Origin of the sequence: Klebsiella sp. 54 (assembly GCF_018223875.1) — a bacterium.
Classification (GTDB): Bacteria; Pseudomonadota; Gammaproteobacteria; order Enterobacterales; family Enterobacteriaceae; genus Klebsiella; species Klebsiella quasipneumoniae.
Genome location: NZ_JAGRRA010000012.1, coordinates 1 through 57,231 on the forward strand (window position 1 = coordinate 1; position 57,231 = coordinate 57,231).

The 57,231-nt window shown below is 58.2% G+C and carries 52 protein-coding genes and 1 riboswitch (1 of these 53 only partly in view); of the genes, 31 read left to right on the top strand and 21 right to left on the bottom strand.

The window, feature by feature from the left end:
* Positions 1-275 precede the first annotated feature (275 nt).
* Together murI and btuB are read right to left on the bottom strand one after the other, a co-directional pair.
* Positions 276-1,127 carry a glutamate racemase gene (gene murI / locus KHQ24_RS21045; RefSeq protein WP_023291541.1) on the bottom strand — a complete coding sequence of 284 codons (852 nt, stop codon included), beginning with the start codon at positions 1,125-1,127 and terminating at the stop codon, positions 276-278.
* Positions 1,072-2,910: a TonB-dependent vitamin B12 receptor BtuB gene (gene btuB / locus KHQ24_RS21050; RefSeq protein ID WP_049092593.1), complete on the bottom strand. Its 1,839-nt coding sequence runs from the start codon at positions 2,908-2,910 to the stop codon at positions 1,072-1,074. The genes murI and btuB overlap by 56 nt, the downstream gene beginning before the upstream one ends.
* A 64-nt stretch (positions 2,911-2,974) precedes the next feature.
* A riboswitch (cobalamin riboswitch) is annotated at positions 2,975-3,162 on the bottom strand.
* A 114-nt stretch (positions 3,163-3,276) separates the two neighbouring features.
* Between btuB and trmA the strand changes: the two genes are divergently transcribed.
* A complete protein-coding gene (trmA, locus tag KHQ24_RS21055; RefSeq protein WP_004203692.1) occupies positions 3,277-4,377 on the top strand; it encodes a tRNA (uridine(54)-C5)-methyltransferase TrmA in 1,101 nt (366 codons plus the stop codon).
* A 50-nt stretch (positions 4,378-4,427) separates the two neighbouring features.
* On the opposite strand, the gene KHQ24_RS21060 is transcribed toward trmA, so the two are convergent.
* Both KHQ24_RS21060 and fabR read right to left on the bottom strand, forming a co-directional pair.
* Positions 4,428-4,787: a YijD family membrane protein gene (locus KHQ24_RS21060; RefSeq protein WP_004203691.1), complete on the bottom strand. Its 360-nt coding sequence runs from the start codon at positions 4,785-4,787 to the stop codon at positions 4,428-4,430.
* Between the two features lie 15 nt (positions 4,788-4,802).
* Complete coding sequence (fabR, locus tag KHQ24_RS21065; RefSeq protein WP_004151856.1) at positions 4,803-5,438, bottom strand: HTH-type transcriptional repressor FabR; 636 nt, start codon at positions 5,436-5,438, stop codon at positions 4,803-4,805.
* Between the two features lie 196 nt (positions 5,439-5,634).
* On the opposite strand from fabR, the gene sthA reads away from it, so the two are divergent.
* Positions 5,635-7,035, top strand: coding sequence for a Si-specific NAD(P)(+) transhydrogenase (gene sthA, locus KHQ24_RS21070; RefSeq protein ID WP_002883016.1), 1,401 nt, complete (start codon positions 5,635-5,637; stop codon positions 7,033-7,035).
* Here sthA and oxyR read toward each other — a convergent pair.
* The 4 genes from oxyR to argC all read right to left on the bottom strand — a co-directional run bounded on the left by oxyR (position 7,018) and on the right by argC (position 11,456).
* Positions 7,018-7,935 (bottom strand): DNA-binding transcriptional regulator OxyR, encoded by a 918-nt coding sequence (gene oxyR, locus KHQ24_RS21075; protein WP_002883015.1) that lies wholly within the window; start codon positions 7,933-7,935, stop codon positions 7,018-7,020. The genes sthA and oxyR overlap by 18 nt on opposite strands.
* A gap of 259 nt (positions 7,936-8,194) precedes the next feature.
* Positions 8,195-9,568, bottom strand: coding sequence for an argininosuccinate lyase (gene argH, locus KHQ24_RS21080; protein WP_049092592.1), 1,374 nt, complete (start codon positions 9,566-9,568; stop codon positions 8,195-8,197).
* 100 nt (positions 9,569-9,668) lie between these two features.
* Positions 9,669-10,445, bottom strand: coding sequence for an acetylglutamate kinase (gene argB, locus KHQ24_RS21085; RefSeq protein ID WP_085955164.1), 777 nt, complete (start codon positions 10,443-10,445; stop codon positions 9,669-9,671).
* Positions 10,446-10,451: 6 nt separating this feature from the next.
* The gene (argC, locus tag KHQ24_RS21090; RefSeq protein ID WP_048293960.1) at positions 10,452-11,456 is read right to left on the bottom strand and encodes an N-acetyl-gamma-glutamyl-phosphate reductase; all 1,005 of its coding nucleotides are present in this window, start codon (positions 11,454-11,456) and stop codon (positions 10,452-10,454) included.
* A 113-nt stretch (positions 11,457-11,569) separates the two neighbouring features.
* On the opposite strand from argC, the gene argE reads away from it, so the two are divergent.
* Together argE and ppc are read left to right on the top strand one after the other, a co-directional pair.
* Positions 11,570-12,721 carry an acetylornithine deacetylase gene (gene argE, locus KHQ24_RS21095; protein ID WP_004203688.1) on the top strand — a complete coding sequence of 384 codons (1,152 nt, stop codon included), beginning with the start codon at positions 11,570-11,572 and terminating at the stop codon, positions 12,719-12,721.
* A 258-nt stretch (positions 12,722-12,979) separates the two neighbouring features.
* Positions 12,980-15,631, top strand: a complete 2,652-nt coding sequence (gene ppc, locus KHQ24_RS21100) for a phosphoenolpyruvate carboxylase (protein WP_017899812.1) — start codon at positions 12,980-12,982, stop codon at positions 15,629-15,631.
* A gap of 46 nt (positions 15,632-15,677) precedes the next feature.
* On the opposite strand, the gene zinT is transcribed toward ppc, so the two are convergent.
* Positions 15,678-16,328 (bottom strand): metal-binding protein ZinT, encoded by a 651-nt coding sequence (gene zinT, locus KHQ24_RS21105; RefSeq protein WP_004203686.1) that lies wholly within the window; start codon positions 16,326-16,328, stop codon positions 15,678-15,680.
* A 69-nt stretch (positions 16,329-16,397) separates the two neighbouring features.
* Between zinT and KHQ24_RS21110 the strand changes: the two genes are divergently transcribed.
* The 3 genes from KHQ24_RS21110 to gldA all read left to right on the top strand — a co-directional run bounded on the left by KHQ24_RS21110 (position 16,398) and on the right by gldA (position 19,365).
* Entirely contained in the window at positions 16,398-17,339 is a 942-nt protein-coding gene (locus KHQ24_RS21110) for an AraC family transcriptional regulator (RefSeq protein WP_310904134.1), read from the top strand.
* Positions 17,340-17,544: 205 nt separating this feature from the next.
* Positions 17,545-18,207, top strand: coding sequence for a fructose-6-phosphate aldolase (gene fsa, locus KHQ24_RS21115; RefSeq protein ID WP_004203684.1), 663 nt, complete (start codon positions 17,545-17,547; stop codon positions 18,205-18,207).
* A 54-nt stretch (positions 18,208-18,261) separates the two neighbouring features.
* Positions 18,262-19,365, top strand: a complete 1,104-nt coding sequence (gene gldA, locus KHQ24_RS21120) for a bifunctional L-1,2-propanediol dehydrogenase/glycerol dehydrogenase (RefSeq protein WP_004203683.1) — start codon at positions 18,262-18,264, stop codon at positions 19,363-19,365.
* Positions 19,366-19,458: 93 nt separating this feature from the next.
* On the opposite strand, the gene metF is transcribed toward gldA, so the two are convergent.
* Positions 19,459-20,346, bottom strand: coding sequence for a methylenetetrahydrofolate reductase (gene metF, locus KHQ24_RS21125; RefSeq protein WP_004203682.1), 888 nt, complete (start codon positions 20,344-20,346; stop codon positions 19,459-19,461).
* A 74-nt stretch (positions 20,347-20,420) separates the two neighbouring features.
* On the opposite strand from metF, the gene KHQ24_RS21130 reads away from it, so the two are divergent.
* The 3 genes from KHQ24_RS21130 to KHQ24_RS21140 all read left to right on the top strand — a co-directional run bounded on the left by KHQ24_RS21130 (position 20,421) and on the right by KHQ24_RS21140 (position 23,310).
* Positions 20,421-20,594 carry a hypothetical protein gene (locus KHQ24_RS21130; RefSeq protein WP_017899816.1) on the top strand — a complete coding sequence of 58 codons (174 nt, stop codon included), beginning with the start codon at positions 20,421-20,423 and terminating at the stop codon, positions 20,592-20,594.
* A 108-nt stretch (positions 20,595-20,702) separates the two neighbouring features.
* Positions 20,703-22,202, top strand: coding sequence for a PTS transporter subunit EIIC (locus KHQ24_RS21135; RefSeq protein ID WP_032455467.1), 1,500 nt, complete (start codon positions 20,703-20,705; stop codon positions 22,200-22,202).
* Between the two features lie 91 nt (positions 22,203-22,293).
* Positions 22,294-23,310, top strand: coding sequence for a substrate-binding domain-containing protein (locus KHQ24_RS21140; RefSeq protein WP_023319431.1), 1,017 nt, complete (start codon positions 22,294-22,296; stop codon positions 23,308-23,310).
* A 2-nt stretch (positions 23,311-23,312) separates the two neighbouring features.
* Here the strand turns inward: KHQ24_RS21140 and KHQ24_RS21145 are convergent, their stop codons facing one another.
* Positions 23,313-24,221, bottom strand: a complete 909-nt coding sequence (locus tag KHQ24_RS21145; protein ID WP_130948195.1) for a LysR family transcriptional regulator — start codon at positions 24,219-24,221, stop codon at positions 23,313-23,315.
* Between the two features lie 91 nt (positions 24,222-24,312).
* Here KHQ24_RS21145 and KHQ24_RS21150 point away from each other — a divergent pair, with 91 nt between their 5' ends.
* Positions 24,313-24,684 carry a carboxymuconolactone decarboxylase family protein gene (locus KHQ24_RS21150; RefSeq protein WP_017899820.1) on the top strand — a complete coding sequence of 124 codons (372 nt, stop codon included), beginning with the start codon at positions 24,313-24,315 and terminating at the stop codon, positions 24,682-24,684.
* A 38-nt stretch (positions 24,685-24,722) separates the two neighbouring features.
* On the opposite strand, the gene KHQ24_RS21155 is transcribed toward KHQ24_RS21150, so the two are convergent.
* Positions 24,723-27,155: a bifunctional aspartate kinase/homoserine dehydrogenase II gene (locus KHQ24_RS21155; RefSeq protein ID WP_017899821.1), complete on the bottom strand. Its 2,433-nt coding sequence runs from the start codon at positions 27,153-27,155 to the stop codon at positions 24,723-24,725.
* A gap of 2 nt (positions 27,156-27,157) precedes the next feature.
* The gene (gene metB, locus KHQ24_RS21160) at positions 27,158-28,318 is read right to left on the bottom strand and encodes a cystathionine gamma-synthase (RefSeq protein ID WP_032455465.1); all 1,161 of its coding nucleotides are present in this window, start codon (positions 28,316-28,318) and stop codon (positions 27,158-27,160) included.
* Between the two features lie 267 nt (positions 28,319-28,585).
* Here metB and metJ point away from each other — a divergent pair, with 267 nt between their 5' ends.
* Positions 28,586-28,903, top strand: coding sequence for a met regulon transcriptional regulator MetJ (gene metJ / locus KHQ24_RS21165; protein ID WP_002882924.1), 318 nt, complete (start codon positions 28,586-28,588; stop codon positions 28,901-28,903).
* Between the two features lie 101 nt (positions 28,904-29,004).
* On the opposite strand, the gene rpmE is transcribed toward metJ, so the two are convergent.
* On the bottom strand, positions 29,005-29,217 hold the full coding sequence (gene rpmE, locus KHQ24_RS21170; protein ID WP_002882922.1) for a 50S ribosomal protein L31: 213 nt from the start codon (positions 29,215-29,217) through the stop codon (positions 29,005-29,007).
* Between the two features lie 252 nt (positions 29,218-29,469).
* Between rpmE and priA the strand changes: the two genes are divergently transcribed.
* The 7 genes from priA (at position 29,470) to rraA (ending at position 37,437) form a co-directional block, all read left to right on the top strand.
* Positions 29,470-31,665, top strand: a complete 2,196-nt coding sequence (gene priA / locus KHQ24_RS21175) for a primosomal protein N' (protein ID WP_004203677.1) — start codon at positions 29,470-29,472, stop codon at positions 31,663-31,665.
* A gap of 150 nt (positions 31,666-31,815) precedes the next feature.
* Complete coding sequence (gene cytR, locus KHQ24_RS21180) at positions 31,816-32,844, top strand: DNA-binding transcriptional regulator CytR (protein WP_004203676.1); 1,029 nt, start codon at positions 31,816-31,818, stop codon at positions 32,842-32,844.
* A 93-nt stretch (positions 32,845-32,937) separates the two neighbouring features.
* The gene (ftsN, locus tag KHQ24_RS21185) at positions 32,938-33,903 is read left to right on the top strand and encodes a cell division protein FtsN (RefSeq protein ID WP_122542745.1); all 966 of its coding nucleotides are present in this window, start codon (positions 32,938-32,940) and stop codon (positions 33,901-33,903) included.
* A 91-nt stretch (positions 33,904-33,994) separates the two neighbouring features.
* A complete protein-coding gene (gene hslV / locus KHQ24_RS21190; RefSeq protein ID WP_002882918.1) occupies positions 33,995-34,525 on the top strand; it encodes an ATP-dependent protease subunit HslV in 531 nt (176 codons plus the stop codon).
* 9 nt (positions 34,526-34,534) lie between these two features.
* Positions 34,535-35,869 (top strand): HslU--HslV peptidase ATPase subunit, encoded by a 1,335-nt coding sequence (hslU, locus tag KHQ24_RS21195; RefSeq protein WP_004203674.1) that lies wholly within the window; start codon positions 34,535-34,537, stop codon positions 35,867-35,869.
* Positions 35,870-35,938: 69 nt separating this feature from the next.
* Positions 35,939-36,859 (top strand): 1,4-dihydroxy-2-naphthoate polyprenyltransferase, encoded by a 921-nt coding sequence (gene menA / locus KHQ24_RS21200; protein ID WP_004203673.1) that lies wholly within the window; start codon positions 35,939-35,941, stop codon positions 36,857-36,859.
* Positions 36,860-36,951: 92 nt separating this feature from the next.
* A complete protein-coding gene (gene rraA / locus KHQ24_RS21205; RefSeq protein WP_002882913.1) occupies positions 36,952-37,437 on the top strand; it encodes a ribonuclease E activity regulator RraA in 486 nt (161 codons plus the stop codon).
* 61 nt (positions 37,438-37,498) lie between these two features.
* Here the strand turns inward: rraA and pfkA are convergent, their stop codons facing one another.
* The 3 genes from pfkA to cpxP all read right to left on the bottom strand — a co-directional run bounded on the left by pfkA (position 37,499) and on the right by cpxP (position 40,223).
* The gene (gene pfkA, locus KHQ24_RS21210) at positions 37,499-38,461 is read right to left on the bottom strand and encodes a 6-phosphofructokinase (RefSeq protein ID WP_002882911.1); all 963 of its coding nucleotides are present in this window, start codon (positions 38,459-38,461) and stop codon (positions 37,499-37,501) included.
* A gap of 196 nt (positions 38,462-38,657) precedes the next feature.
* The gene (fieF, locus tag KHQ24_RS21215) at positions 38,658-39,560 is read right to left on the bottom strand and encodes a CDF family cation-efflux transporter FieF (protein WP_002882907.1); all 903 of its coding nucleotides are present in this window, start codon (positions 39,558-39,560) and stop codon (positions 38,658-38,660) included.
* 159 nt (positions 39,561-39,719) lie between these two features.
* Entirely contained in the window at positions 39,720-40,223 is a 504-nt protein-coding gene (gene cpxP, locus KHQ24_RS21220; RefSeq protein WP_004203672.1) for a cell-envelope stress modulator CpxP, read from the bottom strand.
* 149 nt (positions 40,224-40,372) lie between these two features.
* Here cpxP and cpxR point away from each other — a divergent pair, with 149 nt between their 5' ends.
* Entirely contained in the window at positions 40,373-41,071 is a 699-nt protein-coding gene (gene cpxR / locus KHQ24_RS21225; protein ID WP_004203671.1) for an envelope stress response regulator transcription factor CpxR, read from the top strand.
* Positions 41,068-42,441: an envelope stress sensor histidine kinase CpxA gene (gene cpxA, locus KHQ24_RS21230; RefSeq protein WP_004203670.1), complete on the top strand. Its 1,374-nt coding sequence runs from the start codon at positions 41,068-41,070 to the stop codon at positions 42,439-42,441. Before cpxR ends, cpxA begins: the two co-directional genes overlap by 4 nt.
* 63 nt (positions 42,442-42,504) lie before the next feature.
* Here cpxA and yiiM read toward each other — a convergent pair whose 3' ends face one another.
* Positions 42,505-43,179, bottom strand: a complete 675-nt coding sequence (gene yiiM / locus KHQ24_RS21235; protein ID WP_017899824.1) for a 6-hydroxyaminopurine reductase — start codon at positions 43,177-43,179, stop codon at positions 42,505-42,507.
* 72 nt (positions 43,180-43,251) lie between these two features.
* On the bottom strand, positions 43,252-43,872 hold the full coding sequence (sodA, locus tag KHQ24_RS21240; protein ID WP_004203668.1) for a superoxide dismutase [Mn]: 621 nt from the start codon (positions 43,870-43,872) through the stop codon (positions 43,252-43,254).
* Positions 43,873-44,161: 289 nt separating this feature from the next.
* Between sodA and rhaT the strand changes: the two genes are divergently transcribed.
* A complete protein-coding gene (rhaT, locus tag KHQ24_RS21245) occupies positions 44,162-45,196 on the top strand; it encodes an L-rhamnose/proton symporter RhaT (protein WP_004203667.1) in 1,035 nt (344 codons plus the stop codon).
* A gap of 32 nt (positions 45,197-45,228) precedes the next feature.
* Here rhaT and rhaR read toward each other — a convergent pair whose 3' ends face one another.
* Both rhaR and rhaS (KHQ24_RS21255) read right to left on the bottom strand, forming a co-directional pair.
* Positions 45,229-46,074 (bottom strand): HTH-type transcriptional activator RhaR, encoded by an 846-nt coding sequence (gene rhaR / locus KHQ24_RS21250; protein ID WP_211777450.1) that lies wholly within the window; start codon positions 46,072-46,074, stop codon positions 45,229-45,231.
* A 73-nt stretch (positions 46,075-46,147) separates the two neighbouring features.
* Entirely contained in the window at positions 46,148-46,984 is an 837-nt protein-coding gene (gene rhaS / locus KHQ24_RS21255) for an HTH-type transcriptional activator RhaS (protein WP_004203665.1), read from the bottom strand.
* 310 nt (positions 46,985-47,294) lie between these two features.
* Here rhaS (KHQ24_RS21255) and rhaB point away from each other — a divergent pair, with 310 nt between their 5' ends.
* From rhaB to rhaM, 9 genes are all read left to right on the top strand, one after another.
* The gene (gene rhaB, locus KHQ24_RS21260; RefSeq protein ID WP_211777451.1) at positions 47,295-48,761 is read left to right on the top strand and encodes a rhamnulokinase; all 1,467 of its coding nucleotides are present in this window, start codon (positions 47,295-47,297) and stop codon (positions 48,759-48,761) included.
* Positions 48,758-50,017, top strand: a complete 1,260-nt coding sequence (locus KHQ24_RS21265; RefSeq protein ID WP_004203663.1) for an L-rhamnose isomerase — start codon at positions 48,758-48,760, stop codon at positions 50,015-50,017. Before rhaB ends, KHQ24_RS21265 begins: the two co-directional genes overlap by 4 nt.
* A 151-nt stretch (positions 50,018-50,168) precedes the next feature.
* On the top strand, positions 50,169-50,999 hold the full coding sequence (gene rhaD, locus KHQ24_RS21270) for a rhamnulose-1-phosphate aldolase (protein ID WP_004203662.1): 831 nt from the start codon (positions 50,169-50,171) through the stop codon (positions 50,997-50,999).
* 81 nt (positions 51,000-51,080) lie between these two features.
* Entirely contained in the window at positions 51,081-52,067 is a 987-nt protein-coding gene (gene rhaS, locus KHQ24_RS21275; protein WP_004203661.1) for a rhamnose ABC transporter substrate-binding protein, read from the top strand.
* 214 nt (positions 52,068-52,281) lie between these two features.
* Positions 52,282-53,793, top strand: coding sequence for a sugar ABC transporter ATP-binding protein (locus KHQ24_RS21280; RefSeq protein ID WP_211777452.1), 1,512 nt, complete (start codon positions 52,282-52,284; stop codon positions 53,791-53,793).
* On the top strand, positions 53,790-54,797 hold the full coding sequence (locus KHQ24_RS21285) for an ABC transporter permease (protein WP_200983557.1): 1,008 nt from the start codon (positions 53,790-53,792) through the stop codon (positions 54,795-54,797). Before KHQ24_RS21280 ends, KHQ24_RS21285 begins: the two co-directional genes overlap by 4 nt.
* Entirely contained in the window at positions 54,794-55,798 is a 1,005-nt protein-coding gene (locus KHQ24_RS21290) for an ABC transporter permease (RefSeq protein ID WP_211777453.1), read from the top strand. Before KHQ24_RS21285 ends, KHQ24_RS21290 begins: the two co-directional genes overlap by 4 nt.
* Positions 55,799-55,886: 88 nt before the next feature.
* Positions 55,887-57,035, top strand: coding sequence for a lactaldehyde reductase (gene fucO, locus KHQ24_RS21295; RefSeq protein ID WP_211777454.1), 1,149 nt, complete (start codon positions 55,887-55,889; stop codon positions 57,033-57,035).
* On the top strand, positions 57,032-57,231 hold the 5' portion of the coding sequence (gene rhaM, locus KHQ24_RS21300) for an L-rhamnose mutarotase (RefSeq protein WP_017899830.1). Its footprint extends 115 nt past the window's final position; only the first 200 of its 315 coding nucleotides appear in the window; its start codon is at positions 57,032-57,034; its stop codon lies beyond the right edge, outside the window. Before fucO ends, rhaM begins: the two co-directional genes overlap by 4 nt.

The following is a 57,231-nucleotide window of genomic DNA, read 5'->3' on the forward strand; positions in this document are numbered from 1 at the left end:
GTCTGATAAATTGTTAAAGAGCAGTTGCAACGCGGCTTTCAGCTCACCGTTGCGAGGTCCCGTATAATACGTTTTCCTCATTCAGAGTCAAGCCCTTATTTTGCTTTTCTCTGTCGGTTTTCAGCGCTGAACTTCATCGCCGAAACCCTGCTGACCCGGCGGCTCGCTTGCCGTTGTTCCGTGTCAGTGGAGGCGCATTATAGGGAGTTCTGAGACGTTGACAAGCCCTGTTTTCAAAAAATTATTCAACCGTCTCTTTTTTGTGCAAAACGCCGTTAAAGCGGTAATTTTTCCAGCGTCGAGAAGCCATAGCGATGCAAAACGGGTAAAAGTTGTTCCGTTTCTGCCGTCAACGCCATGCAGAATGCTTTATTCTCGTCGCTGGACTTCGCATCCGGCGCTTCATGCTCTAACAGCCAGGCGGTGCGACGGGCAATCGCCGCGCCGGAATCAATCAGCCGCGTGCCTTCCGGCAGAACGCGCTGCAGCTCCTCCTGTAAAAGAGGAAAATGGGTGCAGCCCAGCACCACCGTATCCGGCGGCTCCTGCATCCGCAGCCACGGGCGCAGGATACGGCGCAGCTCTTCTAACGGCACAGGCTCGCCGTGCAGCTTCGCTTCCGCCAGCTCCACCAGCTCCGCCGACCCCAGCATCTCAATCCGACATTCATTGGCAAAGCGGTCGATCAGCTCACGGGTATAAGGACGCTTTACGGTACCGCGCGTCGCCAGCAGACCAACAATGCCGTTCGCCGTTAAGCGGGCGGCGGGCTTGATCGCCGGCACCACGCCAACAACGGGGAAGGCGAACTTTTCACGCAGGGCAGGCAGGGAGACGGTACTGGCGGTATTGCAGGCGATCACCGCCAGCGCCAGGGGATAACGCTGCTGGACAGCGGTGACGATTTCCACAACGCGCTCAACGATAAACTCCTCGCTCTTCTCGCCATAGGGGAAGGCAACGTTATCGAAAGCATAGATGTAATGCAGATTCGGCAGCAGCTGCCGAATCTCATTATAAACCGACAACCCACCGACGCCGGAATCAAACACCAACACGGTGGGACGTGGATCAGAAGGTGTAGCTGCCAGACAAGGTGTATTCCCGTCCTGCAGATTGGTAGCCATAAACTGTCTCGTAATCTTTATCGAACAGGTTGGCTATTTTACCACGAACTGTCAGGTGTGAGGTGACGGGATACGATAAACCGACATCCCAGAGGCTCAACCCACCCATATTGACGGTACGCGAATTGTCGTAATCATAATCGTAGCGCTTGCCGATGTAGTGATACGTCACATCCCACCCCAGATCGTAGACCTGGCCGTTCAGCTCGTATTTCACCTGCTGCTTCGCCCGGCGATAGAGGATCTTGTTAGTTTCATCATCGCGAGGGTCAACATACTGCAGCGTCAGATGGTGCTCCACCGGCCCTGTGGTGACATTTCCCGTCCACTCCAGCCCCTTGATCGTCGCCGACTTGACGTTGTAATAGGCGTTGTTGTCGTAATCGATGAGGTTTTGAATCTCATAGCGATACGCGGAGAGACGCCAGTCGACCGGCCCCGTTAACCCTTCAAGGCCCGCTTCCCACTGCTTCGACTCCTCTGGCTTCAGGTTCGGGTTAGAGGCGATGCCAAAGCGTTCTGCGCCGTACTGCTGCCCGAGGGAGGGGGCGAGGAATCCTGTGCCGTACGAGAGCGTTGTCCGATAACCGTCGATAAATTCCCAGCCAGCCGCCGTCTGCCAGGTACCGTGCCAGCCAAACTGCTCGTCATGATCCTCACGGCCGGAAGCTTCCAGCGTCACGCTGTCAATCTGCTGCTGGCCCGTCAGATAAAGACCGGTGGTATCGCGCTTATACACGTCGGTACTGGTCGTTCCGCTGGATTTCAGCTTCTCCTGTTTCCAGTCTACGCCGCCGCTCACCGCGCCATGGCCCACCACAACATTATTTCCCCACTGGATATAGCGCTGTTCCATATCATCCAGGGTGGTGCCCGCGGCATAGCGGCCAGCGTCGCTGCTGTAGTTGTAATCTTTAATACGCTGATAGTTCGCAATCAGCTGGGAGGAGTAAATTCCGGAGTGGTAGTGCAGACCGGTATCCCAGGATTGGGTATAGGACTGATCTTCATCGTTTCCACCTGCGTAGCCCCAGTTACCCTGGTCATAGTCAGCATTGGCGGAATAACCATAGCCGCGGAAGAATCCCGAGAAGTTATCATCGAACTGATGCTGTACCCCGCCCCACAGCATTTTATTGCGGTAGCCGTCGCGATCGCTGTCGCCGCTATAAGAGGAGTTCGGCTGGACGTTAAACCCTTTGGTGGTCTGATAGGCGCCGGCAGCGGTAACCAGCGTATCGCCAAACCGCTTGTTGAAGGCGCCATCATAGGACTGATAGCCGTTCGTTCCCGCGCCGGCGTTGATCTGCGAACGCTCAGCGTCGGTCATGGTGATAATGTTCACCACCCCGCCGATCGCTCCGGAGCCGTACACCGCGGAGCGCGGGCCGCGGATATATTCCACCCGCTGGACTAAAGAGATAGGGATCTGACTGATATCCACGCCGTTGGAGATCCCCGGACGCGCCATCGGCACACCATCGATCAGCACCAGCACGTGGCGAGCCTCCGTCCCCCGAACATACAGCGAAGCGCTCTGCCCCATGCCGCCATTGCGGGCAATATCGACCCCGGGAAGACGACGCATGACATCGTTTAAATCTTTGGACTGCCAGCGATCGATGTCATCACGCGTCACTATATCGGTCGGCGCCAGCACGGTATTGACCGGCTGTTGAAAACGGTTTGCTGTCACCACCAACGTATCTGAATTGCTATCCTGCGCCCAGCCGGAAAATGCCGTGACGGATAAGGCCGTCATCAGCGAAGCTTTTTTAATCATTGTAAAAGCATCCGAAACAGAAAAAGGATGCCGCAGGTTTTATCAGTTGCTCGCGACGATAAAACCCAGTGCGACGTATTCCGGCAGGTCTTCGGGCTTGGAGGCTGTTTCAAGAAATAATGACTTCCCACGGCTAACCGCAGTGTCTGCACCGAGTGCGCTCATTTCTCACCTTCCTTACCGCTGCGCGTCAGCCCCAGATTTCCACTGGGTTCCCTTTTAACTCACAGGACCGGTAGGCGAATGCTACAATCAGAATCATATAGATGTCCAGACTGCTAATTATATTTCCCGCGGCATTCGAGGCTGGACATCCCCGGCGCTTTCCCTACAATCCCCGCGTACTTATTTTATTCAGGATACATCATGACCCCCGAACACCTTCCTACCGAACAATACGAAGCGCAGCTGGCAGAAAAAGTCGTCCGTTTGCAAACCATGATGGCGCCTTTTGCCGCGCCGGTTCCGGAAGTGTTTCGTTCGCCGGTCAGCCACTACCGTATGCGCGCCGAGTTCCGTCTGTGGCACGATGGCGACGACCTGTACCATATTATTTTCGATCAGCAGACCCGGTCGCGGATTCGCGTTGACAGCTTTCCGGCCGCCAGCGCGCTGATCAATCAGCTGATGACCGCCATGCTGGAGGGCGTGCGCAACAATCCCGTCCTGCGCCATAAGCTGTTCCAGATTGACTATCTGACCACCCTCAGCAATCAGGCGGTCGTCTCGCTGCTGTATCATAAAAAGCTGGACGATGCCTGGCGTGAGCAAGCGGAGGCGCTGCGTGACGCCCTGCGAGCCCAGGGGCTCAATGTGCATCTGATTGGTCGGGCGACCAAAACTAAAATCGAGCTCGATCAGGATTATATAGATGAACGTCTGCCGGTTGGCGGTCGGGAGATGATCTACCGTCAGGTGGAAAACAGCTTTACCCAACCGAACGCGGCAATGAACATTCAAATGCTGGAGTGGGCGCTGGATGTCACCAAAGGAGCGACCGGCGACCTGCTGGAATTGTACTGCGGCAACGGTAACTTCTCGCTGGCGCTGGCGCGTAATTTCGATCGCGTCCTGGCCACCGAAATCGCCAAACCGTCGGTGGCGGCGGCGCAGTACAACATCGCCGCCAACCATATCGACAACGTGCAGATTATCCGCATGGCGGCTGAAGAGTTTACTCAGGCGATGAACGGCGTGCGTGAGTTTAACCGGCTGCAGGGTATCGATCTGCAAAGCTATCAGTGCGAGACCATTTTCGTCGATCCGCCGCGTAGCGGGCTGGACAGTGAAACGGAAAAAATGGTGCAGGCCTATCCGCGCATTCTGTACATTTCGTGCAACCCGGAAACGCTGTGCCGCAATCTGGAAACGCTAAGCCAGACGCATAATGTTACCCGGCTGGCGCTGTTCGACCAGTTCCCGTATACCCATCACATGGAATGCGGCGTGCTGTTGACCCGGAAATAGGCCAAAAAAAACCGGCAACGTCATATTGCCGGTTTTTTATCACTGGCGGCTTATTCGGCTGCCGTATTTTTGCGGTTACGCATCTTGTAGCCGATCCAGAAGACCATCGCGACGGACAGAACGGCCGGGAAGAAGTTAGAGCCGATATCCGGGTACTCCGCACGCACGACGGTGCTGTACAACAGCACCCCGAGAATAAAAAAAGCGGCGGCCAGGCCCGGTAGCCCAACGGGCATACTGCGATTCTGATAGCGCTGATGCAGACAGTAGACCGTCAGCAGCAGGGATAAGATGGGGAAGACGGAAAACGGAACTATCGAACTGAACAGCGCCGCAAAGGCGCCATTAATAGATAACCCGGCAATCAGCGCCAGCAGCAGCGTACCTTTATCTTGAACTGAGTGTTTCATTGCTCGTCCTTCACGTTATTCGGAATGATGTGACATTTTTTCTTGTTCACGGCGATACCAGTAATACGCGCCTTTCGAGATCATTCTGAGCTGCAGTACCAACCGTTCTTCCAGCTGTCGGCGCTGTTCAGGGCCGACATCCAGCGCTTCCGCGCCAGCGCTAAAAACGATGGTGACCATAGCTTCAGCCTGCGCTTCGGTAAAGGCGCGCGGCATATGGTTTTCGAGTTCTAAATAGTCGGCGAGTTCCGCAATAAAGTGCTGGATCTCGCGTGCGACGGCGGCGCGAAACGCCGCAGAAGTTCCCGAGCGCTCGCGCAGCAGCAGGCGGAAGGCGTTCGGGTTGTTACCGATAAACTCCATAAAGGTCGAGACCGAGGTGCGGATCACGCTGCCGCCTTTGGCAATCCGCTGGCGCGCCTGGCGCATCAGCTGGCGCAGCATCAGTCCGCTCTCATCGACCATCGTCAGGCCTAACTCATCGACATCGCGAAAATGACGATAAAAGGACGTCGGCGCGATCCCTGCTTCCCGCGCCACTTCACGCAAACTCAGGCTGGCGAAACTCCGCTCAGCGCTAAGTTGGCTGAATGCCGCTTCCACCAGCGAACGGCGGGTTTTTTCTTTTTGTTGTGCTCTTACGCCCATCACGATGTATGAATCCTTCCAATAGCCCTGCTGGCACTATACCAGAGATTAAAACTAATCGGTTTGCCCTGGATTGTGAATGATTGTTTACGAGCCGTTTCTGCTTTTATGCCGCAAAAAAGCACAACGATAATTGGGTTAAAGCGCAGCGAATGTTATCATCGTGTTTATTTTATGTATAAAACAGGTGAGTAATGCCATGTCACACTCTTGGGATTATGATGCAATAGTGATTGGTTCCGGTCCTGGCGGCGAAGGCGCCGCCATGGGACTGGTGAAACAGGGAGCACGCGTTGCCGTCATCGAGCGCTACCATAATGTCGGCGGCGGTTGCACCCACTGGGGCACCATCCCGTCGAAAGCCCTCCGCCATGCCGTCAGCCGTATTATCGAGTTTAACCAAAACCCCCTCTACAGCGACCACTCCCGCCTTCTTCGCTCTTCTTTCGCCGACATCCTTAACCATGCCGACAGCGTCATCAACCAGCAGACTCATATGCGCCAGGGATTCTATGAGCGCAACCACTGTGAAATTCTGCAGGGCAATGCCCACTTCGTTGATGAGCATACTCTGGCGCTGGAGTGTCATGACGGCACGGTTGAGACGGTGACCGCGGAGAAATTCGTTATCGCCTGCGGATCTCGCCCCTACCATCCGGCGGATGTCGATTTCCACCACCCGCGCATCTATGACAGCGATTCGATTCTCAGCCTGCAGCATGAGCCGCGCCATGTGATCATTTACGGTGCCGGGGTAATCGGTTGTGAATATGCGTCGATCTTCCGCGGCATGGAGGTGAAGGTCGATCTGATCAACACCCGCGATCGTCTGCTGGCCTTCCTCGATCAGGAGATGTCAGATTCGCTCTCTTATCACTTCTGGAACAGCGGCGTGGTCATTCGCCACAACGAGGAGTATGAGAAAATTGAGGGGGTGGATGACGGGGTGATCATGCACCTGAAGTCCGGCAAAAAACTGAAAGCCGATTGCCTGCTGTACGCCAACGGCCGCACCGGCAATACCGACACTCTGGCGCTGGAAAATATCGGTCTGCAGACCGACAGCCGCGGTCAGCTGAAGGTCAACAGCATGTATCAGACCGCCCTTCCGCACATCTATGCGGTTGGGGATGTCATCGGCTATCCGAGCCTCGCCTCCGCGGCGTACGATCAGGGACGCATTGCCGCCCAGGCGCTGGTGAAAGGCGAAGCCTCAGCGCATCTGATTGAAGATATCCCGACCGGGATCTACACCATTCCGGAAATCAGCTCCGTCGGGAAAACCGAGCAGCAGCTGACGGCGATGAAAGTGCCGTATGAGGTGGGTCGCGCTCAGTTTAAACACCTGGCGCGGGCGCAAATCGTTGGCATGAGCGTGGGAACCCTGAAGATCCTGTTCCATCGGGAGACCAAGGAGATCCTCGGCATTCACTGCTTTGGCGAACGCGCAGCCGAAATCATTCACATCGGCCAGGCGATCATGGAGCAGAAAGGTGGTGGTAACACCATTGAGTACTTCGTCAACACCACCTTTAACTACCCGACCATGGCGGAAGCGTACCGGGTTGCCGCGCTGAACGGCTTAAACCGCCTGTTTTAACGCCTTGTCGAAATGGCCATCCATCGTGCCGCGGATGGCCTCCGCCAGATGTTCGTAGCGGCTGCGCAGCGGTGAGCCCGGACGGTAAACCAGACCGATGGTGCGTCTTGGCTCTGGCTTAATGCACGGCAGGTAGACCACGCCATCGCGTTTTCTTTCCTGCGGCACCGCCAGCGCAGGCAGCAGGGTAATACCGCTGCCTGCCGCTACCATATTGCGCAGCGTTTCCAGGCTGGTCGCGCGGAAGTGGGTATCCTCATCCGCCCCCGCTTCAAAGCAGAAGCCCATCGCCTGATCGCGCAGGCAGTGCCCATCCTCCAGCATCAGCAGCTTTTCACCGGCCAGATCCGACATCGGCACCCGATCGCGGTTTGCCCACGGATGATCCTCATAGATAGCCAGCATCATCGGCTCATCGAACAGCGGCACCTCGATAAAGGCCTCGCTCTCTTTGACCAGCGCCAGGATGGCGCAGTCGAGCTTACCGCTGTCGAGCTGAGCCAGCAGCTGATGGGTCTGCGCTTCGTGCAGATACATTTCCAGCTTCGGGAAGGTCTGATGCAGCATCGGAATGATGTGCGGCAGCAGGTACGGGCCAATTGTCGGGATCAGGCCGATATGCAGCGGCCCGGACATGGTTTCCCCTTGTTGGCTTGCCATCTCCTTGAGCACTTTTACTTCGCGTAACACGGTACGCGCCTGATCCACCAGCAACAGCCCCGCCTGGGTAAACAGAACCTTACGGCTGGTGCGCTCCAGCAGCATGACGCCAAGCTCATCCTCCAGCTTGCGGATCTGTCCGCTGAGCGTCGGTTGGCTCACATGGCATGAGTCAGCCGCCCGCCGGAAGTGGCGGTGTTCGGCGAGCGCTACCAGGTATTCAAGATCGCGAATATTCATTATTCATCCTCCATCGCCACGATAGTCCATGGCGATAGATAGCATAGCAACGAACGATTATCCCTATCAAGTTTTCTGTTCAATAATACACCCATAAAGACGGTGAACCTCTGAAAACCACTGGCCCGTCACACTGTTTCTCTACCCGAACAACTAAAGCCAACGTGAACTTTTGCGGACCTTGCGTCCGCTTTTTTTTTTGCATAAAAAACCCGGCGTCGCTGGGCTCGGCCGGGTCAGGGGGGCAGATATCTAAGGATTAGCTCAGACGGGCCTTCGCCTCGCCGATAGCCTGCGCCACCTGCTGCGGCGAGACGCCGCCTTTTGCCGCGCGTTTATCCAGGCAGGACTGCAGCGACAGGATCGGATAAACATCGTCCACAATCACCGGGCTGAATTTCTGCAGATCGGCCAGGGCCAGCGCTTCCAGCGGTTTCCCTTGCGCAATGGCTTCCACCACCGCTTCACCGACAATATGGTGCGCCTCGCGGAACGGTACGCCTTTCGCCACCAGATAATCCGCCAGCTCCGTGGCGTTGGCATAGCCCTGCTGCGCCGCTTCCGCACAGCGCGGACGTTTTACCTGGATGCCATCCAGCACCAGGGTCGCCATATGCAGGCAGTCGAGCCAGGTATCCAGGGCGTCGAAAAGCCCCTCTTTATCTTCCTGCATATCTTTGTTGTAGGCCAGCGGCAGCCCTTTCAGGGTCATCATCATGCCGGTCAGCGCGCCCTGCACGCGACCGCATTTGCCACGGATAAGCTCCAGGGCGTCCGGGTTTTTCTTCTGCGGCATCAGCGAGGAGCCTGAGGTTACGCGGTCGGAAAGCTCGACGAAATTCGCCTCGCCGGAGTTAAAGAAAATCAGATCTTCCGCAAAGCGCGACAGATGCACCATGCCGATAGAGGCATCGGAAAGCAGCTCCAGAACATGGTCACGGTCGGACACGCTGTCGAGGCTGTTGCGGGTGGCGGAGGCAAAGCCCAGCCACCCGGCCAGCTGCTCGCGGTCGATCTCATACGCCGTTCCCGCCAGCGCGCCGCAGCCCAGCGGGCTAACGTCGAGGCGCTTCAGCGCGTCCTGCAGGCGGCTTTCGTCGCGCGCCAGCATTTCGACATAAGCCAGACACCAGTGCGCGAACGTCACCGGTTGGGCGCGCTGCAGGTGGGTGTACCCCGGCATCACCGCGTCCTGGTTCTGCTGGGCCGTCTCCACCAGCGCGCTCTGCAGCTGGCGGTTCGCCGACAGCAATTCGACAACGGTATCTTTGCACCACAGTTTAAGATCGGTAGCGACCTGGTCGTTACGGCTGCGGCCGGTATGCAGTTTCTTGCCCAACTGGCCCACTTTGTCGATCAGTTTGCCTTCCACCCAGCTGTGAATATCTTCGGCATCGCTGGTGAGGATTTGCTGCGGATTGGCGCGCACCTCTTCCAGTAGCACGTTCAGCGCTTCTTCCAGCTGCTGCTGTTCAGCGGCACTCAGAACGCCGACCGTTACCAGCGCTTTCGACCAGGCGACAGAGCCAACGATATCCTGCTCCGCCAGACGATAGTCGAAGCGCAACGAGTCGTTGAACTGTTTAAACCGTTGATCTGCTGCCTGTGTAAAACGCCCGCCCCAAAGTGCCATAACATGCTTCCTTTATTCATTAGTTCCGCCGGTGGCGTTGTGCCTCCCCGGCCTACGGTCTTGTAAGCCCGGCAGACAACGCGCCGCCGGGCATGAAATCTTAAGCCAGAATACGTGTGCCGATTGGCGTGCCGTTAAACAACGCCGGCAGCTGCTCGGCGTGACGCCAGGAGGCGATGTCCACCGGACGGCCCAGAGCGCGTGCGGCGTCAAGGGCCGCATTCACTTTAACAATCATGCCGTCGGTGATAATCCCCTGCTCGATCAGCTGTTCCGCTTTCTCGGCGGTCATCTCGGCAATGCGCTGCCCTTTACCGTCGAGGATACCGCTAACGTCAGACAGCAGGATCAGATCCGCCCCCAGGGTGGCCGCCAGCGCCGTCGCCGCCTGGTCAGCATTGACGTTCATCAGCTGGCCCTCGTCAGTCACGCCGATAGAGCTCACCACCGGCAGGTAACCACCCGCCAACAGGGTGTTGATCAACGTCGGAGAGCCCGGCTGCGCCAGCCCGACATGGCCCAGCTCAGCATCCAGCTGCGTCACCTTCACGCTATCGCCATCGCCGAGGAACAGGCCGACAGAGGCCAGACCGTGCTTTTTCGCCCACGCCAGCAGCGTCTTGTTAGCGGTTCCCGCCAGCGCGCCGGTGATGATGTCGATTTGCTCAGCCGGCGTCACCCGCAGACCATTTTTCTTCTGCACCGGCAGATTGAGCTGCTTCATCAGCTCATCCACCACGCAGCCGCCGCCGTGGACGATAATCAGCGGACGCTGGTGCGCTTCACGGTAATTGACCAGCGCGGTAAACAGACGCTCCAGCGCTTCTTCGCTATCGAGTAATACGCCGCCAAGTTTGATAATTAATGGGTTCATCATCACACCTTAAATAAGAGACTGCGTCTCAGCGAAGCCGAAACGAATATTCGCGCACTGCACCGCCTGCGCTGCGGCGCCTTTCAGCAGGTTATCCTCTGCCGCGACGACGATGAGATGATCGTCCTGCACGGCAAAACCGATATCACAGAATGGCAGGCCTTCGACGCTTTTCAAAGCGGGCACGCCTTTATCATATAAACGTACCAGTGGTTTATCGGCGTAAGCCTGCTGGTAAACCGCCGCGATCTGCGCATGGCCGACGCCCGGCTTCAGACGGCAGGTAATGGTTTCCAGGATGCCGCGCTTAAAATTACCCAGGTGCGGGGTAAAAATTACCTTTGCCCCGAGGTGGCTGGCAATCTCCGGCTGATGGCGATGGTTAAATATGCCGTACGGCTGCAGGCTAACTTCACAGAAGCTGTTGCCGATCGCGGCCTTACGACCCGCGCCGCTCACCCCGCTGGTGGCGTTGATCACTGGCCACTGGTTGAGATCCAGCAGACCGGCATCGATCAGCGGCTTCAGCGACAGCTGCGCCGCCGTTGGGTAGCAGCCAGGCACCGCGATTAACTGCGCTTCTTTAAGCGCATCCGCGCTCCACTCCGCCAGACCATACACCGCCTGTTTGAGCAGGTCGGGATGCTGATGAGTGAAACCATAATATTTTTCGTAGAACGCCCCATCGTTAACGCGGAAGGCACCGGAGAGATCGAACACCACGCAGCCGGCGGCAAGGAACTGCGGCGCCAGATCGTGACTCACTTCGTGCGCGGTGGCGAGAAACACCACGTCCACGCCAGCGCTGAATTCGCTGATATCGGACATCGGCTGCAGCGGCATATCGACAATGCCTTTGAGCTGCGGATGCAGGTCGGAAATTAATTTTCCCGCATCATTGCTTTGCGCGGAGACCGTCAAAGCGGTTATGTTCATATGCGGATGACGATTGATATAGGTCACCAGCTCTGCGCCGGCATAACCACTGGCACCCACAATCAGCGTATTTAACATTGGAAGCGCATCTCCTTACATTCGATGGGTTTTCTTACGCTCAACGATATTGTATTTTTATTCACAATAAATGCATGAATATTGATACTATCACGACCCAAGGTGTGTCAACAATGAAAAACAATTTACCGCCCTTTATCGAGATCTACCGCGCGTTGATCGCCACACCGTCCATCAGCGCGACCGAAGAGGCTCTCGATCAAAGCAATGAGTCTTTAATCAATTTGCTGGCCGGCTGGTTCCGCGATCTCGGCTTCAACGTCGAGGTACAGCCAGTGCCGGATACGCGCCATAAATTCAATCTGCTGGCCAGCACCGGACACGGCGCCGGCGGCCTGCTGCTCGCAGGGCATACCGATACCGTGCCGTTCGATGATGGCCGCTGGACGCGCGACCCGTTCACCCTCACCGAACACGATAACAAGCTCTACGGCCTCGGCACGGCCGATATGAAAGGCTTTTTCGCCTTTATTCTCGACGCCCTGCGCGATGTCGACGTCACCACGCTGAAAAAACCGCTGTATATTCTGGCCACCGCCGACGAAGAGACCAGCATGGCTGGCGCGCGCTATTTTGCCGAAACCACCCAGCTGCGCCCGGACTGCGCCATCATCGGCGAGCCCACCTCCCTGCAGCCAATCCGCGCCCATAAAGGACATATGTCCAACGCGATCCGTATTCAGGGCCAGTCCGGCCACTCCAGCGATCCGGCGCGCGGGGTCAACGCGATCGAGCTGATGCACGACGCCATCGGCCGGATTATGCAGCTGCGCGATCTGCTAAAAGAGCGCTACCACTTCGAGGCGTTCACGGTCCCTTACCCGACCCTCAACCTCGGCGCCATCCATGGCGGCGATGCCTCAAACCGTATCTGCGCCTGCTGTGAACTGCATATGGACATCCGCCCGCTGCCGGGGATGACCCTCAACGACCTTAATGGTCTGCTGGGCGAGGCGCTGGCCCCGGTCAGCGAACGCTGGCCAGGCCGCCTGACGGTCTCGGAGCTGCATCCGCCGATCCCCGGCTATGAGTGCCCACCGGACCATAAGCTGGTGCAGGTGGTTGAGAAACTGCTTGGCGCCCAGACCGACGTGGTGAACTACTGTACCGAAGCGCCGTTTATCCAGACGCTGTGCCCAACGCTGGTTCTCGGCCCGGGCTCGATCAACCAGGCCCATCAGCCTGACGAGTTTCTGGAGACGCGCTTTATCAAGCCGACGCGGGAGCTGATTAGCCAGGTGGTCCACCACTTCTGCTGGCACTAAAATCGCCCTCTTTTTCCGCCCCGTTCTCCCGGGGCGGAACGGTGACGATCGTCACATTTCCATAAGCGATGCTTATCCAGCGCCCCCTGAGTTAAATTTCGCAAATTACGGGTATTTACTCGTTTGCTGAAGCGATTTCGCAGTAATTGACGTGGGGGTATTTACGTGGCTTTATAAAAGACGGGTTGCTTATCCGTTGCTCACGTTCCAGCGCAGCGGATATAACAAAATAAAATGAGATGGGGTGTCTGGGGTAACATGAACGAACAATATTCCGCATTGCGTAGTAATGTCAGTATGCTCGGCAAGGTGCTGGGCGATACCATCAAGGATGCATTGGGAGAAAATATTCTTGATCGTGTCGAAACTATCCGTAAGTTGTCCAAATCTTCACGCGCCGGCAACGAAGCTAACCGCCAGGAGCTGCTGACCACGCTGCAGAATTTGTCTAACGACGAACTGCTGCCGGTAGCCCGTGCCTTCAGCCAGTTCCTGAATCTGGCTAACACAGCTGAGCAGTACCACAGCATTTCGCCGAATGGCGAAGCAGCCAGCAATCCGGAAGTCATTGCGCGTACCCTGAGAAAGCTCAAAGACCAACCCAATCTCAACGAAGAGACCATCAAAAAAGCGGTGGAATCTCTGTCCCTGGAGCTGGTGTTAACCGCCCACCCGACCGAGATCACCCGCCGGACGCTGATCCATAAAATGGTGGAGGTGAACAACTGCCTCAAGCAGCTGGATAACAAAGATATCGCGGACTACGAGCACCACCAGCTGATGCGCCGTCTGCGCCAGCTGATCGCCCAGTCCTGGCATACCGATGAAATTCGTAAGCACCGCCCTTCCCCGGTCGATGAAGCCAAATGGGGCTTCGCGGTGGTGGAAAACAGCCTGTGGGAAGGGGTGCCTAACTACCTGCGTGAGCTGAACGAACAGCTGGAAGCCAACCTCGGCTATCAGCTGCCGGTGGACTTTGTCCCGGTGCGTTTCACTTCGTGGATGGGCGGCGACCGCGACGGCAACCCGAACGTGACCGCCGATATCACCCGCCACGTGCTGCTGCTCAGCCGCTGGAAAGCGACCGATCTATTCCTTAAAGATGTGCAGGTGCTGATCTCCGAGCTGTCGATGGTGGAGTGTACCGACGAATTGCGTGCCCTGGCCGGCGCCGAGGGCGCTCAGGAACCGTACCGTTACCTGATGAAAAAACTGCGCACTCAGCTGATGGAGACCCAGGCCTGGCTGGAAGCGCGCCTGAAAGGTCAGAAGCTGCCGAAACCGGCGGGACTGATCACGCAGAACGAGCAGCTGTGGGAGCCGCTGTACGCCTGCTATAAATCGCTGCAGGCCTGCGGCATGGGCATTATCGCCAACGGCGAGCTGCTCGACACCCTGCGCCGCGTGAAGTCTTTCGGCGTACCGCTGGTGCGTATTGATATCCGTCAGGAAAGCACTCGCCATACCGAAGCGCTGGGCGAAATGACCCGTTACCTCGGGATCGGCGATTACGAAAGCTGGTCAGAAGCCGACAAACAGGCTTTCCTGATCCGCGAACTGAATTCCAAACGTCCGCTGCTGCCGCGCCAGTGGGAGCCCAGCGAAGAGACCCGCGAAGTTCTCGACACCTGCAGAGTGATCGCCGAGGCGCCGCGCGGATCGATCGCCGCCTACGTGATCTCGATGGCCAAAACGCCGTCCGACGTGCTGGCGGTTCACCTGCTGCTGAAAGAGGCCGGGATTGGATTCGCCCTGCCGGTGGCTCCGCTGTTCGAAACGCTGGACGACCTGAACAACGCCAACGACGTCATGACCCAGTTGCTGAATATCGACTGGTACCGCGGCTTTATCCAGGGCAAACAGATGGTCATGATCGGCTACTCTGATTCCGCGAAAGACGCAGGGGTGATGGCCGCCTCCTGGGCGCAGTACCAGGCGCAGGATGCGTTGATCAAAACCTGTGAGAAAGCCGGGATCGAACTGACGCTGTTCCACGGTCGCGGTGGCTCCATTGGCCGCGGCGGCGCGCCGGCCCACGCCGCGCTCCTCTCACAGCCGCCGGGAAGCCTGAAAGGCGGCCTGCGCGTTACCGAGCAGGGTGAGATGATCCGCTTTAAGTACGGCCTGCCGGAAGTCACCATCAGCAGCCTGTCGCTCTATACCAGCGCGATCCTCGAAGCCAACCTGCTGCCGCCGCCGGAACCCAAACCGCAGTGGCGCGACATCATGGCCGAGCTGTCCGACGTGTCGTGCAAGATGTATCGCGGCTATGTGCGTGAAAACAAAGATTTCGTACCTTACTTCCGCTCCGCCACTCCGGAGCAGGAGCTGGGCAAACTGCCGCTGGGTTCGCGCCCGGCAAAACGTCGCCCGACCGGCGGCGTCGAGTCGCTGCGCGCCATTCCGTGGATCTTTGCCTGGACCCAGAACCGCCTGATGCTTCCGGCCTGGCTGGGCGCTGGCGCTGCGCTGCAGAAGGTAGTCGAAGGCGGAAAACAGAGTGAACTGGAAGCGATGTGTCGCGACTGGCCGTTCTTCTCCACCCGCCTCGGCATGCTGGAGATGGTCTACTCGAAGGCCGACCTGTGGCTGGCGGAGTATTACGATCAGCGCCTGGTGAAACCGGAGCTGTGGGCGCTGGGTACCGAGCTGCGCAAGCTGCTGGCTGCCGATATCAACGTCGTGCTGGCCATCGCCAACGACTCCCATCTGATGGCTGACCTGCCGTGGATCGCCGAGTCTATCCAGCTGCGTAATATCTATACCGACCCGCTGAACGTCCTGCAGGCGGAACTGCTGCACCGTTCACGCCAGGCTGAAGAAGAGGGCAAAGACCCGGATCCGCGCGTTGAACAAGCGCTGATGGTCACCATCGCCGGCGTCGCCGCCGGTATGCGTAACACCGGCTAATCGATGTCTTCCCCCGGCCGCCCGGCCGGGGGATTTTTCACCCGTTTTAGTGGTGCAACATCTCATCAACGATCTGTTCTTTATGCAGCGCATAGGGATAATAGGTCGGCCAGTTATCCATCTCTTTCAACAACGCTTCCTGTGATTCATTGCCCATGAAAATATGGAAATGCTGCGATTTACGCGGACCAATGATATGGTCGCTGAACTGGACATATTTTGGCGCGTTGGCATCGCCCTGCTGGCACTCGAACAGATAACGTACGCCCTTCTTACCGGAGGCGTAATGCAGAATTTTGTAGCCTGAATAGCGGTATTTGCAGCTGTTGACGGTCTCGCCGACGTGGAACTCAATCACGTCATCTTCAATGCCAATCTGTTCCACATCGGTGGCGTAGCCCTTCTTATAATAGGCGCGATACTCCTCCACGCTCTTGCCGCCGGGCTTTTTCGCCTTCTGCTCCAGCACCGGATCGAGATCGCCGTTGAGCAGATATGGGTTCACCGACTGCCAGACGCCCTCCCAGTCGCTCAGCGCGCGGTCCTGCACATCTTTATCCGCAAAAATGCCTTCGCTGGCCTGACGCTCCACTTCGGTTAGCGCCGGCCCATGGCTATGGTTGCCGTGGGCGAACGCCTGGGCGCTGGCGAGCGCCATGCCGAGTCCCAAGGCCAGCAGGGGGATCTTTCTGGTCATTACTCTCTCCTGAATTTGCTATCAATGGCGACAAATTGTTACGATATAACATAACTCAAATAAGAAGCAATAGCGACAGGCTGGCGCTTTTACCGCTGGAATAATGTCCGGTATGATGAAAAGGGTGATGCACGGGGCGGAACAATGATGGACAACGATATCAATCAACTTATTGATGCATTGCTAAAAAAACAGACCAGCCTCGGCCGGGTTTATTTCGCCGGCGAGACGCGCTCGCCTGCTGAACCGGTGGTGCAGGTTGATTTTCCCCGTCTGAATATCCTCCTCGATGGGCAATTGCGCGACCAGGCGCTCGGCGATACCGCCCCGCCCCTGGAGACCCATGACGTGCTCTATATTCCTGGCGATAGCTGGAACTGCCCACAGTGGCAGGCGCCCTGCCTGCTGTTAAGCATCCTGTTCGCTAAGCAGCAGCTGGAGTGCTCGCTGCAGCACTGGAATGGCAAGACGATCGCCGTTGTTGAAAAACTACAGGCGCTGCGTCGCGGGCCGCGCGTCGGTTCCTTTCTGCTGCAGGCGCTCAACGAGATCCGGATGCAGCCGCAGGAGCAGCAAACCGCCCGCAGCATCGTCATCAGCCTGCTCAGCCACTGCCATGATCTTCTCGGCAGCCAGGCGCAAACCTCCTCGCGCAGCCAGGCGCTGTTCGAGGCAATCCGTCAGTACATCGAGGTCCATTACCCGGAGCCGCTGAGCCGGGAATCGGTCGCCCAGGCGTTCTATCTCTCTCCTAACTATCTTTCTCATCTGTTCCAGAAATGTGGGCCAATGGGCTTCAATGAATATCTGAACCACATTCGTCTCGAACAGGCCCGTATGCTGCTGAAGGGCCACGATATGAAAGTGAAAGACATCGCCCACGCCTGCGGCTTCGCCGACAGTAACTACTTCTGCCGCCTGTTCCGCAAAACCACGGAACGCTCGCCGTCTGAATACCGCCGCCAGTACCATAGCCAGCTGACGGAAAAATCATCCCCGGCAAAAAACTAGATTTTTGTGTGTTAAACCTGACTTTTGTGCGCGCTATAGTTTCCTCTCCTCCCCGTCAGCGTCGATAAATGTGATCTAAATCATCCTTAATCGCGATGCGTACATTTATCCAGTTTTTGGCAAATTTGTCATCTGGCGATCCTTCAAACGAAAGCCGTATGCTTACCTCAACGACAGCACCGAATTAAGCATTGAGGAAAACACTATGGAACTCTATCTGGATACCGCCAACGTCGCCGAAGTGGAACGCCTGGCCCGCATCTACCCGCTGGCCGGGGTGACCACCAACCCGAGCATTATCGCCGCCGGAAAAACACCGGTCTGGGATGTACTGCCGCGCTTGCAAAAAGCCGTTGGCCCGGAAGGGATTCTGTTTGCGCAGACCATGAGCCGCGATGCGCAGGGCATGGTGGCAGAAGCCAAACGCCTGAGCAACGCCGTGCCGGGCATCGTGGTCAAAATCCCGGTCACCGCCGAAGGCCTCGCCGCTATCAAGCTGCTGAAGAAGGAAGGCATCCCAACCCTTGGCACCGCCGTCTACAGCGCCTCACAGGGTCTGCTGGCCGCGCTGGCCGGCGCAAAGTACGTCGCGCCTTACGTTAACCGCGTCGACGCTCAGGGCGGGGACGGCATCCGCATGGTGCAGGAGCTGCAATCCCTGCTGGAAATGCATGCGCCCGAAAGCAAAGTGCTGGCGGCGAGCTTCAAAACGCCCCGTCAGGCACTGGATTGCCTGCTGGCTGGCTGCGAAGCCATCACCCTTCCACTAGATGTAGCGCAACAAATGCTCGGCACCCCTGCGGTAGAGTCAGCCATAGAGAAGTTTGAACAGGACTGGAATAACGCCTTTGGCACGCTGAACCTGTAACCGGACCCGCGCGCCGCCTGCGGGCGGCATCACGGTCATCGAGGAGGAATCGTAATGGATCGCATTATTCAATCACCAGGCAAATACATTCAGGGCGCAGGCGCCATCAAGCGCCTTGGCGACTATCTGAAACCGCTGGCCGAACGCTGGCTGGTCGTTGGCGATAAATTCGTGCTGGGATTCGCGGAAGAGATGCTACGCAAAAGCCTGGCCGATGCCGGCCTGGCGGCGGAAATCGCGCCGTTTGGCGGTGAATGTTCGCATAATGAAATCAATCGCCTGCGCGATATCGCCGGCAGTGCGAAATGCACCGCCGTGCTGGGGATCGGCGGTGGTAAAACCCTGGATACCGCGAAAGCGCTGGCCCATTTTATGAAGGTGCCGGTGGCGATCGCCCCCACCATCGCCTCCACCGATGCGCCGTGCAGCGCGCTGTCGGTGATTTACACCGACGAAGGGGAGTTCGACAGCTATCTGATGCTACCGCACAACCCTAACATGGTCATTGTCGATACGCAGATCGTTGCCGGCGCGCCGGCTCGCCTGCTGGCAGCCGGAATTGGCGATGCGCTGGCCACCTGGTTCGAAGCCCGCGCCTGCTCACGCAGCGGCGCCACCACCATGGCGGGCGGGAAATGCACCCAGGCGGCGCTGGCGCTGGCCGAGCTGTGCTACAACACCTTACTCGAAGAGGGTGAAAAAGCGATGCTGGCCGCCGAACAGCACGTGGTCACTCCGGCGCTGGAGCGGGTGGTGGAAGCCAACACCTATCTGAGCGGCGTCGGTTTTGAAAGCGGTGGCCTGGCGGCAGCCCACGCGATTCATAACGGCATGACGGCCATCCCTGACGCTCACCACTATTATCACGGTGAAAAAGTGGCGTTCGGCACCCTGACGCAGCTGGTGCTGGAAAACGCGCCGGTGGAAGAGATCGAGACCGTCGCCGCGCTATGTCACAGCGTTGGGCTGCCGATCACCCTGGCGCAGCTGGATATCAAAGGCGACATCCCGACCAAAATGCGCCTGGTGGCGGAAGCCGCCTGCGCTGAAGGCGAAACCATTCACAATATGCCGGGCGGGGTTAACTCCGACCAGGTCTACGCCGCGCTGCTGGTCGCCGACCAATATGGCCAGCGCTTCCTGCAGGAATGGGAATAATCCAGAGCAAAACAAAACACCCGGCGTCAGCCGGGTGTTTTTTATGTTTATCTGCCGGACGTGTCGCCCACTGGCGGCGGAAACGACAAGCACTCAGGCCGGACGCACGCCCAGCGTATGGCAGATGGCGTAGCTCATTTCGGCGCGGTTCAGGGTGTAGAAGTGGAAATCTTTTACCCCTTCCCGGCTTAAAATCTTCACCATGTCCATAGCGATGTTAGCCCCCACCAGCTGACGGGTTTCGGCATCGTTATCGAGACCTTCGAACATTTTCGACATCCACACCGGGATACGAACGTTGGTCATATCCGCAAACTTTTTCGCCTGTTTAAAGTTGGATACCGGCAGGATACCCGGAATAATTTCCACGTCGATGCCCGCTGAGACACAACGATCGCGAAAACGCAGGTAGCTTTCCACATCGAAGAAGAACTGGGTGATCGCGCGGTTGGCGCCTGCCTCGACTTTGCGTTTCAGGTTGAGTAAATCCGCCTGCGCGCTTTTCGCTTCCGGATGCACTTCCGGATACGCGGCAACAGAGATATCGAAATCCCCCACCTCTTTCAGCAGGCTGACCAGATCGGCGGCATACATCTCCGGTTTACCGCTGCCCGGCGGCAGGTCGCCGCGCAACGCGACGATATGGCGGATGCCGTTGTTCCAGTAATCCTGGGCGATAGTGCGCAGCTCATCGCGAGTCGCATCGATACAGGTCAGGTGCGGCGCCGCTTCCAGACCGGTTCGCTCTTTAATGCCCTTGATGATGCTGTGGGTGCGATCGCGCTCGCCGGAGTTCGCGCCATAGGTCACCGAGACAAACTTCGGTTTCAGACTGCTCAGGCGATCGATGGATTTCCACAGGGTTTGCTCCATTTCACTGGTGCGCGGCGGAAAGAATTCAAAGGAAACATTAATCTGGCCCTGGACTTCCGCCAGGCTCTGATTCAAGGCTTCCCGCTGATTGGCGTGAAAAAAGCTCATACCTTACCTCATCAATCGCATGTAATGGCTGTTGTATTGCGAACTTCTATACGTTTAGACGTCCAGATGTAAAAATGACGGAAAAGCGCGCGGGCGTCAATAGAAAAATCTGCGTAAAGAGTGAGGAAAAGGCGGCCAATATGAAAAAAATTCATCTTCCGGCCAGAATGGATGCCGCGCAGGAAGAATTCGATCCGATGAAATTTGAAGCAGTTCAAAAAACCAGCATCTCCCCATGTTGGCCATAGCGATTGTTATTGCAGCCGCTTATCGCTTGGTTCAGAGTAAGTAGAACGTTCTACTAGAACGTTCTACTTACGCAATAATGCTTATAAAATCTATTCGGGGATATCACCATGAGTCTGTGGTCAGGGTTCATAAAATCATTATCAAAACTGTCGATGATCGGCCGCGCCTTGATGCTGCCGATTTCGCTCCTCCCGGCCGCCGGCTTACTGTTGGCCTTCGGGGATAAATTCCATATGCCCTTGATGATGAACGCCGGCGGTATCATTTTTGATAACCTGCCAATGCTGTTCGCAATTGGTTCAGCCGTGGGGCTGGCATCAGAATCGGGTATCGCTGCGCTGTCGGCAGCCGTCTCCGTCTTCATCACTAATATCACCATTAGCACTGTGCTCGGCATTACGCCGGAGATGGCCTCTCAGGGCGGAAAATATGCCATGGTCGTCGGCATCCCGACGCTGCAGATGGGGGTTTTTGGCGGTCTCATCTGCGGTATTCTCGCGGCGTGGTGCTATAACCGCTTCCATGCGATGCAGTTGCCTGAGTTCCTTGGCTTCTTCTCGGGTAAGCGTTTCGTGGCGATCGCCACAGCATTTCTCTCATTTATCCTCGGCCTGCTGTTGCCTTATGTCTGGCAACATATCCAGGCTGGTATTGACTCACTGTCGATGGTGGTAAACGGCGACAACCAGGCCGCATCGACCTTTATTTTCGGCCTCGTTGAACGGGCGCTGATCCCACTGGGACTGCACCACATATGGTATCCCTCTTTCTGGTACTCTTTCGGCGATTACACCACTCAGGCAGGCCAGGTGATCCACGGCGACCAGACCATCTGGTTTAAAATGCTGGAAGAAGGGGTGAAATCTTTTAGCTCTGATAGCTACCAAAACGCTGGGAAGTTTATGCAGGGGGAATTCCCGCTTATGCTGTTCGCGCTTCCAGCTGCCTGTCTGGCGATGTATCACGAAGCGCATACTAAGAATAAAAAAATCGCGGCCGGTATTCTCTTCTCTGCCGCGCTGACCTGCTTCCTGACCGGCATTACCGAACCCGTAGAATTTACCTTTATCTTCGTGGCGCCGATCCTGTACGTCTTCAACGCCATCATGGCGGGGCTCTCGTACATGACAATGTATCTGCTGCATGCGCATATCGCTAAATCCTTCTCGGCGGGGCTAATTGACTATATCTCCTTCGGTATTCTGCCGTCGCTGAACGGCTATCAAACCCACTTCCTCAATGCGGTTATCGTTGGCGTGCCGATGGGGCTGATTTATTATTTCACCTTCCGGTTCGTTATCCGTCGCTTTGATGTGAAAACACCAGGCCGTACCGATATCACTGTCACCGCCGATGATAAAACCGACGCGGAGCTGGCAACGGAGATCGTCAATCTTCTCGGTGGTGCACAAAATATCGATTCCGTCGGGGCTTGTATCACCCGCTTGCGCCTGGAAGTGGCTGAGCGCGATGCGGTTGATAAAGATGGCCTCAACGGCATCGGCGCACGCGGGGTGGTCTTCGTCGGCGATAACGGCATCCAGATTATTTTTGGCGCCAGGGCGCAATTTATCGCGCAAACCATGTCGGGGATGATTGGCAAATAACAAGAAGGTGTTATGGTGTGGAAGTAGGCTTACCGTGGGTAAGCCTATGTCTGCGATCTGACGGTAATACACGCGTTGTCATGGAGCGATTTTGAAGAAAGTCAGCATTATAGATGTGGCGAAACTGGCCGGCGTCTCCGTTTCGACGGTGTCGCTGGTATTACGCCAGAAAGGGAAGATCTCCGACGCCACCATCGAAAAAGTCAACGCGGCCATCCAGGAACTTGGCTATGTACATAACGTCGCCGCCGCTAACCTTCGCGCCAATACCACCAATTTGATCGGCCTGATCCTGCGCGACTTCAACGACAGTTTTTCCATTAAAGTGATGGCGAATATCGTCCAGGAGCTGGAGAAGCAAGGCTATATGGTGATCCTCGGCCAGCCGCGCGACGATCATGACTATCTGGCCCGCTGCCTGCTGTCGTTTAAACAGCAGGGCGTCGCCGGCGTGATATATCTGGATGCCGATACCACCAGCAATGCGCTGCCTGCGGCGTTACAAGCATGTCCTCTGCCGCTGGTCGCCGTCTCGCAAACGCCGCTCTCCGGCCATCATGACCAGGTGGTCCGCGATAATCGCCAGGCCGCCAGTATCGCCGCCCGCTATTTGATTGAACGCGGCCATCGCTACATCGCCTATATTGGCGGACAGGATAATGACCTGATTCGTCAGCAGCGGCTGCTTGGCTTATACAGTACGCTGGAGAAAAACGGCATGACCGTACGGGAGGAATTTGCTCCTGCCTGCAGCGACAATACGCAGGCTGCCAGTATCGCTACCCGCCAGTTGCTGGAAAAAAATAATGCCATTACCGCCCTGCTGTGCCACTCACCGGATGCAATGATTGGCTGCCTCAGCGGCATTCATCAGGTTGGACGCACGGTGGGAAAAGATGTCTTTCTCACTCAGCAGGTGGCGCTGGTGGGTTTTGAAGACATGATGCACGTGAATTTGACCTCGCCATCCTTCACTTATGTCTCTTCCGCCAGCGAAGAGACAGGACGTCAGGTAGCCTCGCTCATTATCCGCAAAATCAAAGAACCTGCCCTGCCGACCCAGCGCATTACCCTTTCCGGACAGCTGGTGGCTCGAGAGTCAGCCTGAGGCTAGCCAGTCGTCAGGTGCTCATCCAGCAGTGAGAGCCATTGCTGCACGGATTCTGCCTGGTGAGGCGCATAGATCACCCCAAGGCTTAACGGCATGCTGTCGCCTTCAGCGACAGGACAGAACACCACCCCCTGACGCTGGATTGCGGAAAAGGACGCCGGCAGGAGGATCATGCCTTCCCCACGCGCAATTCTCGCCAGCAGCACATCATGTTCGGCAGGCTCTTCCACATAAGCGGGGGTATAGCCAGCCCGGTCGAAAATGCGTCGCGTGTAGTCAAAGAAATCGGGGTTACGCTCACGTTTAAACCAGAACAACGGCCGGTGATTGAGCGCGCTTAGCGTTAACGCTGGTGTGGCGGCTTCCGGCCAGGAGGCTGGCACTGCCGCGATGAGCGGCTCCTGATACGGCAATGGGTGCAAGTGCAGCCCTTCAGTATTGAGCGGCAGCGCAACCAGCGCCGCATCGAGTTTGCCTTTGCGCACCTGCTGAGCCAGCGCCGGTGAAGCGTGGCGGGTGATATGCAACGCGCGGGTATGTTCGCTCAGCGCAGATTCAACAGCGGCGAAAATGCCTTGTTCGAAGGCGGTAGTCATGCCCAGACGCAGAGACAGCGGCGAGTGAACGGAGAGCTCACTCAATGCCGCCAGCGTGCGTTCCTGGAGCGCCAGCATGGGCCGAATCATCGCCAGCACCTCTCTGCCCGCGTCGGTAAGGATCAGGCCTTTGCTATGGCGCTGAAACAGCGTCACCCCCAGCTGCGCTTCCAGATGGCGCATATGGCGACTCAGCGGCGGCTGCGAGATAAATAACCGCTGCGCCGCCCGGCTGATGTTATTTTCCTCCGCCACCACCGCAAAGGCGCGCAGCAGGCGGATATCGAGAGAATGCAATCGCGAAGTTGTCATACTGAAAAGGTATCACGAAAAGGGTATTACTCAAGTCCGGCAAACTTCCCTACCCTTCCTCTCAACGCATCATCACAGAGAGGAAAAAACGATGTCCAGCGAACGTTATATCACCGGTCAGGAAATGCTTCAGCGCGTGGACGGTCGCGGCGGGGAAGCCGTCGTCGACAGCCTGCGGGATATCGCCCCCGACTTCGCCCGCTATCTGATTGAGTTCCCCTTCGGCGATATTTACGCCCGGCCAGGGCTTGATTTGCGCAGCCGGGAAATCGCCACCATCGCCGCGCTCACCGCGCTGGGTAACGCCGAGCCGCAGCTGAAAGTGCATATTGCCGCGGGATTAAATGTTGGTCTGACGCAAGAGGAAATTACGGAAGTGATCATGCAGATGGCGGTCTACGCCGGATTCCCGGCGGCGCTAAACGGCCTGTTTGCCGCTAAAGCAGTTTTTGCGGCGCACTAACAAAAAAGACCAGGCCTGGCCTGGTCTTTTTCTCGGGATTACAGCAGCTGCGCCAGACGGTTAATATCCGACTGGATCGCCCCGGCGGTCACGTCACGCCCGGCGCCGGGCCCGCGGATCACCAACGGATTATCACGATACCAGCGGCTTTCGATAGCAAACACGTTATCGCACGGCAGCAGCGCCGCCAGCGGGTGCTCTTCGCGTACCGCTTCCACGCCGACGCGAGCTTTGCCGTTGGCATCAAAGCGCGCCACGTAGCGGAGCACCAGCCCCATCTCGCGGGCCGCCTCCAGGCGCTGCAGCATCTGCTCGTTCAGCTCTTCGCCATTCTCAAAGAAGTGATCGACCGAACCCTCTTCACAGTGCGCCGGGACCAGTGATTCCACGCGCACCTGATCCGGTTCGATGTCATAGCCCGCTTCCCGCGCGAGGATCACCAGCTTGCGCATCACATCTTTACCGGACAGATCGACGCGCGGATCCGGCTCGGTCAGCCCCTGCTGCCACGCCTGATCCACCAGGTCGGTGAACGGCACGGTGCCATCGAACTGCAGGAACAGCCAGGAGAGCGTTCCCGAGAAGATACCGCTCAGGCCGAGGATGGTATCGCCGCTGTCGATCAGGTCGCGCACCGTATGGTTCACCGGCAAGCCGGCGCCCACGGTGGCGTTATACAACCAGTGGCGCCCCGTCTTCTCAAACGCGTCGTGGATCTGGCGATACTTATCGCTGCTGCTGGCCCCCGCCAGCTTGTTGGCGCTGATCACGTGGAAGCCATGGCTGGCGAAATCAAGATACTGGTCGGCCAGCTGTTCGCTGGCGGTGACGTCCAGCACCACTAAATCATCGTACGGGTGCGCGCGCATCCACAGGAACAGCGACTCTTCATCCTGCTCCACCGCTTCATCGTTGAAGAAAGCCAGCGCCCGGCTGGCGTCCAGCCCGTCATAGTTCAGCAGACTGCGTTTACTGTCGACCACGCCGGCGAGAACAAACTCAAAGCCGGTGCGCGCCGAGAGCGTGGTTTGTTCACGGGCGAACAGCTCCAGCCAGCGGGAACCGATGTTTCCTTTGCCGAACAGCATCAGGCCAATACGCTTTTCGGCACGAAACAAGGACTGGTGCAGCCCCTGGATCAGGCTTTCCGTCGGCCCGGCGCGCAGCACGGCCACCAGGCTGATTCCTTCTTCCGACTGCCAGGTGAACTCCACTGGCTGCCCTTTCAGCTGCTGCCAGAAACGGTGGCAATGCAGGGGGTTACGGGTGACGCCAGCGCCCACCATCGCCACCAGCGCCAGCTTCTGACGCAGACGCAGCTCGCCCGGCAGACCTGCTTCATCGAGCAGCTTCAGCGCGCTGTCGGCCACCTCGGAGGTATAGCAAAACTGCAGCAGCTTGCGGTCGGCATGGACGCCAACGGCTAACGGGCGCAGCTGGGCGCGTTTGAGCAGGGCGTCCAGCTCTTTATGCGCCAGTTTGAAATCTTGACCGGCCGGCACCTGGAACTCCACCAGGCAGACGTCGTCATGGCTGGTGACAATCCGGGCGCCAGTACCGGAGGCCAGTACGCGCTCAATGCGCGTGGAACCCTGTTCCGGCGTATAGCTACAGCGTAACTGCAGATCGATATCGCTGGCGGAAACCGGCTGTAGCGTGCGGGCATGGAGCACCGGCGCGGCCAGACGCGCTAACTCGCTGGCTTCGTCCAGACGCAGCAGCGGCAGCAGACAGGCGTCTTTCACCTTGCGCGGATCCGCGCTGTACACCCCGGCGACGTCGCTCCAGATAGTGACGCGGGAAGCGCCCGCCAGCGCACCGATCTGGGTGGCGGAGTAGTCAGACCCGTTACGGCCCAGCAGGACGGTTTCACCGGCCTGGTTGCGGGAGATAAAGCCGGTCACCACCAGACGTTTGTTAGGATGCTGCGCCATCAGCTGCTGCAGCAGTGGATAGGATAATCCTTCATCCACCTGCGGCTGCGCGGCACGTTCCGCGCGCAGGAACGCGCGCGCGTCAAGCCAGGCGGCTTCCATTCCCAGCTGGTTGAGAACCGCCGCCATCAGGCGCGCGGACCACACTTCCCCATGGCCGACCACTTCCGCATAGACCGCTTCGGAAACCCCGCCGTCCAGCAGACCAGCCAGACGCTCAAGGTCGTGGATAAAGGCGGCTATCAGCGTATCCGCCGCCGCAGGCTCCACCAGACCGCCAATCAGTTCGGTGTGATAGCGGCGAAGCGACTGCTGAACCTGATGCGCAGCAAGGCGATCGCTCTGGCTAAGCTTAAGCCAGCTGATCAGCTGGTTGGTGGTGCTGCCAGCGGCGGAGACGACCATCATGTCCCCCGCCTGCGAATACTCCTTCATGATCCCCGCGACGCGCAGGTAACATTTCGCATCCGCTAAACTACTCCCACCAAATTTGTGCAGCTGACGACCCTTCGCCCCTGCCTGCGCAATCACACTCATCTTTATTCCTCGTTTGCTGCCCGGAAGCCATTTTCCAGGTCGGCAATTAAATCTTCACCATCTTCAATACCGGTCGAAATACGCAGGAGCGTTTCTGAAATTCCGGCGGCGGCACGCGCTTCAGGCGCCATGCCGGCATGCGTCATCGTTGCCGCATGGGAAATCAGGCTTTCAACGCCCCCCAGCGATTCCGCCAGTGTAAACAGCGACAGCCCGCTCAGGAAACGGCGCAGCGTCTGCTCGTCACCGTCCAGCTCGAAGCTTAACATTGCGCCAAAACCTTTTTGCTGACGCGCCGCAATTTCATGCCCCTGGTTTTCCGGCAGCGACGGATGATACAGCTTTTTCACCAGCGGCTGGGTTTTCAGATACTCGACAATCGCCAGGGCATTACGCTGCGCCACTTCCATGCGTGGAGAAAGCGTCCGCAGCCCGCGCAACAGCAGATAGCTGTCGAAGGCGCTGCCGGTGACGCCAATATTATTCGCCCACCATGCCAGTTCAGTGACAGTCGCCGGATCGCTGGCAATCACCACCCCGGCCACTACATCAGAGTGACCATTAAGGTATTTAGTACAGGAGTGCAACACCAGATCGGCGCCCAGCGCCAGCGGGTTTTGCAGCGCCGGACTCAGGAAGGTGTTATCGACCACGCTGATCGCCCCGGCTTCGCGCGCCAGACCACAGATTTTCGCAATATCCACTACCCGCAGCAATGGATTACTTGGGCTTTCGACCAGCACCAGCTTCGGTTTTTCCGCCAGCGCCGCCCGCAGCGCCTGCTCATCGTTTTGATCGACGAACTGAACGCGATAGCAGCCGCGCTTCGCCAGGCTATCGAACAGACGGTAACTGCCGCCGTAGCAGTCGTGCGGCGCCACCAGCAGATCGCCAGGCTTAAGGAACACCGTCGTCACCAGCAGGATCGCCGACATACCGGTATTGGTCAGCACCGCGCCAGCGCCGCCCTCCAGCTCCGCTAAGGCACGCTGCACCACATCACGCGTCGGGTTGCCGCGGCGGGAGTAGTCGTGAGCGCGAGGTTCATTAAAGTCGGTGAAGTTATAGGTACTGGAGAGGTGGATCGGCGGGACAACGCAACCGTACTGCTCGTCGTCATTTAAACCGCTACGCACTGCGATGGTGGCCTGTTTACGCGTCATGTTGGGAAGTTCCTGGGCTGAATCGGTGAAAAGTCAGGCTCCAGAGTAATCATTGTCACAATAGACGTCAATACATCTGGACATCTAAACTTCTTTGCGTATAGATTGAGCAAAGTGCAAATAGCCGTTAAAATTATATGCATTAGCGCACGTCGGCGGCGGCTTATCTCATGTCAGAAAGCCTGCGCTTACGGTAAACTACGCGCAATTATAGCCCGGGCGGAATATTCTGGCCCTTCACTAATAAACAGAGGATTAAGGTATCTCATGGCTGAATGGAGCGGCGAATATATCAGCCCATACGCTGAGCACGGTAAGAAGAGTGAGCAAGTAAAGAAAATTACGGTTTCCATTCCTCTGAAGGTGTTAAAAATCCTCACCGATGAACGTACGCGTCGTCAGGTGAATAACCTGCGTCACGCGACCAACAGCGAGCTGCTGTGCGAAGCGTTCCTGCATGCCTTTACCGGACAACCGTTGCCTAACGATGAAGACCTGCGTAAAGAGCGCAGCGATGAGATCCCGGAAGCAGCGAAAGCGATTATGCGTGAACTGGGTATCGACCCGGATACGTGGGAATACTGAGACAATAAAAAGGGCGGAAGCACTCTTCCGCCCTTTTTCTTTCTCGCCCAGGCAGGCGAGAGACACAAAAAAGCCGCCCTGAGGCGGCTTCTTCTGGCAACTTACTTGCTGCCCGGGATGCTGAAGCGCTTGTTGAAGCGGTCAACACGGCCACCGGTAGCAACATCACGCTGTTTGCCGGTGAAGAACGGGTGGCATTTGCCGCACACGTCGAGGTTCAGGTCATGACCTACAGTGGAGCGGATTTTCATGACATTACCGCAAGAACAGGTAGCAGTAATTTCGTCGTAATTTGGGTGAATACCTTTTTTCATGGGAGAACCTCAGTTAAGGCCGCGTCGCTCTTCCAGCCCTAACGCCAGACACCACGCGATATTAGTAATTTCCCGTCGCCCTCTACGCTGCTGACAGCGTGAAGCACACGGTAATGGTCAATCTTCAATGCGATATAAAGCGCATCAAAGGCGGCGAATCATACAGAATTTGACCAGCATATGCAAACTGATCCGCGCCGCCTTATCGTAATGTGTATACTATCCCGCCAGATTTCAAGTCAGGAAGATGACATGCCCGTCGCCCACGTTGCCCTACCCGTTCCGCTACCGCGCACCTTTGACTATCTGCTGCCTGACGGCATGGCGGTCAAAGCGGGCTGTCGGGTGCGGGTGCCGTTCGGCAAACAGGAGCGGATCGGCATTGTCGCGGCGGTCAGCGAGCGCAGCGAGCTGCCGCTGGACGAGCTAAAACCGGTCGCGGAAGCGCTGGACGACGAACCGGTCTTCTCCGGTACCGTCTGGCGGTTGCTGATGTGGGCGGCTGAGTACTACCATCACCCGATCGGCGATGTGCTGTTCCATGCGTTGCCCATTCTGCTGCGCCAGGGTAAACCCGCCAGCGCTACGCCGCTGTGGTACTGGTTCGCCACCGAGCAGGGGCAGGCCGTCGATCTTAACGGTCTGAAACGCTCGCCGAAGCAGCAGCAGGCGCTGGCGGCGCTGCGCCAGGGCAAAATCTGGCGTCATCAGGTCGGCGAACTGGAATTTAATGAAGCGGCGCTGCAGGCGCTGCGCGGCAAAGGGCTGGCGGAGCTGGCCTGCGAAGCGCCCGCCCTCACCGACTGGCGCAGCGCGTATTCGGTGGCTGGCGAACGCCTGCGTCTTAATACCGAGCAGGCCACCGCCGTCGGCGCGATCCACAGCGCCGCCGATCGCTTCTCCGCCTGGCTGCTGGCGGGTATTACCGGCTCCGGGAAAACGGAAGTGTATTTGAGCGTGCTGGAGAATGTGCTGGCGCAGGGGCGCCAGGCGCTGGTGATGGTGCCAGAGATCGGCCTGACGCCGCAAACCATCGCCCGTTTTCGCCAGCGCTTTAACGCGCCGGTGGAAGTCCTGCACTCCGGGCTCAATGACAGCGAACGTCTCTCGGCCTGGCTGAAGGCGAAAAACGGCGAAGCGGCCATTGTGATCGGCACCCGCTCCTCGCTGTTTACCCCGTTTAAAGACCTCGGCGTCATCGTCATCGACGAAGAGCATGACAGCTCCTACAAGCAGCAGGAGGGCTGGCGCTACCATGCCCGCGACCTGGCGGTATGGCGCGCCCACAGCGAACAGATCCCGATAATTCTCGGCTCGGCGACGCCGGCGCTGGAGACCCTGCATAACGTCCGCCAGGGCAAATACCGCCAGTTAACCTTAAGCAAACGCGCGGGCAATGCGCGCCCTGCCCAGCAGCACGTGCTCGATCTCAAAGGGCAACCGCTGCAGGCGGGTCTGTCTCCCGCGCTGATTGGCCGTATGCGTCAGCATCTGCAGGCGGATAACCAGGTGATCCTGTTTCTTAACCGCCGCGGCTTTGCGCCAGCGCTGCTGTGCCACGACTGCGGCTGGATAGCGGAATGTCCGCGCTGCGACAGCTACTATACGTTGCACCAGGCGCAGCACCATCTGCGCTGCCACCATTGCGACAGTCAGCGCCCTATCCCGCGCCAGTGCCCCTCCTGCGGCTCCACGCACCTGGTGCCGGTGGGTATCGGCACCGAACAGCTGGAGCAGGCCCTGGCGCCGCTGTTTCCTGACGTGCCTATCTCGCGTATCGACCGCGATACCACCAGCCGCAAAGGGGCGCTGGAAGAGCATCTCGCCGCCGTCCATCGCGGTGGGGCGCGTATTTTAATTGGCACCCAGATGCTGGCCAAAGGCCACCACTTCCCGGACGTCACCCTCGTCTCCCTGCTGGACGTCGACGGGGCGCTGTTTTCCGCGGATTTCCGCTCCGCCGAGCGTTTCGCTCAGCTCTATACCCAGGTCTCCGGGCGAGCGGGGCGGGCAGGAAAACAGGGCGAAGTGATCCTGCAAACCCACCATCCGGAACACCCTCTGCTGCAGACCCTGCTGTATAAAGGCTACGACGCTTTCGCCGAACAGGCGCTGGCAGAGCGGCAGACAATGCAGCTACCGCCGTGGACCAGCCATGTGCTGATTCGTGCGGAAGACCATAACAACCAGCAGGCGCCGCTGTTTTTACAGCAGCTGCGCAATCTGCTGCAGGCCAGTCCGCTGGCCGACGACAAGCTATGGGTGCTCGGTCCGGTTCCGGCGCTGGCGCCGAAGCGCGGCGGCCGCTGGCGGTGGCAGATATTGCTGCAGCATCCTTCGCGGGTGCGCCTGCAGCATATCGTCAGCGGTACGCTGGCGCTGATCAATACGCTGCCGGAGGCGAAAAAAGTGAAGTGGGTGCTGGATGTCGATCCTATTGAAGGGTAAGCCTTCTCTTGCGAGCCGGATCGAAAAATTCAACAAGCATCACGTTTTTCATGAAAATTCTGTAACTCACTGCCGCGACTATCTGATAAAAAAGATGCAGCAGTTAGCGCGCAAGGGAAATGCCAGCGCCATTCAGCGAGGAGAAACCAGGTGAAGCCCAAAAAACAAGTGGTTGCCGCCACCATGAAAGACGTCGCCTTAAAGGCAAACGTTTCCACGGCAACCGTGTCCCGAGCGTTGATGAACCCTGATAAGGTGTCGCAAGCCACCCGTAACCGGGTCGAGCAGGCGGCGCTGGAAGTCGGCTATTTACCGCAGTCGCTCGGACGCAATATGAAGCGCAACGAATCGCGGACGATCCTCGTGATCGTCCCGGATATCTGCGATCCCTTTTTTAGCGAAGTGATCCGCGGTATTGAAGTCACTGCCGCCGAGCATGGATATCTGGTGTTAATCGGCGATTGCGCCCACCAGAATCAGAAAGAAAAAACCTTTATCGACCTTATCATCACCAAGCAGATTGACGGCATGGTGCTGCTCAGCTCGCGCCTGCCGTTTGACGCCAGCGTGGAAGAGCAGCGCAATTTGCCACCGATGGTCATGTCGAACGAGTTCGCGCCGGAGCTGGAGCTGCCCACCGTCCACATCGATAACCTGACGGCGGCCTTTAACGCGGTAAACTACCTTCACGAGCTGGGACACCAGCGTATCGGCTGCATCGCCGGCCCGGAAGATATGCCGCTGTGCCATTATCGCCTGCAGGGTTACGTGCAGGCGCTGCGCCGCAGCGGTATCACCGTTGATCCGCACTATATCGCTCGCGGCAACTTTACCTTCGAAGCTGGCGCCAATGCGCTGGAGCAGCTGCTGTCGCAGCCGGTACCGCCCACGGCGGTCTTTTGCCATAGCGATGTGATGGCGCTGGGCGCCTTATCGCTGGCGAAACGCCGCGGTCTGAAAGTGCCGGACGACCTGTCGATTGTCGGCTTCGATAACATCGCGTTGTCTGAATTTTGCGATCCGCCATTGACCACCGTGTCACAGCCGCGTTTTGATATCGGCCGTGAAGGAATGCTGCTATTACTTGAGCAAATGCAGGGTCATAACGTGAACAGCGGCTCGCGCCTGCTCGATTGCGAACTGATAGTTCGCGGCAGTACGCAAAAAATCAGACGATAACCATCAGGCTTTCGGGCCTGCTCTTCTGGTCAAAGGCCCGCCGCTTAAGTAACATGGCGGGCTGACGAACGAATATAAGACAGCGAAACGATAGTGGCACAACGAGATTATGTACGCCGCAGCCAACCGGCTTCTTCGCGGCGCAAAAAGAGCACTACCCGAAGCTCAAGGAATAAGCAAAGCAGCCTTCCGGCAATTTCACCGGCTATGGTGGCGATCGCGGCGGCTGTGCTGGTGGCCTTTATCGGTGGACTCTATTTCATTACGCACCATAAGAAAGAAGAAGCGGAAGCGATGCAAAATCGCCAGGCCGCCGGCAACGGCTTGCCGCCAAAACCGGAAGAGCGTTGGCGCTATATTAAAGAGCTGGAAAGCCGACAGCCGGGCGTTCGCGCGCCGACCGAACCGACCGCCGGCGGCGAAGTGATGAAACCGGAGCAGCTGACTGACGAACAGCGCCAGCTGCTGGCCCAGATGCAGGCCGATATGCGTCAACAGCCGACTCAGCTGACCGAAGTGCCGTGGAACGAACAAACGCCGGCCCAGCGCCAGCAGACGCTACAGCGCCAGCGTTTAGCGCAGCAACAGCAGCAGGCGCAACAGCAACAGTGGGCGCAAACTCAGCCGCAGACCGTGCAGCAGCCGCCGCGCGTTCAGCAGCCGAAGCCGGTCCAGCAGCAACAGCCGAAGCAGACCGCGTCAAACCAGCAGCCGTACCAGGATCTGCTGCAGACGCCAGCGCATACCAATAACACGCAGCCGCGTACCCAGGCCGCGGCGCCGGTAACTCGGGTGGAAGAAGCGCCGAAAACCACCGCCGAGAAGAAAGACGATCGTAGCTGGATGATCCAGTGCGGCTCCTTTAAAGGCGCCGAGCAGGCCGAAACCGTCCGCGCTCAGCTGGCTTTCGAAGGGTTTGCTTCGCACATCACCACCAACAACGGCTGGAACCGCGTGGTCATTGGCCCGCTGAAAGGCAAAGAAAGCGCCAACGAGATGATCACCCGCCTGAAGATGGCTGGACACGCGAACTGCATTCGTCTCGCCGCCAGGGGTTGAAACCCTCAAAAACCCCCCCATCTATAATTGCATTCGGCCCCGCGGACAGCGCGGGGCCCCTGTTCCGCTTTTGCAACCAAGGGGTCTGCTCGTGACTACAATTGTAAGTGTTCGCCGTAACGGCCATGTTGTTATTGCCGGTGATGGCCAGGCCACGCTGGGCAACACCGTAATGAAGGGCAACGTGAAAAAAGTGCGTCGTCTGTACAACGACAAAGTGATTGCCGGTTTCGCTGGTGGCACCGCCGACGCCTTCACGCTGTTCGAACTGTTTGAACGTAAACTGGAAATGCACCAGGGCCATCTGGTGAAGGCCGCCGTTGAGCTGGCTAAAGACTGGCGAACCGATCGGATGTTGCGCAAGCTGGAAGCGCTGCTGGCCGTCGCGGACGAAAACGCGTCGCTTATCATCACCGGTAACGGTGACGTGGTACAGCCGGAAAACGATTTGATTGCTATCGGCTCCGGCGGTCCTTACGCCCAGGCCGCGGCCCGCGCGCTGCTGGAAAACACCGATATGGGCGCGCGCGATATCGCCGAGAAAGCGTTGGATATTGCAGGTGATATCTGCATCTATACCAACCATTTCCACACCATCGAAGAATTACCTTCTAAAGCGTAAGGATCTCCCATGTCTGAAATGACCCCACGCGAAATTGTCAGCGAACTGGACAAACACATTATCGGCCAGGACGCCGCCAAGCGTTCTGTTGCTATCGCCCTGCGTAACCGCTGGCGCCGGATGCAGCTTAACGAAGAGCTGCGTCATGAAGTCACGCCGAAAAACATTCTGATGATCGGCCCAACCGGCGTCGGTAAAACCGAAATCGCTCGTCGTCTGGCGAAACTGGCCAACGCGCCGTTTATTAAAGTTGAAGCGACGAAGTTCACCGAAGTGGGCTATGTCGGTAAAGAAGTGGATTCTATCATCCGCGATCTGACCGATGCGGCGATCAAAATGGTTCGTATGCAGTCCATTGAAAAGAACCGTTACCGCGCGGAAGAGCTGGCTGAAGAGCGCGTACTTGACGTGCTGATCCCACCGGCGAAGAACAACTGGGGCCAGACTGAGCCGTCGCAGGAACCGTCTGCGGCGCGCCAGGCGTTCCGTAAGAAACTGCGTGAAGGCCAGCTGGACGATAAAGAGATTGAAATCGATCTCGCCGCGGCGCCGATGGGCGTTGAAATCATGTCCCCTCCGGGCATGGAAGAGATGACCAGCCAGCTGCAGTCCATGTTCCAGAACCTCGGCGGCCAGAAGCAGAAACCGCGTAAGCTGAAAATCAAAGACGCAATGAAGCTGCTGATTGAAGAAGAAGCGGCCAAACTGGTCAATCCGGAAGAGCTGAAGCAGGAGGCCATCGACGCTGTAGAGCAGCACGGTATCGTCTTTATCGACGAAATCGACAAAATCTGTAAGCGCGGCGGCAACACCTCCGGCCCGGACGTCTCCCGTGAAGGCGTACAGCGCGACCTGCTGCCGCTGGTGGAAGGCTGCACCGTCTCCACTAAGCACGGGATGGTCAAGACCGACCACATCCTGTTCATCGCCTCGGGCGCGTTCCAGGTGGCCAGCCCGTCCGATCTGATCCCGGAACTGCAGGGGCGTCTGCCGATCCGCGTTGAGTTGAAGGCGCTGACCACCCACGACTTTGAGCGCATCCTGACTGAACCGAACGCCTCCATCACCGTGCAGTACAAGGCGCTGATGGCGACCGAAGGGGTGAATATCGAATTTACCGAAGACGGTATCAAGCGTATCGCTCAGGCCGCATGGCAGGTAAACGAAACCACCGAGAACATCGGTGCGCGCCGTCTGCACACCGTGCTGGAGCGCCTGGTGGAAGATATCTCCTATGATGCCAGCGAGATGAACGGCCAGACCGTCACTATCGATGCCGAATATGTGAGTAAGCACCTGGATGTTCTGGTGGCAGATGAAGATCTGAGCCGTTTTATCCTATAATCCGGTGCAATGCATTTTCATCACTGTTGATGGGGGCTATCGCCCCCATTTTTATTGGCTAGAATAACTATGACTGATATCAGCCGTTCTCAGGCGTGGCTGGAAAGCCTGCGTCCTAAAACGTTACCGCTGGCATTTGCCGCGATTATTGTTGGCACCGTCCTTGCCTGGGAGCAGGGACATTTTGATCCCTGGGTCGCCCTGCTGGCGCTGATCACCGCCGGCTTGCTGCAAATTCTTTCCAACCTCGCCAATGACTACGGCGACGCGGTCAAGGGGAGCGATAAACCGGACCGCATCGGGCCGCTGCGCGGGATGCAGAAAGGGGTGATTACCCCCCAGCAGATGAAGCGCGCCCTGATTGTCACCGTCGCGCTGATCTGTCTGTTTGGTCTGGCGCTGCTGTGCGTCGCCTGGCAGAGCGTCGGCGATTTCATCGGCTTCCTCGCGCTGGGTGGCTTGTCGATCGTGGCCGCCATCACCTACACGGTGGGCACCCGCCCGTATGGTTATATCGGCCTTGGTGATATTTCGGTACTCGTTTTCTTCGGCTGGCTGAGCGTCCTCGGCAGCTGGTATCTGCAAGCGCATAATGTGGAAGCGGCCATCTTTCTGCCGGCAACGGCCTGCGGTCTGCTGGCGACCGCCGTGCTGAATATCAATAACCTGCGTGATATCGACAGCGACCGGCAGAACGGGAAGAACACCCTCGCCGTGCGCCTGGGGCCGGTGAATGCCCGCCGCTATCATGCCTGCCTGCTGCTCGGCGCCCTGCTGTGTCTGGCGCTGTTTAACCTGCTGGCGCTGCATTCAGCCTGGGGCTGGCTGTTTATTCTCGCCACGCCGCTGCTGGTCAAACAGGCGCGTTACGTCCTGCGCGAATCCGATCCGCTGGCGATGCGGCCGATGCTCGAAAAGACGGTCAAAGGGGCTTTACTGACCAACCTGCTGTTTGTTATCGGGATTATTGCCAGTAAGCTGGCTGCTTAACTGACAAATATCAATTAACAATTGATGATTTTGCCAACAATGCGATTCGCGGGATATACTAAAAACTCTCGCAGCAACTGAACGTTAAGCCTATGAAATACGATACTTCCGAGCTTTGTGACATCTACCAGGAAGATGTCAACGTCGTGGAACCGCTGTTCTCTAACTTTGGAGGACGGTCGTCGTTTGGTGGACAGATCATTACGGTAAAATGTTTCGAGGATAACGGGTTGCTCTACGATCTGCTCGAGCAGAATGGCCGTGGTCATATTCTCCTGATCGACGGCGGCGGCTCAGTACGACGCGCGTTAATTGACGCTGACCTGGCGCGTCTGGCCGTACAGAATGAATGGGAAGGGTTGGTGGTCTATGGCGCGGTGCGCCAGGTTGACGACCTTGAGGAACTGGATATCGGCATCCAGGCGCTGGCGGCCATTCCGGTCGGCGCGGCTGGCGAAGGCATCGGCGAAAGCGACGTGCGCGTCAATTTCGGCGGCGTGACCTTCTTCAGCGGCGACCATCTGTATGCCGATAACACCGGGATGATCCTGTCGGAAGACCCGCTGGATATCGAATAAACCTTGCGCCATAAAAAAGGCCTTCTCCATGAGAAGGCCTTTTGTTTATCCGGCGCGTAACTTAGTACAGTTTCTTCGCGCAATCCAGCCAGTCGTTCTTGAACGGACGCTTCATGTTCTCGATGGCATCGATGATGTCGTGGTGCACCAGCTTCTCGTTCTGGATGCCGACGCAACGGCCGCCATGGCCCTGCAGCAGCAGCTCAATCGCATAGGCGCCCATGCGGGAAGCCAGGATACGGTCGTAAGGAACCGGGGAACCACCGCGCTGAATGTGGCCGAGGACGGTGGCGCGGGTTTCACGGCCGGTCTCTTTCTCGATGTAGCTTGCCAGCTCGTCAACGTCGCACATGTGCTCGGTGATCGCCACGATAGCGTGTTTTTTCCCTTTCGCGATGCCGGCTTTGATTTCAGCCACCAGATCGTCGCGGGTATATTCCACTTCCGGCACCATGATGAACTCACAGCCGCCAGCAATCGCCGCCGCCAGAGTCAGGTCGCCGCAGTAACGGCCCATCACTTCCACCACGGAGATACGCTGGTGCGAAGAGGAGGTGTCGCGCAGACGGTCAATCGCTTCCACCACGGTGCTCAGAGCGGTGAAGAAGCCGATGGTGTAGTCAGTGCCTTTGATATCGTTGTCGATGGTGCCCGGCAGGCCGATGCAAGGGAAGCCCATCTCGGTCAGGCGCATCGCCCCCATATAGGACCCGTCACCACCGATAACCACCAGCGCGTCCAGGCCGCGCTTCTTCATGTTTTCGATAGCCACAGCGCGGATGTGTTCTTCGCGGAATTCCGGGAAGCGAGCGGAGCCCAGGAAGGTGCCGCCGCGGTTGATCATGTCGGAAACGCTGTAACGGTCGAGCTGAACCATACGGTCTTCGTACAAGCCGAGGTAACCGTCATAGATTCCAAAAACTTCCAGACCTTCCGTTAATGCCGCGCGCACAACGCCACGAATTGCTGCGTTCATGCCCGGCGCATCACCGCCACTTGTCAACACACCGATTTTCTTAATCATGACTACCTCTGAACTTAGGAAGCAAAAAATAATTCTGTTGCCTGAAGCGCTCCCTCACCAGGAGTGCACGACGCTAATGACAATAGTATATCAAACGCCTCAAGCTGAATTGATTCAGGTCAGACCAAACGGCGGTAATTTATACAAAAAATGCCGAGCTGACCCACATTTTTACATCGAATTTACAGACTATAACCTAACGCTCAAAAAAGCCCTGCTGCGCCGCTGGCACCACAGAACTGGGATCCTGATGGATAATGACATCGGATCCCGGGAAACGGCGCAGAATCGCCTGCTCCACCTGGTCTGCAATCACGTGGGCTTGCACCAGCGGGAGGTTATCTTCCATTTCCAAATGAATCTGAATAAAGCGGGTCGGCCCTGACTGCCGCGTTCGTAGATCGTGCGCCCCGCGGATGCCGGGCCATGCGGTCACGATGGTGATAATGTCCTGACGCTCCTCGTCAGGCAAAGCGCGGTCGAGTAACGACTGAACCGCCTCATAGCCCATCCGCAGCGCGCTATATAAAATATAGATGCCAATTCCTAAGGCAAACAACGCATCGGCGCGATGCCAGCCGTACCAGGATAGGCCCAGCGCCACCAGAATGGCGCCGTTCATCATAACATCAGACTGATAATGAAGCATATCCGCCCGCACCGCCTGGCTCTGGGTTTTTCGCACCACCCAGCGCTGGAAAGTCACCAGCGCCAGCGTGCTGACGAGAGCGATCAGCGTCACAACGACCCCGACGCCGGCGGCCTGCAGCGGCTCCGGACGCACCAGGTGCTGAATACCGGTGAGAAACAGGAACAGCGCCGAGCCGGAGATAAACATGCTTTGCGCCAGCGCCGCCAGCGACTCCGCTTTGCCGTGGCCAAAGGTGTGTTCTTCATCAGCCGGTTGCAGCGAATAGCGAACCACCAGCAGGTTGGTCAGCGAGGCGGCAATATCCACCAGCGAATCCACCAGCGCAGCCAGAATACTGACTGAACCGGTATACCACCACGCAAAAATTTTGATCAAAAGTAACGCAGAGGCCATCGCTGTCGCAGCGATAGCGGCGCGGCTGACCAACCGGCCATAAGATTGATTCATATAGGCTCCTTCTCCTGCACTGCGCTTAGTATAACCTGAACTTGTGACGCTCACGGGAAAGGCGAAGAAGTTGATTTGCCGAAAAAAGGGCAAAAAAAACCCCCTCATCATGAGGGGGGAAGACAGGGATGGTGTCTATGGCAAGGAAAACAGGGTTTGTTACTGGGGTTGCAGGGTGTTGCTACTACTCGAAAGCATCATCGCTGAGCCTTTCTGCATCCTTGCAACCTCACGCAACTGATCCATACGTTGCTGGTGCTTAGCATTTAAAACCGCTTGCTGCTCTGGCGTAAGCAGGTGGTACATCTGGTTGCGGACCTTAGCCATCTCGACCTGGCGAGCAACCTGTTCCTGCGCCATCTTTTCTGCCTGAGCGCGCACAGCGTTTTCATCAAAATTTTCTGCGGTGACAAGGCGATGCATTGTCTCCATTTCGCTAACATTAACGGGGAGCCTGTCGTGGCGCGCCCGTTGCATAAGATCCCGTAACTGCTGACGTTGCTGCTCGGTTAAACTTATGCCGTCAAACATATGGCTCTGGCTACCGCGCTGTCCCCCTTCGTCTCCGGGGAGCCAGTTAACGCTGGTAACGACTTCAGCGGCCTGGCTAATTGCACTTAGCGCCAGCGTTGAGGCCATGACGGCAGCGATAACATTGCGCATCACATACTCCCAAAACGTTTGTGTCGCGATTCAACGAGAGACAGTCTACGATTCAGGCTGCAAACATGCGTCAGGGGGTGTAAAACAACGTAAAGTCATGGATTAGCGGGCCTTGATGACGTAATTTCTGCCTCGGAGGTATTTAAACAATGAATAAAATCCTGTTAGTTGATGATGACCGGGAGCTCACCTCCCTGTTAAAAGAGCTGCTCGATATGGAAGGTTTTAACGTGCTGGTGGCCCATGATGGGGAACAGGCGCTGGCCCTTCTGGACGACAGCATTGATTTATTGCTGCTCGACGTAATGATGCCGAAGAAAAACGGTATCGATACGCTGAAAGAGCTGCGTCAGACACACCAGACACCGGTTATCATGCTAACAGCGCGCGGGAGCGAGCTGGATCGCGTTCTCGGCCTCGAGCTGGGCGCAGATGACTATTTGCCTAAGCCGTTCAACGATCGTGAACTGGTGGCGCGTATACGCGCGATTCTGCGCCGTTCCCACTGGAGCGAACAGCAGCAGACGACCGAAGCCGGTTCGCCGACCCTGGAAGTGGATGCCTTAAGCCTCAATCCGGGCCGTCAGGAAGCCAATTTCGATGGCCAGACGCTGGAGCTCACCGGCACCGAGTTCACCCTGCTCTATCTGTTAGCGCAGCATCTCGGCCAGGTGGTGTCACGCGAACATTTAAGCCAGGAAGTGTTAGGCAAGCGCCTGACGCCGTTCGACCGCGCTATCGATATGCATATTTCCAACCTGCGGCGTAAGCTGCCGGAGCGCAAAGATGGCCATCCGTGGTTTAAAACGCTGCGTGGCCGCGGGTATCTGATGGTTTCCGCTTCATGATTGGAAGTTTGACTGCACGCATCTTCGCCATCTTCTGGCTCACGCTGGCGCTGGTGTTGATGCTGGTGCTGATGTTGCCCAAACTGGACTCCCGGCAGATGACCGAGCTGCTGGAAAGCGAGCAGCGTCAAGGCATCATGATCGAGCAGCACGTCGAGGCCGAGCTGGCCAACGATCCGCCAAACGACCTGATGTGGTGGCGTCGTCTGTTTCGCGCCATCGATAAATGGGCGCCTCCTGGGCAACGCCTGCTGCTGGTGACCAGCGAAGGCCGCGTGATCGGCGCAGAACGCAACGAGATGCAGATCATTCGCAACTTTATCGGCCAGGCCGATAACGCCGATCATCCGCAGAAAAAACGCTATGGCCGCCTGGAAATGGTGGGCCCTTTCTCCGTCAGGGATGGGGAGGATAACTATCAGCTGTATCTGATCCGTCCCGCCAGCACCTCACAATCCGACTTTATCAACCTGCTGTTTGACCGGCCGCTGCTGCTGCTGATCGTCACAATGCTGGTTAGCGCCCCGCTGCTGCTGTGGCTGGCGTGGAGCCTGGCGAAACCAGCGCGTAAGCTGAAAAATGCCGCCGACGAGGTCGCCCAGGGCAACCTGCGGCAGCATCCGGAGCTGGAAGCTGGACCGCAGGAGTTTTTAGCCGCCGGCGCCAGCTTTAACCAAATGGTGACGGCCCTGGAGCGGATGATGACCAGCCAGCAACGGCTACTGTCCGATATCTCGCACGAGCTGCGCACGCCGCTTACGCGCCTGCAGCTGGGCACCGCCCTGCTGCGCCGCCGCAGCGGTGAGAGCAAGGAGCTGGAGCGAATCGAAACTGAAGCGCACCGGCTGGACAGCATGATCAACGACCTGCTGGTGATGTCGCGCAATCAGGCGAAAAATGCCCTGGTGAGCGAGACGGTCAAAGCCAATCAGCTGTGGAGCGAAGTGCTGGACAACGCGGCGTTTGAAGCCGAGCAGATGGGTAAATCCTTCACCGTTGAGTATCCTCCGGGCCCGTGGCCGCTGTACGGTAACCCCAATGCGCTGGAAAGCGCGCTGGAGAACATCGTCCGCAACGCCCTGCGCTACTCGCACACGAAGATTTCCGTCAGCTTCTCGGTGGATAAAGACGGGATTACGGTTAACGTCGATGACGACGGCCCGGGAGTCAGTCCGGAGGATCGCGAGCAGATTTTCCGGCCATTCTACCGGACCGACGAGGCGCGCGACCGCGAGTCCGGCGGCACCGGCCTGGGGCTGGCGATTGTCGAAACCGCTATTCAGCAGCACCGTGGCTGGGTGAAGGCCGACGACAGCCCGCTGGGCGGTCTGCGCTTAACCCTCTGGCTGCCGCTGTATAAGCGCACCTGATGCTATCCCGGCTTGCGCTACGCTAAGCCGGGAGCATCCCCGGAAATACTCAATATGGGGGAATTATTTCCCCCATAATCTCCGTGAATTATCTTCGATCTTGCCGCTTAAACGGCGCTTCTGCATGGTTCTGCTCCAGCTCACCGACAGGCCCGCGGCCGACAATAAGCGGTGGTACTGATCGTCATCAAACGGCATATGCCAGGCAATCGCTCCGGCCTCATGGACGCTGACCTCACTCAGGCGAGAGACCAGCTCGAGCGGCGCATCGCTGGAGACTTTCCCCCCGGCGATCACCCGATACAACCAGCCGGTCTTCCCGCTGTTTTGCATCAGCTGAGCCATGTCATTGATCGAAAAATGAAAGTTGAGCTTGAAGCACGGAGAGCGCGGCTGGGTGACCTGGATCAGCGCCTCGCCCCAGCGAAAGATATCGCCAATGTAGACGTTTTGTTCGGTGAGCCCGGTGGTGGAGAGGTTTTCGCCGAACGCCGGGGCGCAGAACCGATCGGCCTGCTGGGGGAATTCACGGATCCAGTCGGCATAGTGTTCGCGCGGATAGTGACACAACGCGCGGTCCGGCCCGCCGTGGATTTTCTTCTCCGCCTGCTCATCCCCTTCGAGACCGAGATCGCCGAGCTGCAACTCGCCGTCAACCTGGATTTTGCCGATCGCGCTGGGACGACTGCCCGTGTAGTCCCTGATTTTGCCAACAAAGACATTCACCGGATAATGCATCTCTGCTCTCCTTGCTACCGATATAAAAAAAGCGAGCCATCAGACTCGCTTCTCTCTTAGCACATTGCAACCTTATTTTTTGGCGGCAAAACGCGCTGCAGCTTCGTCCCAGTTCACCACATCCCAGAAGGCTTTGATGTAGTCCGGGCGACGGTTCTGGAATTTCAGGTAGTAAGCGTGTTCCCACACGTCCAGACCCAGGATCGGGAAGCCGGAAGCGCCGGAAATGGCTTCGCCCATCAGCGGGGAATCCTGGTTAGCGGTGGAGACAACGGCCAGTTTGTCACCTTTCAGGACCAGCCACGCCCAGCCGGAACCGAAACGGGTAGCAGCGGCTTTTTCAAATTCCGCTTTGAAGTTGTCCACAGAGCCGAAATCGCGCTCGATAGCCGCTTTCAGGTCGCCCTGCAGAGTGGTACCGGTTTTCAGGCCTTTCCAGAACAGGCTGTGGTTCGCGTGGCCGCCGGCGTTGTTACGCAGTACGGTTTTTTTGTCAGCCGGCAGCTGATCCAGCTTGGTGATCAGCTCTTCAGCGGACAGGTTAGCGAACTCCGGCAGGCTTTCCAGCGCGGCGTTGGCATTGTTCACGTAGGTCTGATGGTGTTTGGTGTGATGGATCTCCATCGTCTGCTTGTCGAAGTGCGGTTCCAGAGCATCGTAAGCGTACGGCAGGGATGGCAGGGTATAGCTCATAATCATCTCCATTATTGTCGAGCGGCTCAAGTGTTAACGCCGCGTAAGCAGTTTGTCCATTATAGTTAATTAAATGGTATTGAAAATGCTTATCAATGCCGTATTTTTCATATGGATATAACCAGAAGAAATACCCGCCGTTTTGTGATGTAGAACAACTAATTAAGCCCATGGTTGCCAGAGTTCGCCATCCTGTGGCAACGTCCTGAAGGCGGCCAAAGCGGCTAATTTTTACACTCATCGCATCGGAAGCCGCCGTCTCCGATAAAAAAAGATGAGGATAAAATCAATGAACCACGCGATTACGATGGGTATTTTTTGGCATTTGATAGGGGCCGCCAGTGCCGCCTGTTTCTATGCCCCGTTCAAGAAAGTAAAACACTGGTCGTGGGAAACCATGTGGTCGGTCGGGGGGATCGTCTCCTGGCTGATCCTGCCCTGGGCCATCAGCGCCACGCTGTTACCCGATTTCTGGGCCTACTACCGTTCCTTTAACGCCTCCACGCTGCTGCCGGTCTTTCTGTTCGGCGCCATGTGGGGTATCGGTAATATCAACTATGGCCTGACCATGCGCTATCTCGGCATGTCGATGGGGATTGGCATCGCCATTGGCATCACGCTGATTGTCGGTACGCTGATGACGCCGATTATTAACGGTCAGTTTTCAGTGCTGATGCACACCCAGGGCGGTCAAATGACGCTGCTCGGCGTGCTGGTGGCGGTGGTTGGCGTTGGCATCGTCACCCGCGCGGGCCAGCTGAAAGAGCGCAAAATGGGCATCAAAGCCGAAGAGTTCAATCTGAAGAGAGGGCTTCTGCTGGCGGTGATGTGCGGTATCTTCTCGGCAGGGATGTCGTTCGCGATGAACGCCGCCAAACCGATGCATGATGCCGCCGCGGCGCTCGGCGTCGACCCGTTATATGCGGCGCTGCCAAGCTACGTGGTGATTATGGGCGGCGGGGCGCTGGTTAACCTTGGCTTCTGCTTTATTCGTCTGGCAAAAGTGAAGAGCCTGTCCGTCAAAGCCGATTTCTCGCTGGCCAAACCCCTCATCATCAGCAACCTGCTGCTTTCCGCCCTCGGCGGCCTGATGTGGTATCTCCAGTTCTTCTTCTATGCCTGGGGCCACGCCAGCATTCCGGCGCAGTATGACTATATGAGCTGGATGCTGCACATGAGCTTCTACGTACTGTGCGGCGGTCTGGTGGGTCTGGTGCTGAAGGAGTGGAACAACGCCGGTCGTCGTCCGGTGAGCGTCCTGAGCCTCGGCTGCGTGGTGATCATCATCGCCGCCAACATCGTCGGTCTGGGAATGGCCCGTTAAGCACCGGAGCATTTGCCTGACAAAGACGCGCTTCAGGCGGCGGCGCGACTGCGCTGCCGCCACTGCCCCGGCGACATGCCGATTTCCCGGCTGAACACCACCGAAAAGTAGTTACTGTCCTCAAAGCCGCACTGCATGGCGATATCGCCGATTAAGCGCTCGGTATGCTGCAACAGATACTGCGCATGGCAGATCCGCAGCTGGCGTAAATAGTGATTGATGGTCATCCCGGTTTGCTGGCGAAACTGCTGACGTAGCGCCCGCTCGCTGCCGCCCTCCTGCTCGCAGAAACGCTCCAGGACAAAGGGGCGGCTCAGGCTGGCCGCCAGCGCGGCCAGCAGTTTGTCCAACAGCGCTTCGCGCTGCGTCGCCGCCAGATTATCTGTCGCGTAGCGATGCCGCTGGAGGGTCAGCGCCAGCTGAGCAAACAACAGCTCGGCCATCGCATTCCCCTGCGCATCGTGCCGGGAACACTCATGCTCAAGCTGACTAATCACCTGACGCGCCTGCGCCATACCGGTGCTGCCCATGCGCCAGTGGGGCTTCCACGGGGTGCCGAAGAGGCCAGGGATCGCCCCCGCCCAGTCGAAATTGAGCTGCAGCCGCTCCGGGCAATAGATGATGTTCTGCAGAACCAGATCGTTAACGGAAGTATAGGAGTGTTTATCTTCGGCGCGAATATAGAACAGATCGCCGCGGGTAATGCGCCAGGGACGGTCGTTGAGAACATGCAGCCCGTTGCCCCGCCACACCAGCACCAGCTCGCAGAACTCATGGGTGTGTTCAGCGAAGACGTTTTGCGGGTAGCGGTCAGCCACCGCCACCGCCTGCGTGGCGGAAGGGAAAAATTCCTCTTTACGTAGAATCAAACCGGCCACGGCTCACACTCCTAACGCGGATAACGGCGCATTATTCGCGTTTTTGCTCCGCAATACGTTGACTCCTCTCGCGTTACTGAAGAATAGCGTCGCGCCCCTGGCGGATATCGCGTGGCGACCAGGAAAACTCGCGGCGAAAAAGCGTCGAAAAGTGGTTACTGTCGCCGAATCCGCAGCGATAGGCGATATCCGTTACGCTTTCATCGCTGTGGCGCAGCAGGTGGCGGGCTTTCATCAGGCGCACCCGATTGAGATAGCGCTGCGGCGTCAGGCCGGTCTGCTGCTTCAGCTGACGGTGTAGTGTACGCAGCGACAGCGAAAACTGCGCCGCCACCTCCTCCCAGCAGATCTCCTGCGCAAAATGGTCTTCCAGCCAGGCCAGCAGCTGATTCAGCCGCGCATCGTTGTTGGTGGCCTCTTCCGCAAGGCTGCTTTTCCGCAGCAGCACCAATAGCTGCATAAACAGGATCTCACGGCTGGCGACGGCATGGGTATCCGTTTCGCTCCCCATGGCCTCCATCTGCGCCACGATATGCCGCACCTGCTGCAGAACCGTCTGGTTCACCCGCCAGTGCGACGGGTAGTTGCCCTCCTGCTCCTGGGGCAACAGCTGGCTGACCCCGGCGAGAAACCGAAACGCATCCGGCGCGCGATAAAGCACGTTGGTCAGACACAGATTGTCCGTGTGCTCGTAAAGATGCCGGTCGTGATCGCGAATAAAGCAGACCGAGCCGCCGCCGATGGTATAGGGCTGGCCATTGAAGACGTGAATGCCCGTACCCTGCTCCACGATGACAATTTCATGAAAATCATGGTGATGTTCAGGAAAGGCCGACTGAGGGAGGCGGGGTTCAATAGCCACCGTCGAGATCCCGGCCTTAAAGAAATCCGTACTGTGCAATATGGTCATGATGCCACCCTCGTAATGAGAAAAATTATCAGTCACCGGCTGATAGTAATGAAGGGTTGGCTATCCGGCCTTCAATTTTTGACCGCGAAATTCGTAAATCCTGCCGCTTTTTCAAGAATCAGCCGGAAAGATGCGGAACTGCGGACCCCATCACATCCTCCTCACCACCGCCCAAAACCGCAATTTGTGATTTTCCTCACGGTCACCTTTGCTTTCTTGCCAGCGGCCAGTTTCGGCTGTCCGTAGCGAGAAGGTGTGAGTCAGCGCCCTTTTTTAGACTGCGGACAATGATTTTAAGAAGGGTCTTTCCATGAGTATTCGTCATTGTGTCGCCGTCGATTTAGGCGCCTCCAGCGGGCGGGTCATGCTCGCCAGCTATCAGTCCGGGCCGCGCGCCCTGACGCTGCGTGAAATTCATCGCTTCACCAACAGCCTGCAGAAGGTCGATGGCTTCGACTGCTGGGATCTCGATAGCCTCGAAGGCGAGATCCGCCGCGGGCTGGAGAAAGTGTGTGAGCAGGGCATCCTGATCGACAGCATCGGCATCGATACCTGGGGCGTGGATTATGTCCTGCTGGATAAGCAGGGTCAGCGCGTCGGGCTGCCGGTCTCCTATCGTGACGATCGCACCCAGGGCCTGCTACGTCACGCTGAAGAACAGCTGGGCCGGGCGGAGATCTATCGCCGCAGTGGCATTCAGTTTCTGCCGTTTAACACCCTTTATCAGCTGCGCGCCCTGGTGGAACAGCAGCCGGAGCTGGTCAGTCAGGCCGCCCATGCCCTGCTGATCCCCGACTATTTCAGCTTCCGCCTGACCGGCAATCTGAACTGGGAATATACCAACGCCACCACCACCCAGCTGGTCAACATCCACAGCGATAACTGGGATGAGACGCTGCTGAACTGGACCGGCGCGCCGCGCGAGTGGTTTGGCACCCCGACGCATCCCGGCAATGTGACAGGCCACTGGATCTGCCCGCAAGGCAACCGTATTCCGGTGGTCGCCGTCGCCAGTCACGACACCGCCAGCGCGGTGATCGCCTCCCCGCTGGCCGACCGCCACGCCGCCTATCTCTCCTCCGGCACCTGGTCGCTGATGGGGTTTGAAAGCCTGACCCCTTACACCTGCGACGCGGCGCTGCAGGCCAATATCACCAACGAAGGCGGAGCCGAAGGCCGCTATCGGGTGCTGAAAAATATCATGGGCCTGTGGCTGCTGCAGCGGGTGCTGAAAGAACAAAACGTCAGCGACCTGCAGGGGCTGATCGCCCGCGCTGCCGCGCTGCCGGCGTGTCGCTTCATCATTGACTGCAATGACGACCGCTTTATCAACCCGGCCAGTATGAGCGCCGAGATCCAGGCCGCCTGCCGCGGATCCGGCCAGCCGGTTCCTCACAGCGACGCCGAACTGGCGCGCTGCATTTTCGACAGCCTGGCGCTGCTCTACGCCCGGGTGCTTAACGAGCTGGCGGCGCTGCGCGGCCAGCCCTTCAGCCAGCTGCATATCGTCGGCGGCGGCTGCCAGAACGAACTGCTCAACCAGCTGTGCGCCGACGCCTGCGGGATCGCCGTCGTGGCCGGCCCGACAGAGGCCTCCACCCTCGGCAATATCGGCATCCAGTTAATGACCCTCGACGAGCTGGCCAGCGTCGATGAGTTTCGTCAGGTGGTGCGCGGCAATGCGTCCCTCACCGCCTTTACCCCCAATCCTGATAGTGAAATTGCCCGTTTCGTGGCGCAGTTTCAGCCACAACAGACCAAGGAGCTTTGCGCATGACCACTCAACTTGAACAAGCCTGGGAAATTGCTAAGCAGCGCTACGCCGCCGTCGGCGTGGATGTCGAGGAGGCCCTGCGCCAGCTGGACCGTCTGCCCGTCTCCATGCACTGCTGGCAGGGTGACGACGTCGCCGGTTTCGAAAACCCGGCGGGAAGCCTGACCGGCGGCATCCAGGCCACCGGCAATTACCCGGGCAAAGCGCGCAATGCTCAGGAGCTACGCGCCGACCTTGAGCAGGCGCTGAGCCTGATTCCGGGGCCAAAACGTCTCAACCTGCACGCTATTTATCTGGAAGCCGACGCGCCGGTGGCGCGCAATGAGATAAAGCCGGAGCACTTTAAAAACTGGGTCGAGTGGGCGAAAGCCAACAAACTGGGGCTGGATTTCAACCCCTCCTGCTTCTCGCATCCGCTGAGCGCCGACGGCTTTACCCTGTCGCATGCCAACGATGAGATCCGCCAGTTCTGGATCGACCACTGCAAAGCCAGCCGCCGCGTATCCGCTTATTTTGGCGAGCAGCTGGGCACCCCGTCAGTGATGAATATCTGGGTGCCGGACGGCATGAAGGACATTACCGTTGACCGCTTCGCGCCGCGCCAGCGGCTGCTGAACGCGCTGGATGAAGTCATCAGCGAAAAATTCGACCCGGCGCACCACATTGACGCCGTCGAGAGCAAGCTGTTCGGTATCGGCGCCGAAAGCTACACCGTCGGCTCCAACGAGTTCTATATGGGCTACGCCACCAGCCGCCAGACGGCGCTGTGCCTGGATGCCGGCCACTTCCACCCGACGGAGGTCATCTCCGACAAGATCTCCGCCGCCATGCTCTACATCCCGCGCCTGCTGCTGCACGTCAGCCGCCCGGTGCGCTGGGACAGCGACCACGTGGTGCTGCTGGATGATGAGACTCAGGCCATCGCCAGCGAAATCATTCGCCATAACCTGTTTGACCGCGTGCACATCGGCCTCGACTTCTTCGATGCCTCCATCAACCGCATCGCGGCCTGGGTGATTGGTACCCGCAATATGAAAAAAGCGCTGCTGCGCGCCCTGCTGGAACCGACCAACCAGCTGCGCCAGCTGGAGAACGACGGCGATTACACCGCCCGCCTGGCGCTACTCGAAGAGCAAAAATCCCTGCCGTGGCAGGCCATCTGGGAGATGTACTGCCAGCGTCACGACACGCCGGCGGGCAGCCAGTGGCTGGACAACGTGCGGGCTTATGAGAATGCGGTTCTGAGCCAGCGCGGGTAATACACGGGCTTCCCCGGGTCGCGGCTGACGCCTTACCCGGGCTACGAACTGCGCGATGTTGTCAGAGCGCACCGAACCGTTCCCTCTCCCCTGTGGGGAGAGGGTTAGGGTGAGGGGCTACCCCCACCGGATTAACAGGAAAGACAAGACTATGCAGACCATTATCGACGCCTGGTTCGTCCAGGGCATGATCAAAGCCACCTCCGACGCCTGGCTGAAAGGCTGGGACGAGCGCAACGGCGGCAACCTGACGCTGCGTCTGGATGAGGCGGATATCGAACCTTACGCGGCGGATTTCCACGCTAAACCCCGCTATATCGCCCTCAGCCAGCCGATGCCAACCCTGGCCAACCAGCCGTTTATCGTCACCGGTTCCGGCAAATTCTTCCGTAATGTCCAGCTCGACCCGGCCGCTAACCTTGGCGTGGTGAAAGTCGACAGCGACGGCGCGGGATACCATATCCTGTGGGGTCTGACGGAGGATGCGGTGCCGACCTCCGAGCTGCCGGCACACTTCCTGTCGCACAGCGAGCGCATCAAACTGACCGACGGCAAGGACCGGGTGATCATGCACTGTCATGCCACCAATCTGATCGCCCTGACCTACGTCCTGGAGAACCACAGCGATCTGTTCACCCGCAAGCTGTGGGAAGGTAGCACCGAATGTCTGGTGGTCTTCCCGGACGGCGTCGGCATTCTGCCGTGGATGGTGCCAGGCACCGATGAAATCGGCCAGGCGACTGCGGAAACCATGCAAAAACACTCGCTGGTGCTGTGGCCGTTCCACGGCGTCTTCGGCAGCGGCCCAACCCTGGATGAGACCTTCGGCCTGATCGACACTGCCGAGAAGTCCGCCGAAGTGCTGGTGAAAGTCCTGTCCATGGGCGGGATGAAGCAGACCATCACTCGCGAAGAGCTTATCGCTCTTGGCAAACGCTTCAACGTCCAGCCGCTGCAGTCCGCGTTAGATCTTTATCCATAACAACATCGCGCCCCGCTCACCGAGACGGGGCGAAGCCTCACCTGCAAACCCTACAAAACTGACTCATGTGGAGTAAAAGCAATGAAAACAAAGACAAGCTTGATCCTCACCGTTGCCGCCCTGGCGTTGTCCGGTTCCGCCTTAGCAGAAGTTAAAATCGCCCTCGTGGCGAAATCGCTGGGAAATGGCTTCTTCGAAGCCGCCAACGTTGGCGCCCAACAGGCCGCCAAAGAGTTAGGTGATGTCAAAGTGATCTACACCGGCCCGACCACCACCACCGCCGAAGCGCAGATCGATGTGCTGAACGGGTTGATCGCCCAGGGGGTGGATGCGATCGCCATTTCCGCCAACGATCCGGACGCGGTGGTGCCGGTGCTGAAAAAAGCGATGCAGCGCGGCATCAAAGTGGTTTCCTGGGACTCCGGCGTGGCGCCGGCAGGCCGCCAGATCCATCTTAATCCTTCCAATAACGCCTTAATTGGCGAGACCAACGTCAAGCTCGCCGCCGATGCGCTGAAGGCGCTGAACGTGGAGAAGGGGGATGTGGCGGTGTTAAGCGCCACCCCGACCTCCACTAACCAGAATATCTGGATTGAGGAGATGAAAAAGGTGCTGCCGCAGTATCCGTCCGTCAATCTGGTGACCGTCGCCTACGGTGACGATCTGTCGGATAAAAGCTACCGCGAAGCGGTGGGCCTGCTGAAATCATATCCGGACCTGAAAGTCATTGTTTCGCCGTCATCGGTGGGGATTGTTGCCGCCGCGCAGGCGGTGAAGGACCAGGGAAAAATTGGCAAAGTCTATGTCACCGGGCTGGGGCTGCCGTCGGAAATGGCCGGCGCGATCAAGTCTGGCGCCAGCAAAAGCTTCGCCATCTGGAACCCGATTGACCTCGGTTACGCCGCCACCTATCTGGCCGACGATTTAGTCAAAGGCACGGCGACCAAAACCGAAGCCAGTATGGGCAAGCTGGGCAAAGTGAAGCTGGACGCCGAAGGGAATGGCGCGATGGCCGAGCCGTTTGTCTACGATGCGAGCAACATCGATAAGTTCTCGAAAATTTTCTAACCCTTGTTCCCTCACCCCGGCCCTCTCCCAGAGGGAGAGGGGGAATGGCTGGCCCTCTGCGCGATGCGGCCTGCGGGCGCCGGACCGTTCCCTCTCCCCTGGGGAGAGGGGGAAAGACTGGTCCTCTGTGCAATGCGGCCTGCGGGCGCCAGACCGTTCCCTCTCCCCTTTGGGGAGAGGGTTAGGGTGAGGGGCGATTTTACGGAGAACTATCATGTCAGCATCAACGCCACTGCTGTCGCTGAAGGGGATCACCAAGATTTTTCCCGGTGTGCGCGCCCTTGAGAACGTGCAGCTCGATCTCTGGCCCGGCAAAGTGACCGCCCTCATCGGCGAAAACGGCGCGGGGAAATCCACGCTGGTCAAAGTGATGACCGGTATTTATCAGCCCGAAGAGGGGGAGATCCTCTATAAAGCGATTCCCATTCATCTGCCGACGCCGGAGTCGGCGCACAAGATGGGGATCACCGCCATCCACCAGGAAACCATACTGTTTGACGAACTTTCGGTCAGCGAAAACATTTTCGTCGGCCAGTATCTGTATAAGGGACTGCTCAAAACGCTCGACTGGCCGGCGATGCACCGCCGGGCTGGTGAGATCCTCGCCCGGCTGGAAGTCCAGATCGACCCGCGGGCAACGTTAAAAACGCTCAGCATCGCCCAGCGGCACATGGTGGCGATTGCCCGGGCGCTGGCTTTCGACGCCCAGGCGGTGATCCTCGATGAGCCGACCGCCGCGCTTTCCCAGCATGAAATCCTGGAGTTTTATCACATCGTTGAGCGTCTGAAGCAGGACGGCAAAGCGATCCTGTTTATCTCGCATAAGTTCGATGAAATTTTCGAGCTGGCCGACTATTACACCATCCTGCGCGATGGGGTGTACGTCAGCTCCGGGATAATGAGCGATATTACCGAAGAGCGGATGGTGTCGATGATGGTGGGCCGGGCGATCAGCCAAACCTACCCGAAAGTCGACTGTACCCCAGGGGAAACGGTGCTGGAGGTCAACGATCTTTGTCATCCTACCGAGTTTGCCGATATCAGCTTCAGCCTGCGCAAGGGAGAAATTCTCGGCTTTTACGGCCTGGTGGGCGCCGGACGCACCGAGCTGATGCAGGCGCTCTCCGGCGTAACGCATCCCTCCTCCGGCGAGATCCGACTGAACGGCAGCCCCATGCGCTTTCGCCAACCCGCCGACGCTATCCGCGCGGGCATCGTCTGCGTACCGGAAGAGCGACAGAAACAGGGGGCGATCATCGCCCTGCCTATCGCCCAGAACATCAGTCTGCCGCAGCTGAGCAAGCTCAATCCTAACGGCGTCCTGAACGACGCCCGGGAATGGCGGCTGGCGGACGAGTACGCCTCATGCCTGCAGGTTAAAGCCTCCAGCTGGCGGCAGCCGGTGGAGACCCTCTCTGGCGGCAACCAGCAGAAAGTGGTGATCGGCAAATGGCTGGCGACCCAGCCCGAGGTGATCATCCTCGATGAGCCGACCAAAGGCATCGATATCGGCTCAAAAGCCGCTGTGCATCAGTTTATGTCCGAGCTGGTCAGCCAGGGGCTGGCGGTGATTATGGTCTCGTCAGAGCTGCCGGAAGTCATGGGCATGGCCGACCGGATTATCGTGATGCATGAAGGGCTGATGGTCGCCGAGTACCGGGCCGGGGAAGCGACGGCGGAAACCATCGTTAGCGCCGCCAGCGGCATCGGCCAGGAGGCAGCATGATGGGACACGCATGGCTGAAGCATCGCGAAGCGCTGCTGGCGCTGGTCATCATTTTGATGATCGGCGCCATTGGCAGCCGGGCGCCGTCGTTCGTTTCACCGGGTAATCTGGTGGAGATGTTTAACGATACTGCCATCCTTATCATTCTCGCCCTCGGACAGATGATGGTGCTGCTCACCAAAGGCATCGATTTGTCGATGGCCGCCAACCTGGCGCTGACCGGGATGATCGTCGCCCTGCTCAATGCCCATAATCCGGGTATTCCGGTGGTAGCGCTGCTGGCGCTGGCAACCCTGCTGGGCCTGCTGATGGGGATGATTAACGGCCTGCTGGTCTGGCGCCTCGGCATTCCCGCCATCGTGGTGACCCTGGGCACCATGAGCATTTATCGCGGCATTATCTTCCTGCTGACCGACGGCGGCTGGGTTAACTCACATCAGATGAGCGCTGATTTTCTCAGTCTGCCGCGCAGCACCCTCCTGGGATTGCCGCTGCTGAGCTGGTGCGCCATCGCCGCGCTGCTGCTGGTGGGTTACTTCCTGCGCTACAGCCGCACCGGCCGGGCCTTGTATACCGCGGGCGGCAACGCGACGGCGGCGTATTACACCGGCATTAACGCCGGGAAAATGCAGTTCGTCAGCTTCTGCCTCTCCGGCGCGCTGGCTGGCTTCTGCGGCTATCTGTGGATCTCGCGCTTCGCCGTCGCCTATGTCGATGTGGCGAACGGCTTTGAGCTGCAGGTGGTCGCCGCCTGCGTGATCGGCGGTATCAGCACCATGGGCGGAAGCGGACGGGTACTGGGCTGCCTGTGCGGCGCGCTGTTCCTCGGGGTCATCAATAATGCCCTGCCGGTGGTCGGCATCTCGCCGTTCTGGCAAATGGCGATTTCCGGGGCGGTGATCGTCATGGCGGTGTTGCTTAACGAGCGCGGCAATCGCGGTCACGGGCGGTTAATCCTGCGTAACGCGGCGTTAGCCCGACAGAAACAGGCGGTAAAATCATGAGCAAGATGATGGTATCTGAAGAGATGAAAAACGCCCCGGCCGCGCCGTCGCCGCTGCGCCGCCTGCTGTGCTGGGAAGGGTTTTTACTGGCGGTCACCCTGGCGGTATTTATCGGCAACGCGGTGGCTTCCCCGTACTTCCTCAATATCTGGAACCTCTCGGACGCGATCTTTACCTTTACCGAGAAGGCGATCGTCGTCCTGCCGATGGCGATGCTGATTATCGCCCGGGAAATCGATCTGTCGGTGGCCTCGACGATGGCGCTCAGCTCAACGGTGATGGGCTTCTGCGCGGCAGCGGGGATGGGCACCCCGCTGCTGGTGGTCATCGGCCTGGGCGTAGGTCTGCTGTGCGGCCTGTTCAACGGCTTGCTGGTGACTCGCTTTAACTTGTCGTCCATTGTGATCACCATCGGCACCATGAGCCTGTATCGCGGCATCACCTATATCCTGCTGGGCGATCAGGCGCTCAACCACTACCCGGAGAGCTTTGCCTGGTTCGGCCAGGGGTACGTGTGGGGGGCGCTCTCTTTTGAGTTTGCGCTGTTTATCCTCCTCGCGGCTGCCTTCACCTTCCTGCTGCATAAAACCAACTTTGGCCGCCGAACCTACGCCATCGGCAATAACCCGACCGGCGCCTGGTACTCCGGGATCAACGTGAAGCGACATAACCTCGCGCTGTTCGCGCTGGTCGGGCTGATGGCCGGGCTGGCGGCGATCCTGTTGACCTCACGGCTCGGCAGTACCCGCCCCACTTTGGCGATGGGCTGGGAGCTGGCGGTTGTCACCATGGCGGTGCTCGGCGGCGTCAATATTCTTGGCGGTTCCGGCAGCATGCCCGGGGTGATCATCGCCGCCTTTCTGATGGGGCTGGTGACCTTCGGCCTGAGCCTGCTGAACGTACCCGGCATCGTGATGTCGGTGATTATCGGCGCGATGCTGATCGTGGTGATCTCCCTGCCGATTATGGCCCGGCGGATGCTGCAGCGAAGACGATGTTAATTTCCCCCTCGCCCTGGCCCTCTCCCAAGGGAGAAGGGCGGGGTGAGGGGAAACGGATTTCCCAAAATCAACATTAAGGAGAATTATCATGAGTTTTATGTTGGCACTACCTAAAATCAGCCTCCACGGCGCAGGCGCTATCGGTGATATGGTCAAGCTGGTAGCGGGCAAACAGTGGGGCAAGGCGCTGATCGTCACCGACGGCCAGTTGGTGAAGCTGGGCCTGCTGGACAGTCTGTTTTCCGCGCTGGATGAACAGCAGATGGCTTATCAGCTGTTTGACGACGTGTTCCCCAACCCCACCGAAGCGCTGGTGCAGCAAGGCTATGCGGCGTACCAGGCGGCCCGCTGCGATTACCTGATCGCCTTCGGCGGCGGCAGCCCGATTGATACCGCCAAAGCGATAAAAATCCTCACCGCCAACCAAGGCCCCTCCACCGCCTACTCCGGCGTCGGCAAAGTGAAAAACGCTGGCGTGCCGCTGGTGGCCATCAACACCACCGCCGGCACGGCGGCGGAGATGACCAGCAACGCCGTGATTATCGATAGCGAGCGTCAGGTAAAAGAGGTGATTATCGACCCGAACCTGATCCCGGATATCGCCGTCGACGACGCCAGCGTGATGCTCGACATCCCACCAGCCGTTACCGCCGCCACCGGCATGGACGCCCTGACCCACGCCATCGAGGCCTTTGTCTCCGTTGGCGCCCATCCCCTCACCGACGCCAACGCCCTCGAGGCCATCCGCCTGATCAACCTGTGGCTGCCAAAAGCGGTAGAGGAGGGACACGATCTGCAGGCCCGCGAACAGATGGCCTTTGGCCAGTATCTGGCGGGCATGGCGTTCAACAGCGCCGGCCTCGGGCTGGTACACGCCCTGGCCCATCAGCCTGGCGCCACCCACAACCTGCCACACGGAGTGTGCAACGCCATCCTGCTGCCGATCATCGAAAACTTTAACCGCCCGAACGCGGTGGCGCGCTTCGCCCGCGTGGCGCAGGCGATGGGTGTCGATACCCACGGCATGAGCGATGAAGCCGCCAGCATGGAGGCCATCAACGCCATTCGCGCGCTGAGCAAACGCGTAGGGATCCCCCAGGGCTTCAGCCAGCTTGGCGTCAGCAAAGCCGATATCGAAGGCTGGCTGGACAAAGCGCTGGCCGACCCGTGCGCGCCGTGTAACCCGCGCCCCGCCAGCCGCGATGAGGTACGCGAGCTCTATCTGGAGGCATTATGATCCGCAAAGCCTTTGTGATGCAGGTGAACCCTGACGCGCACGAGGAGTATGCACGTCGCCACAACCCCATCTGGCCGGAGCTGGAGGCGGTGCTGAAAACGCACGGCGCGCACCACTACGCCATTTATCTCGATAAAGAGCGCAACCTGCTGTTCGCCACGGTGGAGATTGAGTCGGAAGCCCGCTGGGAGGCGGT

Bases quoted from the DNA above. Each gene is read 5' to 3' on its own strand.
- menA (WP_004203673.1), top strand. From the start codon at position 35,939: ATGACTGATATCAGCCGTTCTCAGGCGTGGCTGGAAAGCCTGCGTCCT.
- gldA (WP_004203683.1), top strand. From the start codon at position 18,262: ATGGATCGCATTATTCAATCACCAGGCAAATACATTCAGGGCGCAGGC.
- cpxP (WP_004203672.1), bottom strand. From the start codon at position 40,223: ATGCGCAATGTTATCGCTGCCGTCATGGCCTCAACGCTGGCGCTAAGT.
- btuB (WP_049092593.1), bottom strand. From the start codon at position 2,910: ATGATTAAAAAAGCTTCGCTGATGACGGCCTTATCCGTCACGGCATTT.
- sodA (WP_004203668.1), bottom strand. From the start codon at position 43,872: ATGAGCTATACCCTGCCATCCCTGCCGTACGCTTACGATGCTCTGGAA.
- KHQ24_RS21280 (WP_211777452.1), top strand. From the start codon at position 52,282: ATGTCAGCATCAACGCCACTGCTGTCGCTGAAGGGGATCACCAAGATT.
- oxyR (WP_002883015.1), bottom strand. From the start codon at position 7,935: ATGAATATTCGCGATCTTGAATACCTGGTAGCGCTCGCCGAACACCGC.
- KHQ24_RS21290 (WP_211777453.1), top strand. From the start codon at position 54,794: ATGAGCAAGATGATGGTATCTGAAGAGATGAAAAACGCCCCGGCCGCG.
- cpxA (WP_004203670.1), top strand. From the start codon at position 41,068: ATGATTGGAAGTTTGACTGCACGCATCTTCGCCATCTTCTGGCTCACG.
- murI (WP_023291541.1), bottom strand. From the start codon at position 1,127: ATGGCTACCAATCTGCAGGACGGGAATACACCTTGTCTGGCAGCTACA.
- argC (WP_048293960.1), bottom strand. From the start codon at position 11,456: ATGTTAAATACGCTGATTGTGGGTGCCAGTGGTTATGCCGGCGCAGAG.
- rhaS (WP_004203661.1), top strand. From the start codon at position 51,081: ATGAAAACAAAGACAAGCTTGATCCTCACCGTTGCCGCCCTGGCGTTG.
- KHQ24_RS21155 (WP_017899821.1), bottom strand. From the start codon at position 27,155: ATGAGTGTGATTGCGCAGGCAGGGGCGAAGGGTCGTCAGCTGCACAAA.
- KHQ24_RS21130 (WP_017899816.1), top strand. From the start codon at position 20,421: ATGACGGAAAAGCGCGCGGGCGTCAATAGAAAAATCTGCGTAAAGAGT.
- metJ (WP_002882924.1), top strand. From the start codon at position 28,586: ATGGCTGAATGGAGCGGCGAATATATCAGCCCATACGCTGAGCACGGT.
- yiiM (WP_017899824.1), bottom strand. From the start codon at position 43,179: ATGCATTATCCGGTGAATGTCTTTGTTGGCAAAATCAGGGACTACACG.
- trmA (WP_004203692.1), top strand. From the start codon at position 3,277: ATGACCCCCGAACACCTTCCTACCGAACAATACGAAGCGCAGCTGGCA.
- fucO (WP_211777454.1), top strand. From the start codon at position 55,887: ATGAGTTTTATGTTGGCACTACCTAAAATCAGCCTCCACGGCGCAGGC.
- rhaD (WP_004203662.1), top strand. From the start codon at position 50,169: ATGCAGACCATTATCGACGCCTGGTTCGTCCAGGGCATGATCAAAGCC.
- KHQ24_RS21060 (WP_004203691.1), bottom strand. From the start codon at position 4,787: ATGAAACACTCAGTTCAAGATAAAGGTACGCTGCTGCTGGCGCTGATT.
- ppc (WP_017899812.1), top strand. From the start codon at position 12,980: ATGAACGAACAATATTCCGCATTGCGTAGTAATGTCAGTATGCTCGGC.
- rraA (WP_002882913.1), top strand. From the start codon at position 36,952: ATGAAATACGATACTTCCGAGCTTTGTGACATCTACCAGGAAGATGTC.
- cpxR (WP_004203671.1), top strand. From the start codon at position 40,373: ATGAATAAAATCCTGTTAGTTGATGATGACCGGGAGCTCACCTCCCTG.
- rhaT (WP_004203667.1), top strand. From the start codon at position 44,162: ATGAACCACGCGATTACGATGGGTATTTTTTGGCATTTGATAGGGGCC.
- KHQ24_RS21135 (WP_032455467.1), top strand. From the start codon at position 20,703: ATGAGTCTGTGGTCAGGGTTCATAAAATCATTATCAAAACTGTCGATG.
- hslU (WP_004203674.1), top strand. From the start codon at position 34,535: ATGTCTGAAATGACCCCACGCGAAATTGTCAGCGAACTGGACAAACAC.
- pfkA (WP_002882911.1), bottom strand. From the start codon at position 38,461: ATGATTAAGAAAATCGGTGTGTTGACAAGTGGCGGTGATGCGCCGGGC.
- sthA (WP_002883016.1), top strand. From the start codon at position 5,635: ATGTCACACTCTTGGGATTATGATGCAATAGTGATTGGTTCCGGTCCT.
- metB (WP_032455465.1), bottom strand. From the start codon at position 28,318: ATGACGCGTAAACAGGCCACCATCGCAGTGCGTAGCGGTTTAAATGAC.
- KHQ24_RS21145 (WP_130948195.1), bottom strand. From the start codon at position 24,221: ATGACAACTTCGCGATTGCATTCTCTCGATATCCGCCTGCTGCGCGCC.
- argH (WP_049092592.1), bottom strand. From the start codon at position 9,568: ATGGCACTTTGGGGCGGGCGTTTTACACAGGCAGCAGATCAACGGTTT.
- priA (WP_004203677.1), top strand. From the start codon at position 29,470: ATGCCCGTCGCCCACGTTGCCCTACCCGTTCCGCTACCGCGCACCTTT.
- fsa (WP_004203684.1), top strand. From the start codon at position 17,545: ATGGAACTCTATCTGGATACCGCCAACGTCGCCGAAGTGGAACGCCTG.
- rpmE (WP_002882922.1), bottom strand. From the start codon at position 29,217: ATGAAAAAAGGTATTCACCCAAATTACGACGAAATTACTGCTACCTGT.
- rhaS (WP_004203665.1), bottom strand. From the start codon at position 46,984: ATGACCATATTGCACAGTACGGATTTCTTTAAGGCCGGGATCTCGACG.
- rhaB (WP_211777451.1), top strand. From the start codon at position 47,295: ATGAGTATTCGTCATTGTGTCGCCGTCGATTTAGGCGCCTCCAGCGGG.
- zinT (WP_004203686.1), bottom strand. From the start codon at position 16,328: ATGACCAGAAAGATCCCCCTGCTGGCCTTGGGACTCGGCATGGCGCTC.
- KHQ24_RS21265 (WP_004203663.1), top strand. From the start codon at position 48,758: ATGACCACTCAACTTGAACAAGCCTGGGAAATTGCTAAGCAGCGCTAC.
- KHQ24_RS21285 (WP_200983557.1), top strand. From the start codon at position 53,790: ATGATGGGACACGCATGGCTGAAGCATCGCGAAGCGCTGCTGGCGCTG.
- metF (WP_004203682.1), bottom strand. From the start codon at position 20,346: ATGAGCTTTTTTCACGCCAATCAGCGGGAAGCCTTGAATCAGAGCCTG.
- KHQ24_RS21150 (WP_017899820.1), top strand. From the start codon at position 24,313: ATGTCCAGCGAACGTTATATCACCGGTCAGGAAATGCTTCAGCGCGTG.
- argB (WP_085955164.1), bottom strand. From the start codon at position 10,445: ATGATGAACCCATTAATTATCAAACTTGGCGGCGTATTACTCGATAGC.
- fieF (WP_002882907.1), bottom strand. From the start codon at position 39,560: ATGAATCAATCTTATGGCCGGTTGGTCAGCCGCGCCGCTATCGCTGCG.
- argE (WP_004203688.1), top strand. From the start codon at position 11,570: ATGAAAAACAATTTACCGCCCTTTATCGAGATCTACCGCGCGTTGATC.